Here is a 57,671-nt window from a genome sequence, read left to right as displayed (position 1 = left end):
AGCGCGGGCGACGGCGATGCCGACATCGGTGGCCGGGCCACAGTACTTGTCCCCCTGCCCGATGGGGCAGGCGATGGCCACCGCATCGCTGGTCGTTCCCGTCCCCTTGACCTTCATGTCCCTGAGGGCGGCGGACTTGGCCTCGGTGACGGTGATGAACCCGCCGGCCAGCCCGCAGTCCTGGATCGGCTGGTCCACGATGACAATGATGTTGATGGTACCGGCGACGTGCTTGGGCAATAGATCGATGATCTCCTGCGGAAGCCGCTCCCCGGCGTACACTGCATTGGTCACTCCGGCAGTCACCACGGCGATGGTTTTCTTGCCGTTGAACTCCTCGCGCTTGATCGTGAACACCTTGTCGACATGCGCTGCGGTCATGAATCCCACGCAGTCCTCTGGCAGCGAGTAACGGCGGCGGACCTCCTCCAGGTCGTCCTCCGGCCTGCAGTTGTCATACCCCATCTTCACCTCCAGGATGAACAGCGTATCGGTCTCCGCGAACCCTCCGCCCATGATGGTGGAGCTCAGCACCCTGTACCTGCCGGGAAGGCGGACGATGGCCACCGGTTTCCCGAGATATTCTCCCTTCTCGATCTTGACATCGAACTCGGACATGGTCTCACCACAGCCCCAGCAGCAGGTTCTCGAGGAACAGCTGCACCTGAATGCCTATGAACGTGAACAGGGGAAGGAGGACGATGACGAAAAACAGCACTGCAGTGAGCTTCATCACTTTGATGGTGTCCTTGATAACCATCGGATCAGTGGGCACCTCCCCCTCGCCCATTGAATAGTAGCCGATCTTCTCGAACCTGACTCCCAGTCCACCGGCCACCGCGGCCATCGGCCATCCCTTGTTAGGGCTGGTGGTCTGCCCGTGGTCCCTCTTGGCCGCGCGCCAGGCTCTCCTCCAGTCCTTCCCCAGGATGGCCAGGGCGAGCATGATGAAAGGAACGGACATTCGGGCGACGACATAGTGCATGCAGTCGTCCAGCCGGGCGGCGAACCATCCGACGTTGCGGTGCCTGTCGCTGAGGTAGCCGATCATGCCGTCCTCGGTGTTGGCGACCCTCAGGATGGTCGCTCCGGGGATGCCTGCCAGTCCGAAGTAGAACATCGGCGAGAGGACCGAGTCAACGAGGTTCTCGGAAACGGTCTCCACCGCGCACGAGGTCACGTGGGCCTTGTCCAGCTTATAGACGTCGCGGGAGACGACCATCGCCGCCTTGGCCCGCGCCGCGTCCAGGTCGTCCTTCTGGAGGTCCTCGATCATCGGCGCGGTATGGGTCTCCAGGGCCCGGATAGCGAACAAGGTCTTGAACAGCAACGCGCAGGCCAGAGCCCAGACGATCGACCCCAGGAGGTCACGTACCACTGCCAGCAGCAGAGTGAACGCCAGGACGAAGACGATGATCGGCACCAACCCCACGAGGACGCCCAGTGCCCTCTCCCGTCCCGGACGCCGGGGCTCCTCCCGGCGAACCCTGCCGTCCAGGAAGCCTATCAGCTTGCCCATCCACACAACGGGGTGGAAGCGGTTGGGAGGCTCGCCGACCAGCAGGTCGATAGCCAGGGCCATGACTGGTATGGTGATGGCGTATATCCACGTCTCCATGAACTCACCGACCGTCGATCTCTTCCACGACCAGTTTGAGGGCGCCCAGGAACTCGTCGTCCTTGTCCTGGGTCTTGACGCAGAAGCGGGAGTAGGCGTGGCAGGGCGGACCGAACGAGGAACAATCGCGTACCAGCACGTTGTGGCGCAGCATCGCCTCCCGGAACTGCGGGGAGGTGATCCCCAGTTCCAGCAACGGGTGGAAGAAGAAGTAGGAATCAGGAAGACCGACCTTGGACCCGAAGATGCGGGCGATCTCGGAGCGCATGCGCTCCTTCTCATCCACCAGCATGTTCACCGCCCGACGAACATGAGCCTGCTCTTGAGACATCAGCCTGGTAGCCACCCGCTGCTCCATGGTCCCTAGGTTCCACGACAAACGGGCAGCGTCCATGTACTGGATGACCTCCTTGCTCCCGAACCCATATCCCACCCGGATGCCAGGCATGGCGAAGGACTTGGTAAAAGAGCGGATGATGAAGAGGTTGTCATGGTTCTCGACCTCGCCGACGCAGGAGACATCCCGGTCCCGCTCCGACAGCTCCAGGAGGGTCTCGTCCAGGAAGACCATGACGTCCCGGCGGGCGGCTGCCTGCACAAGTTCCAGTACCTCTCTGCGGGGGAGCATCCTCGCCGTGGGGTTGTTGGGGTTGCATACATATACTGCCCGGGTCCCGGAGATCATCTCGTCGATCATACTGCCGATGTCCAGGCGGAAGGATTCACCCTCCGGTAGGGGAAGGTTCACCAGCTCCGCGCCCATCAGGCGGCAGGCGAAGCCGTACTCGGAGAAGGTGGGATGAGGCATCACCACCCGATCACCTGGGCGCATGAAGACCTCAGGGAACAGACGGATCAGCTCGGCCGAGCCGGCCCCCACTATGATGTTATCCGCCCGCACGTCGTATCTCGAGGAGATCGCCTCCTTAAGCTCCGCACAGCTATCATCCGGGTAATTCTCCAGCTCCCTCGCCGCCTCGGCGATGTACTCCCCCAGCCGCTCCGGCGGCCCCAGGGGATTGACGTTGGAGCTGAAGTCGCGGACCTCCATTTGGCCCCATACATCACCACCGTGGCGGGGACGGGCCATCGCCCGGACCTCCGGCCGGACCCTGTGCTCGATGCTCATTTCCCTTCCTCCTTCCTTCGTGTCCTGCGGGGAATGGCGTAGATATCGTTGCCATCGTCGAAGATCGCGACCTCCACACCGTAGACCTTCTCCACCATCTCCGAGGTGATGACCTCCCTCGGCGTGCCGAAGGCCACGATCTTGCCCTTGGATAGGATCATGACCTTGTCACAGTACTTCGCCAGGAGATTGAGATCGTGGGAAGCGATGACGATGGTCACGCTCCCGCTGAGCATGTCCCGGAGGTGCTCCATGACCTCCAGCTTATATTTGAGATCGAGATGCGCTGACGGCTCATCCACCAGGAGGACATGGGGGCACTGCACCACGGCCTTGGCCAACAGCACCCTCTGGGCCTCACCGGACGAGAGCTCGGAGAAATTGCGGTCCTTGAGATGATAGACGCCGAACCGCTTCATGGCCTCTATGACCATCTCCTCGTCCTCTTTGTTGTCCCACCACAGGCCTTTGGCGAAGGGGTAGCGACCCAGGAAAACAAGGTTTTGCACGGACATGTTGAAGTCCTCGTTGAATTCCGTAGGAACGTTGGCGCAGACCTTGGCGATCTCATCAACCTTCATCTTGTCCAGCTCGCGGCCCTCCATCCATATGGTGCCCACTTCCGGCCTCAGGATGCGGTTCATGAGGCGCATGAGGGTGCTCTTTCCCGAGCCGTTGGGGCCGATCAGGCCGATGAACTCGCCCCTCTTGCCCTCGAACTCCACGCCCTTGAGCACTTCCGACCCGTTGTAACCGAACCGGACGCCCTCGATCTTGATCGAAACCTGAGGATCATCCGCCATATTCCTTACCCCTCTTGATCATGAGATAGATGAAAAACGGCGCACCGATAAGGGAGATTACCGCTCCAACCGGCAGTTCGTCCGGTCTCATGGCCACCCGGGCGAAGATGTCCGCAGCCAGGAGGACCACGGCCCCTAGGACCATGGATGTCGGGAGGAGCAGCCGGTGATCGCCGCCGACGATCATGCGCGAAGTGTGCGGTACGATCAGACCGAGGAAGCCTATGACCCCACAGAACGCTACCGAGATCGCGGTCAGGATGGAGGTCAGCGCGATGATGATGCGTTTGAACAGCTTCACGTCCAGGCCCAGATGCTTGGCGTGCTCGTCACCCAGCAGTATCACGTTCAGCTCCCTGGCATAAAGCAGGAGGATGGCACAGATGATGAGGACCGGCACGATTATCATTAGCGCCTCTATCCAGTCGGTGAATGCGAACGAGCCGTACAGCCAGAACAGCGCTCCGTGGAGCTTGCTGTCCTCGGCGGAGGTGATGATCAGAGTGGTGAAGGACGACAGCGCAATACCAACGATCATACCGCTGAGCACAAAGTTGATGGATTTTCCTCCGGCCGACTCGGCCAGGGCCATGGTTATGAAGAAGGCGGCCAGCGCCCCGATCAGAGCGGCGGCCGGCGTGGCCAGCTCGGCAGCGCTGACGATGGATACTCCTGCCAGGATTGAAAGGATGGCCCCTAGTGCAGCCCCTGAGGATACGCCGGTGATATAGGGATCGACCAGCGGGTTCCGGATGAGGGCCTGCATGACCGCTCCGGAGACCGAGAGCCCTATGCCCACGCCTATGACCGCCACCGAACGGACGACCCTGGACCATACGACCGACTGCTCCCAGTCTCCGGGCTCCGGACCCATGTTAGTGATGATGGCCCACAGGTCCTTCAGCACCGTGGTGAACGATATGTCGACCGCGCCTATCGACCATGACAGAATAAGAAGAAAAAAAAGGAGTGCAAGGCCGATGGCCAGGACTATTAGTAACCTGCCTTTTGTTGCCTGGACCATCGAGCCTTCCATGAATATCCCTGATGTGCTTAATCCCGAGCCACTGCCGCCGCCATCTCAACGGTGGCAGACTGGGATGCAGTCCCGGAGGGGAGATAGTTCGAATAGTCGTCCCCTACGATATTGATCCCAGTTGCATTGTATGGGACCTTGGACGCGAAAGCGTCAGGGTGCAGTATCTCCGCCAACAGCTGGACCGCATCGACCGTCCTAACCGACTGACGGTTGAAGATGCTCTCGGCTTGCCCCGTCAGGTAGTATACCTTATTATTCTTTACCGCGGGACTCTCCTTCCATATGGGATCGGAGTTGAACCAGGCGCTCTTGTTCTCCGGCGTCTCCTGGGAGTACATGATGGTCATTACGATCACATCCGCCGTCGACGCCTTCTGCTTGAGCACCTCCTCAGATGCCATCTTGTAACCGTCCATATCGGCGAACATGTTGTTACCTCCGGCGAGGTTGATGATCTCGCCGATAGCGGTCGAACCGCCCGCGGGCCAGACGTTGGTGAAGCCCTCGTCGGCGTAGGTCACGAACAGGATATTGGGCTTGCTGTCCCCGGACATGGCCCCGGCGATGTTGGCGACCTGAGCCTTCATGTCGTCCACCAGCTTGGTGGCCTCCGACTGCTTGGCGGTGACGTTGCCAATCATCTCGATGTTCTGGTAGACAGTGGCCAGGTCAGACGATTCGTGGATCAGCATGACCGTATAGCCAGATTGGCGAAGCTGTGAGGCCAAATCGATCTGGGCCTGCACACCTTGGCTGAGGATGATCAGATCGGGATTGTAGGAGACGATTTTCTCGAAGTTGGGAGTATAGAAGCCCCCGATGGTGCTGCCATTGTCGCGCAGTGCGGCCACCTCGGCAGGATAATCGCAATAATCCGTGACCGCTACGAGGGAGCCGGCCATGTCCAGCGCGGCGACGATCTCGGAAATGTCCGGGGAACCGGACACTATCCTTTCCGGTACCTTTTCCATGGTCACAGTAGTGCTTGACGCATCGATCACCGACGAGGTCTTCGCCGTGGAGTTGTTGCCGCTAAAGGCGATAGCGGCGGCCACGGCAGCGATGGCCAGAACGGCCACCAATGCAATGGCTATGATCTTTCTCTTGCCGGAATCCAAATTCAATCCTCCTAATATTGGTCAATAAATTGGATGTATCATCCAACTACTACCGAATATTGGACTACGCATATATCCTTTCCTAGAGTTGGATGAATTAGTAAGGCACAGAAAAGAAAGGGAATGATGAAAGGGTTTACAGGTCGACGCGGTGGACCCAGCCGAAGGGATCGGCCCTTTCGCCGGACTGTATGCCGGTGATCTCGTCGAACAGCTTCTGGGCCAGAGGCCCGGTCTGGTTGCCGTTGACGGTCAAAGTCTCGCCCCGGTGATATATCTCTCCGACCGGGGAGATGACGGCGGCGGTGCCGGTGCCGAAGACCTCGGTCATGCTGCCATCCTTGATGGAGGACATGACCTCGTCGATGGCAATGCGGCGCTCCTCCACCTTGATCCCCCAGTGCCTGGCGAGCTGTAGAACGCTGTCCCTGGTAACGCCGGCCAGGATTGTCCCGTGTAGCGGAGGGGTCACCAGGACATTGTCCTTGACGAAGCAGATGTTCATGGTGCCCACCTCGTCGATGTACTTCTCCTCCAGCGCGTCCAGCCACAGCACCTGGGCGAAGCCGCGCTTCTTGGCCTCGTAAGCCGGGAGCAGCGAGGCGGCGTAGTTGGCGGCAGTCTTGGCCTCACCCAGTCCGCCCCGCACGGCCCGGACGAACTCGCCCGAGGTCATCAGGGAGACTGGGTTGAATCCTTCTTTGTAGTAGGCGCCCACCGGCCCGGTGATGATGAAGAAGCTGTACTTCTCGGAGACCCTGACCCCGATGTAGTCCTCGGTGGCGAAGGTGAACGGGCGGATGTACAGAGAGGTCCCCTTCTTGGTGGGGACCCATTTCTGATCAAGCCTCACCAGCGCGTCGACGGCATCGAGGAAGACCTGCTTGTCAACCCGCGGGATGCATAGCCGGTCAGAGGAATGGTGCATCCGCTCGGCATGCTTCTCCGGGCGGAAGACGTTGATGCCCCCCTTGACTGAGCGGAAGGCCTTCAGGCCCTCGAAAACACTCTGCCCGTAGTGCAGGGTGGAGAGCGAAGGCAATACCTCGATCTTGCCGAAGGGGAGGATCTCTGGTTCCTGCCATTCCCCATTCGCATAGTCCATCTGGAACATGTGATCGGAGAACGTCTCTCCGAAGCTCAGATGGTCGAAGTCGACCGTGCCTACTCTGCTCGTCTCAACCTTACGGGTCTTGAATTTCAATTCTATCGCCTGTGTGCCCAACCGTAACACGGACCGCATATTTGAGGATGTCCAAGCGTGGTCGCCGGGGTGGAACGGAGCGAAAAGACAGCGCGAAGAGGGGAAACGGGGGAGCCATAAGGAGGAAACAGCTGCATGGCGGCAGTGGTTGGGAATTCTCCCCCGCTTTTTTATTGACCGCCATCTAATTATATAATCGGACCGAGACCGTTACCAGCGGTGATAGCGAGCGCCTGTAGGCTGATGCCCTACCGCCAGTATTTTTAATGCCAGGACGATGGGGGGGCATGGGCGTCCTTCCCGACCACGAGATCGTTGGCCGTTGCCAGAGCGGTGAACTGAAGATCGACAACTTCTCCGAGGCCTCACTGACCCCCAACGGTTATGACCTGCGCATCGCCGAGGTCTCCTTCCCCGGCAGGGAGATCGTCAGGGAAGGTACGGTGATTATACCTCCTGGAGCCATGTTCTTCGTCTCCACCGTGGAGCGGGTGGAGCTGTCGCCCTCGGTGTGCGCCTCTCTGTGGCTGCGCACCTCGTGGATCAGGAAGGGGCTCCTGGCCGGCCTGGGCAAAGTGGATGCGGGATTCAAAGGCACCCTGACCTTCATGTCCGTGAACGTCTCTGCGGCCCCGGTGGAGGTGCAGGTCGGGGCTCGCTTCGTGCAGATCGTGTTCGAGGCCCTCACCTCGCCGGCCCAGCTTACCTACGGCAAGCGGAGCGGCAACTACCAGGGGCAGAACGGGGTGACCTTAGCACCAATCAACAAGTCCGATGTCGGCGGAAAAGACGCTCATTGAAGGCGAGTAGGTCTTCAGCTCCTCCTGGTGCAGGACGGTGATGAGAACGCCCATGCCCGCGGCCTCGGTAACCATGCGCTCGAGGATCGAATCGATGTCCTCCCTCTCGCATATGGTGTAGAAATGAATGACTCCCCCGAGCTTGAGACGGGTGAGGGCGTCGTGGAAGAAGTCCTTGGCAGAGTGCGGGAGGTTCATGATTATGCGGTCCGCGCACGGCACGTCGAACACCAGCTGGCGAGAGTCTCCTTCGATGGGAATGACATTGGTCACCTTGTTGCGCTTGATGTTCTCCTTCATGTACTCGACGGCGTCGTGGTTGAGGTCCATGGCGTAGACGATCTCCGGGCGGGAATATTTGGAGATCATGATGGAGAACGGTCCGACCCCGGCGAACATATCGACCACGGTCTCGCCCTCACGAACAAGGGAGGCGATTCGCCGGCGCTCGTTGGACAGCCGGGGGTTGAAGTACACCTTGGCAGGATCGATGAGGAGGCGTACGCCGTATTCGGTGTGCACCGTTTCCGTCCGGTCCTCCCCGGCCACGACCTCAAGGTCGCGGACCCTGAGCTCGCCCTTCACCCCGTGGTCCAGGGCTACAGTTCTCAGGCGAGGATAGGTCCGCATGAGCGCGGTGCCTATTTTTCCCGACAGCTCCAGGAGGTCGTCGTCCAGTCGGATGATGGCGACGTCCCCGATGACGTCGAAGGATACCGGAAGCCGGTCTCGCACCTCCGGAGGAACGTCCACAAAGGCCCGGTAGTCGGTCTCTGCGACCTCCCTCTCTACAAGGTCCCTTTCCACCCTCTCGAATCCGAGGTCGGGCGCCTCTCCGGGACGGAGCGGCAGGCAGATGAAGTCCCCCTCCCCCTGTATCCGACGGGAGATGTCCAGCAGGCCGAGCGATAAAAGCTTTTTACGAGTGAACTCAGCTTCCCCTCTCGGTACCTTCAGGCAGATGGTGCGCACGGTGTTGCCAATGGGCGAATTGATATTTGTCGGTTTAGGGATGTCCAGACCAGAGGACATGAGCATTAGGGCGCTGACCGCCCTCCGCAATTGCGATGAGATCTACGCCGAGTTCTACACATCAATGCTGAACGACTCCCAGCCCATGGACATAGAGGCCTTCATTGGAAAGAAGGTCACCATCCTGAAGCGTGCCGATGTGGAGGAGAAGGACATCATCGTATCCGCGGCCAGGAAGAAGAGGGTTGCCTTCATTACCGCCGGTGACCCCATGTCCGCGACCACTCATGTCGACCTGCGTATGCGGGCCATGGAGCAGGGCATCCATACAGACATCATAAATGGGGTCTCGATTTTCATCGCCTGCGCGGCGGCCCTTGGTCTGCAGCCCTACAAATTCGGCCGGGCGGTGACCATCCCCTTCCCCGAGCCTGGTTTCCTGCCCTCCTCGCCGTACGACAACATCCTGGAAAACTTCTCCCGGGGGCTTCACACTCTTATATTATTAGATATAAAGCAGGAGGAGGATCGCTATATGACTGCCCCTATGGCCATGCGCTGGCTGCTGGATGCCGAGGGGCGCCTGGGCAAGGGGCTGGTGCAGGAGCGCTCCCTGTTCTGCGCCGCGGCGCGGGTAGGCTCGGAGCGGCAAGCTCTGTTCGCCGGCTATCCGGACGAGGTGGTCAATGTCGATCTCGGCCCCCCGCTCCACTGCATGGTCATGCCCGGCCGCCTCCACTTCATGGAAGCCCAGGCCCTTGTCGCCTTCGCCAACGCTCCCAAGGACATCCTGGACGAAGGCTCAGGGAGCAAAGCCCAGAAGTAGCATCAACCTAAGCCCATCGCCCATCTTGTGGTCCGAGCGCCCCGCGTATCTGACTCGAGCGTTGGGCAGACGGTAGAGAAGGCGGTCGAGCACACCCTTCATAATGAACTGGTCAACCTCCCTCCCGATGACCACAACTATGGCTAGCGTCACCTTGTCCAGCGGCCGATCGAACCACGGAGAGGTGAGGGCATCGACGACCACCTGCTCCTCCCGGTTCATCCCCGTCCCCTCCCCTATCCCCAAGCGAAGCTCGTGGACATTGAGCAGGTCTTCCCTCAGGGCAGTGAGGTCGTCGCGGGTGATGACCTGGGCCAGCTCGGTGGCGGGGAACATCATGATGTTGTCCATGACCTTGAAGGCCTGACGAAGGGGCAGGTTCGGGGTGAGCTTCAAGAGACCGTCGTTGGGATAGGTTATGGTGGCGTGGGCCGCCTCGATGACTTCCGGCAGCGCCTTTCTCGCCGTTTCCTTGCGACCGCTGCCCTCCACCGAGAATGGAAGGGCCGCGGAGACCACTACCAGGTTGCTGCACCGCCGCCCGAAATGAGCCATGCCCGGAGTGAGGTGGGAGCCAGTCTCCCCTCCTAACCCAGTGAAGAGGAAGAGCATGTCACTCTCCCCCAATGCATCCTTGACCCCCCGCACGGCCTCGCTGTCGGCAGCGCTGAGCAGGCCAGGGGAGATCGAACGGACGAACCGAATGCCCTCGTCGCTGAGGACCACCTTGCGATGATGAGGGCGGGAGACAAAGGTGTCCCGGTTATTGCACAGGGCGACGGCGTCAAACTCGCAGCTGGCAATGGCATTACATCCAGCTCCGCCGATGCCCACGGCCTTGAGCCTCGGGCGGACCTTGCCCGGTCCCAGGCCCAGGGGGATCACCTCACGCGCCATTCGATGGATTATCCGGAGGCCGGACATAAATCTTCCCTGCTAAATTTCGATGATGTGATAATAACCCAGAATAGTGAACTCGGCTGTCGAATATTCTATCATTATCGAGAAAGATAGAACTGGTCGATTCGATTTATTGGAAATTAATATATATGTCCTCTTCTAAAACACTACAGTGCCTAGGAAAGCAGGGCAGGTCCCTTAAGACCTAGGTACAAAGGGGGGTAAAAGAGAAGATGTACACGGCCGATGGGAGGTTTCCGCTTTCAACCGAGATAGCGGTCATCATCCCGGCTTTCAACGAGGAGCTGACCATCGGGTCGGTGGTCCTGAGAGCCAAGATGTTCTCGGATAACGTGATCGTGGTCGACGACGGCTCGTCCGATCGAACCTCCGAGACCGCCGCAATGGCTGGCGCGAAGGTACTGAGATTGGAGAAGAACAGCGGCAAGGCCGCCGCGGTGATGAAAGGGTTCGCCGAGTTGGAGACCATCGAGTACTCGGTCGCGGTTATGATCGATGCCGACGGACAGCACTATCCTGAGGACATCCCCAACGTCATCGCGCCCATCATAACCGATGAGGCCGACCTGGTCATCGGCTCCCGGTTCATGGATGGCACCGCCAAGGTGCCCATGTACCGGAGGGTGGGGCAGAAGGTCCTCGACCGGTTCACCAACCTGGGGACAGGGCAGGAGATAAGCGATACCCAGTCCGGCTTCCGGGCCATGAGCAAGAAAGGAGTCCAGAACATGGACTTCCGGTCCTCAGGCTACAGCATCGAGTCGGCCATGATCATGCACTTCGTGGCCCGGGGGCTGAGGATCAGGGAGGTGCCCATCAACGTCAGCTATGACGTCCCGAACAAGCACAAGAAGAACCCCCTGTCCATGGGTGTCGGCCTCATCAACAGCCTGATCCTGGAGATCGGACAGAGGCGGCCGCTGCTCTTCTTCGGGCTCCCGGGAGCAATCATGGGCTTGGCCGGAGTAGGATTGGGCATGGCGCTCCTCACCGGTTCAGCCCCGTTCGGATGGTCGTGGCAGCTGACCTCGACGTTGGCGCAGTCCCTGGTCTACCTGGGAGCGCTCATGGCCGTCGCCGGTCTGTCGCTGAGCTCACTCTCGAAGATCATCCGCAATCAGAATGGTATCCGATCGGAGAGGTCCGATCTTGCGCAGATGGAGGTGGTAAGAGTAGAAACGGTGAAGCGATGACCGCAGCGGACCGAGAGCCGTTAAGTGAGCGCTCTCGGTTCTAAGTAAAAGATAATAAAAAATATATAGACTTTGATACAAAGCTCTCAGTTACGAGATTCGCGGAAACAAATAAGGGGCAAACACTTTCCAAAATTAGAAAAAACAGACAAGAACAAAGCTAGATCAAGGGGGGTAAATAAAATGAAGGTTTGCGTAATGGGGCTAGGGTACATTGGGTTCCCGACTGCCTTACTGCTGGCCGAGGCCGGCAACGAAGTGATAGGCGTGGATGTCAACCAAGCGGTCGTCGAGCGGTTGAACCGGGGGGCTATCTCGGATGAGGAGCCCCTTATGCTCAACCTGTACAAGAGGGCCGCTGAGAGGTTCCACGCTCAGACCGAGGTCCCCGAGGCGGACGCGTACATCATCTGCGTGCCCACCCCGCTGGCGAAGGACATGCACGTGGCCGGCCTGGAGTACGTCAAGAGCGCGGCGACCATGGTCGCCTCCAAGCTCCGGGAGGGGAACCTTGTGGTTCTGGAATCCACCGTCCCGCCGGGAACGACTGCCAAACTGGTCGTGCCGATCCTCAAGAGCAGCGGATTAAGTGCGGACCAGTTCTATGCTGCTTACTGTTCGGAAAGGGCCATACCGGGCAACGTGGTCTATGAGATGACGCACAACGACCGCATCATTGGAGGCAAGGACTGGCAGTCCGCGTCCAAGGCCAAGGACCTCTATGCCTCGTTCGTCAAGGGCACGCTGCACCTCACCGACCTCACCACCGCCGAGTTCATCAAGCTCATGGAGAACACCTACCGGGATGTCAACATCGCCCTGGCCAACGAGTTCGCCAAGGTCGCCGAGGACAACAACATCAACATCTGGGAAGCGAGAGAGTTTGCCAACAAGCACCCCCGGGTGAACATTGCCAAGCCCGGCCCCGGCGTGGGCGGCCACTGCATCGCGGTCGACCCCTGGTTCCTCGCTGATAACTCCATGAACTGCCAGCTGATCAAGACCGCCAGGGACATCAACGACAGCATGCCCAACTATGTCATCAGGACGATCAAAAGCATGCTCAAGGACGTGGAGAACCCCACCATCACCCTGCTCGGGGTGGCCTACAAGGGCAACGTTTCCGACTCCAGGGAGACCCCGGCCCACCGCATCATCAAGCTGGCGGAGAACGAGGGCATCACCGTCCGGTGCCACGACCCCCTGGTCAAGCGCTTCGACGTCGAGCTGGAATCGCTTAACGAGGCGAGCAACAACAGCGACTGCCTTGTCCTGGTGACGGACCACGATTGCTTCAAGACCATCAACCCGTACCACCTGAACATGCGCAACAAGAACCTGCTGGACACCCGGAACTGCCTGGACCCCGATGCGTGGGTGGGTGCCGGATACACCGTCAAGGTCCTTGGCAACGCGGAGATCCTCAAGCCGACGGCGGACGTGGAGCCGACCCAGATCAAGGTCAAGGACCTGGCGGCCCAAAGGATCTAAGAGGAGGACGGAGCATGGACATCTGGGTAGACATCATCAACCCGTCGCACGCCCTCTTCTTCAACGTCGTGCTGAAGGACCTCCGCGACGAGAGGTTCCAGGTCACGATCAGAGAGCGGGCGGAGACCGTCGAGCTGACGAAGATGCTCGGCATCGAAGGAAGGGTAATCGGCGCGGACCACCGCAACGGGGTGAAGAAGTCGCTGGGCATGGTGAGCCGGACCCTAGCGCTGTGGACCTCGGTAGAGGACTTCGACGCCGCCCTGTCGTTCGAGAACGGCATGAGCGTCATGGTCTCCAAGATGAAGGGCGGGAGGTCGGTGCTGCTGTGCGACAACGATCTCAAGTTCTTCCAGAAGAAGTCCATGCTCCAGTATATGGAAACCGGGGTGAAGGACCTGGCCGACAAGGTCATCATTCCTCAGGCCTGCTACGATGCGTTCGCTTCCCACATGAGCGGCCATGGGCTGTATGCCTATGACGGCTACAAGGAGGACGTGTACATCGCCGACTTCGCCCCGAACCCCCATTTCACCGACCAGCTGCCGTTCGACAACTACGTCGTCATCCGGCCTGAAGCTCTGGCGTCGTTCTATGTCCTGGAGAACAGGACCCTAGTCCCCGACCTGGTGCGCATGTTCCGGGCCAACGGCATCAACGTCGTGTACCTGCCCCGGGATAAGGGAGACGCCGAATACGCCGCCGGGCTGGACGCATATATCCCGAAGCACGCCCTCAACGGCCTGGACCTGTGCTATCACGCCGATGCGGTCCTCACCGGCTCGGGGACGATGGCCAGGGAGGCGGCGTGCATGGGCAAGCCCTCGGTGTCCTTCTTCCCCGGGGAATGCCTGTTGTCCGTCGACAGGGAGCTGATCGAGAGCGGCAAGATGTTCCATTCCCGTGACCCAAAGGCCATATTCCAGCACGTCATGTCGAGCATCGATGGGAACCGAAGGGCGGACTTCAGCCGGAGCAGGAAGGTCAAAACCGAGGTCATCAGGCTCATCCGGGAAGCCTGCGGGAGCTGACCCCGACGAGCTTGGAGCGCTGAAGGGCTCCCTCCAACGCCTCGAAACATACGTTCGCTCCCTGGATTACCGGGGAGCAGATCCCTATGACGCATTGAACTCCCCCCTGCTGGGCTCGCTACCTGGGAAGCTTCCCAAGGTAGCGATGACCCAGTTTTTTGTTTATTCCCCGGTGGATCTTCGCCGCGTTTTCAAGGTCAGGATGAGCAGGAACCCCAAAGCGGTCGGGCTCTTTCTTAGCGCCTACTGCGACATGCGTCGGGCGGGCATTGTCGATGAGAGGGCATTCACATCAGTCACCGACGACCTGGTGAACAGCCTCCTGGAGTCCCGGTCCCCCGGCTATCACGGCAATTGCTGGGGGTTCAACTTCGACTGGCAGGATATAACCCGCTTCTCCAAGGCCGGACTGCCCACGATCGTGATCTCGTCATTCGTGGGCAACGCGCTCCTGGACCTCCACGCCCTGACCGAACGAAAGGATCATCTGGACCTCGCATCCGGGGTGGCGGACTTCATCCTGCAGGATCTCAGCGTGCATGAGGACGGAGACGGCATATGCTACAGCTACACCCCGATCGACCACCACGTGGTCCACAACGCCAGCATGCTGGGCGCAGCGTTCATGGCCCGGCTCGGCTCGCTGACCGGCCGTCGGGATCTCGTGGAGCGGGCGGCCCGGGCGGTGGACTTTACCGTGGCCAAGCAGGAGGAGGATGGCTCGTGGGCCTACAGCATAGACCCGGCCACCGGGAGCAAGAGGATGCAGATCGACTTCCATCAGGGGTTTGTCCTCGATTCCCTGCTGGAATTCATCGACCGCTCCGGACGGAACGACGCCAAGTATAGGGACGCGCTGCACCGGGGAGCTGACTTCTATCGGGAGAGGCAGTTCGATCCGTCCGGGCGGGCCCTATGGCGCCTGCCCCAGAGCTGGCCGGCCGACATCCACCACCAGGCCCAGGGCATCATTACCTTCGCCAAGCTCGCTGACCGCGATCCCCTGGCGCTCGGCACCTCGCGAAGAATCGCCCAGTGGACGGTCGAGAACATGCAGGACCCCTCCGGATATTTCTACCATCAGAGGCATGAGCGGTTCGTCAACCGCATCCCCTACATGCGGTGGGGGCAGGCGTGGATGATGCTTGCCCTGGCCAAGCATATCGCCGCTTCGGTCCGGAGCGATGGGGGGTGAACGTCGTTTCCTGAAAGGGAGACTGGTTTCTATTCCATAATGTATATATATAAAAACATCCACTTTCAATAACGTGACCTCCGAGGATATCCTTCTTAACGCCACCGGCAATCTTTCGGCCCTATTCGACTGGGGAGTGGATGCCAAGGTCGAATTCGCGATAGTGACCGTCGTACTGGCGGGACTGCTGTTCGCCAAGGAGATCGTCACCACCTCCAAGGTCGGCAGCAAGACGTTGTCCCGAGCCCTTAGCATCGCCATCCTACCATTGCTGATCCTTTTCGTGATCAATCTGGCAGTGGTCTTTCTACCGTAGGTGGCTAGCATCGGCAAACGGTAAATGGTCGGTGGGTCATTGACCCTCCCGTCGTAACAGGGAGGGTTCACATGCATATCGGTCGGGTCGTCGGCAACAGCGTCATGGAGACGCGCTTCAGGATGAACTTCGGGGAACCGCTGCAGGTCGGCGAGATGCTGGTCGTAGAGAACGAGACCTCCCCGGACCGGTACCTTATTCGGGTCATGGACATCGAGCACGGGGCTGATTCCGACCAGAAGGATTGGATGGAGACCTTTGCCGGGCAGGTGCTGAGGGGCGACGCAATCAACATGGACTATGATGTGGAGCGGGTCCGGCCGCAGCTGTTCTGCGCCGGGGTGTCCATTCCCCTGGGGTGCATCGGGTCGACCTTCCGCAAGACCAAGACGATACCCAACCACTTCGCCAAGGTCCGCCGGACGGATATCCAGGACTATGAATTCCTCAAGAACTGGCTTGGAGATATTCAGGTCGGGAACCTCCGCTCCGGGGACCAGGTGCTCGATTTCCCGGTCGGCATCACCGGGCAGGCGATACCGCACCACATCGGCATCTTCGCCACCACTGGCATGGGCAAGAGCAACCTGATGAAGAACCTCGCCCTTTCGTGCATGAGCCTTCGCAAGTACGGATTCCTCATCCTCGACCCCCATGGCGAGTACTATGACGGGGGGGAGGCCAAGAAGCGAGGCCTCAAGCATGCCGGCCGACCTGACGCCCTGGTGGTGTTCTCCTCCCGGAAGCTGGACGGCCCGTTCAACAGCCTACGCCTGGCCGCCTCGGAGATCGAGATCTCCGACCTGCAGAACCTCTACGACTTCTCCGAACCCCAGAAGGAGTGCATGCAGTCTGCCCAGTACCGCTACGGGGACAACTGGCTGGTGGAGCTTAACGACCGGCCGGTGGGCACGATAAGCAAGGACCTGGGGGAGAACAAGTACCACGAGGGCACCATCAACGTCATCAAGCGCCGCCTGGAGAACCTATTTCGTCTGGACCTCATAACCAGGGATCCCAAGTTATCTGTCACGAATAACATCATCGACGCCCTGCACGACGGCAAGGTCGTCCTGGCGGACACCTCCAACATGTACGAGGAGGAGGAACTGCTCGTTTCCACCGTACTCTCGCGCGCCATCTTCGAGCGCAACAAGGAGCTGTACGCCGACAAGGACCGGTTCGACCGACTTCCCCCGGTGCTCATCGCCCTGGAGGAGGCGCAGAGGGTGCTCACCGAGGCCAAGGGCAGCATTTTCGCCCAGATCGCCCGCGAGGGCCGTAAGTTCAAGACCGGATTGTGTGCAGTATCGCAGCAGCCCAAGCTCATCGACACTGAGATCATCTCTCAGTTCAACACCCTCTTCGTGCTCGGCCTCGCCGATCGCAAGGACCGGGAGATCCTCAAGAACTCCGCCAAGCAGGACATCTCCCAGCTGGAGAACGAGATTCAGATGCTGATGCCGGGGGAGGCCCTCATCGCTTCGCCATTCACCCCCTTCGCGGTCCCGGTGAAGATCCACCTGTACGAGGAGTACCTGGAGAAAGAGCTGGCAAGGGCACCGTTGAAGAGCACCTCTAGGACGACTCCAGATCGAGGCTTCTACTGAGCTGCTTCACCGGCGAGGGGGTGCATCTCCCCATGGTAACTTATGCCTCCCCCTCCGCCTCCCTGCCGCGGCGGCAGCCCCTCGGGATCCGCCACCCTCAGCAGCCTTGCGGAGTTGAGGACAACCAGCACCGAGCCCACGTTGTGCACTAGGGCTCCGACCACAGGATCCAGCAGGCCGATGGCCGCCAGTATCATCGCCGCGAGGTTCAGGGTCATGGCCGCCAGGATGTTCATGTGAATGGTCCTCAGGACCTTTCGGGATAGTTCTAGGAGATACGGCAGGCGGCGGAGGTCATCGTTCATGAGGACCACATCCGCGACGCTCACCGATATGTCGCTGCCCATCCCGCCCATGGCCACCCCGACGTTGGCCCCTTTCAGCGCTGCCGCGTCATTGATCCCGTCGCCGACCATGCAGACGTTCTCCTCATCCCTCGCCGCGACGATGAGCGCCATCTTGTCCTGGGGGAGCAAGCCCGCCCTCATCTCTGGGATGCCGGCCGCGCCGGCCATGCAGGATGCTGCTCCGGCGTTGTCCCCGGTGAGCAGCATCGTCCTCAGGCCAAGCCCGTGGATCCGTTCGATCGTCCTCCTGGCATCATCGCGCAGGGTGTCTGACAAGGCGAGCATGCCGATGATCTTGCTGTCCGTCGAGACGAACACGGTCGCCCGCCCCCTTGCCCGGTGCTGCCGTGCCGAGGCTTCCAGGTCTTTCGGGACCTCCATGCCCGTCTCAGCCATCATCTCTGCATTGCCCACCTGTACGGTCCGACCTTCCGAGCGGGCAACGATACCCCTTCCGGGCACCACTCTGAGGTCTTCCATGCTCGGAAGGGGCAGGCGGCGGGATCGCGCGTGACAGATGATCGCTCGTCCCACCGGATGCTCTGAGCGGCTCTCCGCCCCGGCGACCAGGGCCAGAAGATCGTCGGCAGCCATAGGAGCGCATGCTTCCACCGAGATGACCTCCAGCATGCCGTTGGTGAGCGTTCCGGTCTTGTCTATGAACACCCGGTCCACCTTGGCCAAGCGCTCCATGGCATCACCGGAGCGCACCAGGATGCCGAACTTGGTGGCATTGCCGATCCCGGCCATCATCGCCGTGGGGGTGGCGAGAACCAGGGCACAGGGGCAGAATACCACCAGCACCGTCACCGCCCGGACAGCGGCTCCGGTGAGCGAATAGGTCAGGACGGCCGAGATCAGGGCGGCGATCACGATCCAGGTCGCCCAGCGGTCGGCTGCCCGGACCACCTCGGCCTTGCCCACATCGGCCGACCTCACCATCTCGATGACCTTGCTCAACGAGCTGTCCTCGTTCGCCTTGGTAGCCCTCATGTCGAAGGTCCCGAACTGGTTGACCGTACCGCTGAACACCTCGTCCGCCTCATCCTTGTCCACGGGCAAGGACTCTCCGGTAAGGACGGATTGGTCTACCGACGTCCTGCCCCGGATGATCGTTCCGTCCACAGGTATCCTCTCTCCAGGCAGCACGCGGACAATGACCCCGACGCCCACTTCCTCGGCCGGGATGATGCTCTCACTCCCGTCCTCGCCGACCACCCGGGCCGTGGCCGGCTTGAGCTCCATGAGCCTAGTGATGCCTTCCTCGGCCTTCCTGGCGGTGCGGTCCTCGAAGATCGTACCGATGGTCATTATGATCGAGATCTCCGCTGCGGCAAACGGCTCCCCGATGAGAACCGCACCGACCAGGGCTATGGAAACGAGCACGTCGGCCCGGATATCAAGCCGGGTCACCACCCCACGGGCCGCCCCGATGACTATCGGCAGGCCGCACGCCAGAATAGCCGACAGCATGAGCACATCGGACAGGAGCGGAGCGCTGCCGGCGAGTAACAGGCTTGCGACCAGTGCGATGATGGATGCCACCACTCGCACCGCATCTCCCTCGCTTCCGAGGATCCAGCTTACGCCCTTACCGATGTTCTCATCCTCCGATCGCCCATAGTTACCGCTTCCTTCGATGATGGATTGATAGCCCATAGCTTACGCTGAGCAATATGGTCCGTGGCAACGCTCCCATGGTGAAGTAATGAACGGAGAGGGGGCCTCAAGTCCTTCGTCAGTTCATTCGAGAGAACTGTTCGATGGTCGCTGCCAGCTCTTTCATGGTCCTTTCAGCCTCGCCCTTCTCTATGCCTTCCACGATGCAGTGCTGCAGGTGGCCTTCCAATATCAGCTGTCCGATCTTCTGGAGGGCGGCCTTGGCGGCACCAATCTGGATCAATATCTGGTCGCACGGGACGTCCTTGCCGACCATCTCGTGGATCCCGCGGACCTGACCCTCAACACGCTTTAGCCGAGCCTGAACAGCCGGGACGTCCATACACTCCTTCAAGATGTCACCTCGCTCCCATATACCCCATACCCCGATACCGTATATTAGGCTAACGTAGCCTTCATGGAAAAGGCACGAAGGGCCTGCCGTCGAAGGATGCCCCTGCCCACACCTTTTCACCACGACATGTGAACGCTGGCCCCGTCCAGCGACCGCGGTCCGGAAGCATTGGCCCTCATGGGGACGGTCGTCCCGCAATCGGCGGGACGCTCTCAGAATGGGGGTGGCAGAAGGAAATGTAAAGAAGGGGCTTTGTCATGGGGAATCGGAGCGGCATGCCTTATCCCTGGAGGAGTGAGTAGCTGAGGATCGTCCATGTCGCGGACACCCATCTCGGATTCTCCGCGTACCGCAGGGTGTGCGAGGACGACGGCCCTTATCGGGGCTTGAACCAGCGGGAGGTCGACACCTACCGTTCGTTCGAGACGTTCGTGGACCGCGTACTGGACCTCCGTCCGGACGCGGTGCTGCACAGCGGCGATCTCTTCGACACCGTCCGCCCGTCCAACCGTGCGCTGAGCTTCGCCCTCGAGCAGCTGGTCCGCCTGTCCGAGGCGGGCATCCCCACGGTCATCATCGCCGGGAACCATTCTACCCCAAGGCTGAGGGAGACGGGCAGCGCCTTCCGGCTGTTCGAGCACCTTGACCACATCTATCCCGTATACCGGGGAGCGTATGAGCGCATCGTCATCGGCGACCTCACGGTGCACGCAGTCCCCCACTCCGAAGGAGAGGGGTTCAAGGAGCAGTTGCCGCTCATCGAGCGGTGCCCGGATACGAGATACAATGTGGCCATGCTGCACGCCGGGATCGTGGGCTTCAGCGAGTTCCGGATGAACGAATTCAATGAGCAGCTGGTGGAGAGTTGCTTCTTGAAGGAAGACCTCGACTACATCGCCCTCGGCCACTATCACCAGCGGTACGATGTCACGCGTAACGCGTCCTACGCCGGCTCGACCGAGCACTTCTCCTTCGCCGAGGCCGGCCAACCCAAGGGCTTCGTCCACCTCGACCTGAGCTCCGGGAGGAGGGAGTTCATCGAGCTGCCGGTGCGGCCGATGGTGGACCTCGGCCCGGTGGATGCCCACGACCTGGACCCCGCGTCCCTGAGGGCGCAGCTGGAGTCGCTGCTGGCCCGGGACCTCGAGGGCAAGATCGTCCGCCTGGTGGTTAAGCGCGTGCCCCGCACGTCCTACGTCACGGTGGACTTCAAGCGGCTCCGGGAGCTGGCGTCTAGGGCGGTGCACTTCGAGCCGAAGTTCGAGGTGGTGCAGGATAACATCTCGGTCCAATCCGGCTCGGCCACCCTGAGCTCGCTGGAGGAGGAGTTCGTTCACTTCCTTGATCGCTATCCCATCGGTAACGTGAACAAGGACGCCCTCAAATTGCAAGGTCTGGACTATCTTAAAAGGGGGCTGGAAGGATCAGGCTGAGGTACCTCGAGCTGCATAACTACCGGCGGTTCCGGGAGGCCCGTATCGAGTTCCCTGACGGCATCATCGGCATAATGGGCCCCAACGGCGCGGGGAAGAGCACGCTGATAGAGGCGATCGCTTGGGCTTTGTACGGCAACAAGAGCGAGTCCCGCAACGGCAGGGAAGGGATTAAGCGCAGCGGGGCCGGTGCCCACGAGGAGTGCTCAGTAGAGCTGGAGTTCGAGCTGGGAGGGATCCAGTATCGCTTGCGGCGCAGCCTGAAGGGCAAGGACCTGAAAGCTGAGGCCGAGCTCACCGCCGGCGGGGGCATCATCGCCAAGAGCGAGCGGGCCGTCAGCCAGAAGGTCGAAGAGATCCTGGGCATGGACCATCAGGCCTTCTTCATCTCGGTCTTCGCCAGGCAGAAGGACCTCTCCGCGCTATCGGTGCTGACCCCTGGTGAGCGCAAGAAGCTCATCATGCGCATGCTGCAGCTGGACGTCCTGCAGGAGGTGCTGGACAGCATCCGACGGGACGGCAAGGATGGAAGGCTGCTGCTGCAGTCCCACAACGAGAGGCTGCTGACCCCCGACCGCCGGAGCAGAAAGGAGGTGCTGACCGAGGAGATCGGGCAGCTGGAGGTCAGCGTCGCCGATTTGAGAGCCGGACTGGAAGATGCCAACGCCCTGACCGCGACCAGGGTCAAAGAGCTGGAGGCGGCCAGGGGGCGGAGGGAGTGGACCGCGCTCAAGGAGGAGGACTACCGCCGGGTCGAGCGCCGGGTGCTGGAGAAACGCAAGGAGATCGAGGAGGTCCAGCGCACCGCGGCGATGACCGAGCGGGATCTGAGGGCCCTGCGGGACCGCCTGGCCTCACTGCCCGACCTGGAAGCTCGGGAGCGGGAGCTGGAGGAGGCGATGGCGACGAGGGAGGGCATGGAGGCGGAGCAAGCCCGCTTCGAACAGCGGAAGGGCGCCGCCCAGAACCTCAACCGGGTCCGGGAGGAGGTTCGGCGCACCGGCGAGACGTTGGCCAGTGCTAGCGAGGAGCTCGCTAAGCTCAGGGACGCCCAGGAGAGCCTGGACCGGGTGACCGCGAACCTCGAGGAGGTCGAGGGCGAGGTCATGGCCTGCCGGGAACGGACCGGCATCACCGGCACGGAGATCGCCCGACTCAGGAAGGAGGCTGCCGGCCTGGCGGCAAAAACCTCGGAGATTTCCAGTCTGGGGCCAGAGAGCTCCTGCCCGACCTGCGGGCGTCAGCTGGGAGACCATCACCATCACCTGCTGTCCAAGCTCGGCGAGGAGGGGAACGAGCTGTCAAGGCGAGCCGATGAGCTGGAGGAGGAGCATCGCTCGACAAAGGCAAAGCTGGACCTGGCGGTCCGGCGCAAGGGCGCCCTGGAGGCACGCAAGAGGGCGCTGGGAGAGAGGGTCATCGAACACGGGCGGCTGTCAGCGACAGTGGAGACGCTGCAGCAACGATCGGCCGCGTTGGAGCATGAGCTTCAGGAAGCGCAAGCGGTGCTGGACGGCATCGGCGAGGTGACCTTCGACCAGCGGACCTATCGCGAGGTCAAGGACCGCATCACCTCGCTCCGTCCCCTGGCCGAGAGATGCAAGGTCCTGCGCGGGGAGGGGGCCCGACTCCCTCAGCTGGAGGCAAGGTTCGAGGATATCACTCACTCCCTGGCCTCCAAGGGCGCGGAACTTGATAGGGCCAAAGCTGAGCTCGCTGCGGTCGGATACACCGAGGGCGATCTCAAGGCGGCGTCGGAAGCATACGACCGCGCTTTCCATGCCCGCGAGGCCGCCTACACTGAGGTCTCCCGCCGGGCCTCCGCGCTGGAGCTGGCCACTGCCAGGGTGGCAGACCGAAAGAGTGCGCTGGAGGAGGTGGCGGCGATGGAGAGGGAGATCGCCGAGCGGGCTGGGGCGGTGGAGCGCCTGGCTACGTTGGAGAAGGTCATGGCCGACTTCAAGCAGAACGTGATGGAGCGGGTCGTGCCCACGCTGTCCGAGGTATCGTCCCAGCTCTTCACGGACCTGACCGACTCGAGGTACGGAGGGATCGAGCTGAACGAGGACTATGAGATGCAGATCTACGACGGACGAGACAAGTATCCTCTCTCCCGGTTCTCCGGCGGGGAGAGCGATCTCGCCAACTTGAGCTTGAGATTAGCCATCTCCCGGGTGCTCGCCGACCGCTCGGGCAATGACATCAACTTCCTCATCCTGGACGAGATCTTCGGCTCCCAGGACCAGGTGCGAAAAAGGAACATCATGGCCACCCTCAACCGGCTGGAGGGACAGTTCCATCAGATGATTATCATCAGCCACATCGACGATACCAAGGACCTCATGAGCAACGTTATAACTATCAAAGAGCTGGAGGACGGCACCAGCACCGTCGAGATGTAAGAAAAGAAAATCGAGGGGCGGTCACAACCGCCCGATGATCTCCTGGCGTTTCTTCTGGTACTCCTCTTCGGTGACGAGGTTCTTGTCCCGCATCTCCTTGAGCTTGGCCAGGCGGTCAGCGATCTCCCCCGAGGGGGCCGGAGCGGGGGCGGCAACGGGGGCCGGGGCATACTGCTGGACGTACTGGACCTGCGGCTTGGTGGCCCGGAAAATTATGCTCTCGGCGGTCTTGCGAACATCGAAGGGCTTGGGTACGTTCTCCCACATGATCGCTCCCCCCGTCCTCATCTTGGCATCCTCGACGTCGCTCTTGATGCCACCCATCTCTCCGGAGGTGGCGAACATCACGTCGCCATAGCCGAGGATGCGCTCGATGAAGGGCTGGGACACCGAGACATTCTGTATGCGGTCGATCTGGGTGTCAACGAACATGAGGCTGAAGATCCCGGTCTGGGTCATGATGCGGCGGTCGGAGATGGCAAAGTAGGTGTGGGACCACACCATGTAATCGATGATCAGGGCTACCAGCCCGATGATCGCCGGGACGAAGTACAGCAGAGGGGTGACCCCGAAGTTCAGCGCCACGATGAGGATGACGATAACGGCCACCAGCCCCTCCCCCAAGCCCCACCGGCGGTGGAGGATGAACATGCTGAGGGCGAGGACCGCCATTATCAATATGGCGATGTACGACCCCAGGTCAGAGACGTCAATATCGATCCCGTCCTGGATGACCGCCAGCAGGGCAAAGATGCCACCGAAGACGGCCAGAAGGAGGGAACGCAGGAAGTATGCGATGATCGAAGGCCTTCCCTCCCACAGTATCTGCTCGCCCGATACCAAGCGCTTGGTCGAGAACCTGCTCCTGCTAACTCTGGTATGCTGGAAATCGTTCATGCTCATCCCATCCACACTATCTAAGGGCGAATAGATTCAAACGGATTTATAGATGTCAGTCCTTCCAGATGGCGTCCAGGTCCACCTGCCTCTTGACCATGTCTGCGATGCGCTGGATCTTGTCCTGGTCGCTGGGATCGATGCGAGCGATGAGACGGTCGACCATCTCCGCTGCTTCCATGGTGTTGTGCCGGGTGACCAGGATGGGCACTCCGACCTCGAAGGCCTTGGCGATGACCGGCTTTGGCGGATAAAGGCCGCCGGTAAGCACCAGGCAGGAGGTGTCGGTGGAGAGGGCGGCCATCTGGATATCGGCGCGGTCGCCGCCAGTAATGATCGCCTTGCGGGACATCCGGCGCATGTACATCAGCGCCGTCTCCGGGGTCATGGCTCCAATCATGACCTTCTCCACCAATTCGTCCATACCCCGGTCGCCGTTGATCACCTCGGCCCCCAGGGCCTCGGCCATCTCCTGGACCCGGAAGGTCTTCAGCTCCTTCATGGGCGGTATGGAGCCGAGGACCCTGATTCCCCGCTTCTCCAGCAGCCGCCCCATCTTGAGGTCCTCGGCCTGGTTCAGGATCACACCGCGGAAGTGCAGCGGATACTGGTCCATAAGCTTGCGGATCATGCATATCTTGTCCAGCGCCGGAAGTTGAGCCGAGGAGACCAGCACCACGGTGGCGTCCAGGGCATTGGATATGGCCATGCCCGACACCGAGCCCATGCACCCCGTGGTGATGTCCCTGGTGCCCTCCACCAGCATTGACTCGGCACCCTCTTTCACATGCTCATAGCGTCTGATGATCTCGTCCATCTCAACCGGCTGGTAGACATCATAGGTAAGGGGACAGAGGTCCTCCTCGTCGTAGGGCAACCGCAGCGCCCGCTTCATCAGGTAGGCGTCCTGGTCGATGATCCGACCATCGAGGTTCATCATCACTTCCTTGAACGGCTTATAGTAGCCGACCTTGACCGGGCTGTTCTTGGCCAGTCCCAGGGTTACCATGCTCTTCCCCGACCTTTCCACCACCGATCCCAGAAACAGGGTCTTCATCAAATTACCCTCCTAATCGTCGCCAGCGCGTCGACGGCCCCGCAGCCCTGGCCGGCATCGCCGACCATCACGGGGTTGATCTCGAGCTCCGTTATCTCGGGGAAGTCCATGGCGATCTGGGCCACCCCGAATATCACCTTCTTCAGCGCCTCGATGTCCGCAGGCTTGCGACCCCTGGCGCCGGTGAGGATGGGGTACGCCTTGATGGAGCGGATCATGTCGTCCACCCCCTCCTCGGTCACCGGCGCGATGCGCTGGCTGACATCTTTCATTATCTCTACGAAAATGCCTCCCAGTCCGAAGGTGAGGACCGGGCCGAAGGTCTCGTCCCGCACCATGCCCACGATGACCTCCCGGCCGGAGAACATCTTCTCGATAGTGACCCCATCGACCCGGGCCGACGGCATCCGGGCGCGGACCTGGGACATCATGAGGCCGTAGGTGCGATGAACATCCTCATCGCTACTGAGGTTCACGGCCACCCCTCCGACATCAGTCTTGTGGGCGATGTCCGGGGATGAGATTTTCATGACCACTGGGTACCCGATCATGTGAGCCAGCTTGACAGCCTCGTCGGCCGAGCGAGCCTCCCCCTCCGGGGGCACCGGCAGGCCGTAGGCCATGAGGATGGTCTTGCCCTCGCTCTCGCTGAGCGTTGTCCGTCCCTCCGATCGGACGCGGTCTAGCAGCTTCCTCACCGCAACCTGGTCCCCGGCCACCGGGGGCATCGCCTCGTCGGCCTTGCTCTCTTTTAGCTCCTTGTAGTGGACCATCGCACCCAGCGCTCTGACCGCGCGGTCCGGCGACTGGTAGGATGGCACCCCGGCTTCCATGAGGAGGCGAGAGCCTTCGGAGACATCCTCCCCGCCTACGAAGGAGGTGGCAACGGGGACCTTGGAGCTGCCGGCGAAGGAGGCGATCGTTCTGGCCACCGAGCTTATGTCCAGGATGTCAGTGGGGGCCAGGAGCGCGAGCACCATATGGACGTGGGGGTCGTCCATCACCGTACGGATGGCCCTGTCGTAGCGGCCAGCATCAGCGTCACCGATGACGTCCACGGGATTGTAGAAGTTCGCCTCCTCCGGGAGGAAGCCTTTCAGCTTCTCGATGGTCTCCGGGGCGAAGGTCGCCAAGGTGAGGCCGTTGTCAGATACCGCATCCGCGGCCATCACTCCTAGCCCGCCAGCGTTGGTGACGATAGCCAGGCCGTCGCCCTCGGGCACGGGCATGGTCCCGAAGACCTGCAGGAGGTCGAACAGCTCGTCGATGGTCTTTACCCTGACCACTCCCGACTGAGCGAGCGCCGCGTCGTAGATCTTGTCGCTGCCCGATAGCGCCCCAGTGTGCGAGGACGCAGCCTTGGAACCCGAGGCCGTCCGCCCAGCCTTGAGGGCGATAATGGGTTTGGCCCGCGAGGTTTCCCGGGCCACTCGGATGAACTCCTGACCCTTCTTCATGCCTTCGATGTACATCCCGATGACCTTGGTCTGGGCGTCGTCCTTGAGATATCCCAGCAGGTCCGTCTCGTCGATGTCCAGCTTGTTGCCCACACTGACGAACTTGGAGAACCCGATGCGCGTGGCCCTGGCCCAGTCGAGCACCACCGAGCATATGGCCCCGGACTGCGAGCTGATGGCGATGGGGCCCTCGCGAGGGTAGTCGTTGGTGAAGGTCGCGTTCATGGCGTTGGAGGTGCTGATCACCCCCATACAGTTGGGCCCCAGAACGCGCATGCCGTAGCGGCGGGCGATCTCTCCCACCCTCTGCTCCAGCTCGGCCCCCTCCCGTCCGGTCTCCCGGAAACCGGCCGATATGACCACTGCCACCTTGGTCCCCTTCTCCCCGGCCTGCTCCATGACCTGGGGGACAGCGGGGCTGGGGACCACCACTACGACCATCTCTACCTCCCCCGGTATGGAGACAAGGTCGGGATAGCACCTTAGACCCAGTACATCAGAGGCTTTAGGGTTAACCGGGTACAGCTCGCCGCGGTATCCGGAGCCGATGAGGTTCTTGACGATGATGTGACCGATCTTCCCCTCCTTCTGGGACGCTCCGACGACGGCGATGGATGATGCCTCGAACAGTGACCTCATGCTGCTGACCGGTCCTTGCATGGGGTTATCACGTTCGTCTTCTTATTCATTGTTCACCTGGACCCGCTCCGGACGAACGTGTACGGGTGGTCACTGCTTGGCCATCAGGAAGGTGCCCAGGTGGGTCTGGTCCTGCAACGGGATCTCCTTTCCCCGGTGATGAATGCCCAGGAGGTCCATCAACTGCAGAGCGTTGCGGATTCCCTTGGCCTTGGCCGTGTTGTTAAAGTACACCCTCACCTGGGACACTTTCTCCGAGAGCTGGACGATACGGTCCCGTATCCCTTCCAGTTCCGCGTCGCTATACAGGTAATCGAACCGGCTCAGTCGTATGTCGTCCTCGTGCTCCTGGTCCGACCATAGGTCGTGGTCCCGCCCGTGGACGCGCACATAGGCGTGGTCGGCAGTGGTGTCGGTGGTGATGGCCACTCCCGGCCCGTCCACTCCCACGTTGGCCACCCTCCGTATCTCTAGTAACTTGCGTACGTGAGGCTCGGGAGCCCCGGCATCGTCGAGCCAGGTCCGGTGACGGAATTCAACAGCGTAGCGATACTGATCGGTGTCCAGGGTGTCCAGGGTTTCTGCCAAAGCCTTCCTGGCCTCCCCGTCGTTCCGGAAGCCGGGCGGCAGCTGCAGGAGCGCCGCCCCCAACAGCCCGTTCTCAGCCAGGGGGCGGACGCAGGTGGCCTCGAAGGCCGAGGCCAGTATCCCTGCCTTGGCTCCCTGGCCCCTGGCCAGGGCCTCGTGGGTGACCTCGGAGGGCATCTTGACCGAGTACTCGAACCCCTTGAGACCCAGGCCCTTCTTGATCCACCCGTTGACGATGAAGTCATGGGGCGGACGGTAGAAGGTGCTGTTGATCTCCACCGTGGTGAAGAACGAGGCATAATAACGTAGCCATTCCTCCTTCTTCCTGGCGATGTTGACAGGGTAGAACCTACCTGTCCAATCATCGTAAGACCATCCGCTGCAGCCGATTAACACAGAAACCACATTATAGATTTCATCGCAGCGTACATATATCTTCCCAGTTTTCAGAATCGTTCCCATCACCAGGGACATCATGGTCTGGACGTCCCCATCGCTCCGGGCCCCTGATAATGGAAATCCTTAAGTCCTGCCACGCAATGGTTCGGATGCCCTTAGAAACCGGGGACGATCAATGAATCCCCTTGCATGCTAGGGGCGCACAGAGCGTCGTTACTATGGGTCTTTCCATGAACAACGATGTGACATCGGGTCATGAATGGGAAACAACCCCGACGCGCGACAACAAACCCCCGGCCTGGGTCAGTGTGGGGAGAACAGGCATACGCCGTCCATGAACCAATCTGTTAAGGCTCGGGGGACAATGACCTTCGCTATAGCCGCATCGCTCCATTTTTAACCGTACCGACGGCGGGAACGGCCAAGGTTTATGGCTCTGGACATGACAAGACATCACCGTGCTACCATGATGTCACCGAACAATGATAGGATGTACTGGGGGCGGCGTCTGCAAGACAACCCAGTGGGCGAGTACCGCCCTCATGAGGCCCTGATCGAGGCGGTGGCCAGCGGCATGATGCCTGGGGGGCGGGCCCTGGTGCTGAGCAACGATGACGGGATCGATGCCCTGTTCCTCGCCCAGTCCGGATACTCGGTCGCCCTGGTCGGCTTCTTCCCGGCGGAAATGGACATCGCCAGGCAGCGGATCGCGGAGACCGACGCCAAGGTCCAGATATACGTCACCGAGCCGACCAAGATGCCGTTCCATGAGGGGGAGTTCGACGTGGTGTTCGATCCCCGCACCTGGGTGTCCCTGCAGGGAGGGGAGAGGGATCTCTTCGTGAAGGAAATCTACCGGATGACCCGACCAGGTAGCTACATCGTCCTGGTGGTGCCCACCTACCGTGATTCACCCGTGGGGTGCATGACTCGACAGACCGCCACCAATATCTTCCAACCGCCATTCGAGGTGCAGGGCGTGACCGATGTGGGAGGAGTGGAGGGCACCGCTCTCCGCTTCATGTACTCCATCATGATGAAGCGGCCTTGATCAGCCCAGATAGATCTTCGTACCCAGAGAACGGTCGACCACAAAGGTGTCCTCGGGCCCGCCGTTGCCCCTGGCCCGGATGAACCGCTCCAGCTTGGCGTCCATCTCGTCGGCGAAATTGAGGGCCAGGGCTTCGGGAATGGCTGCCTCGGTAGGGGACCCCTTCTCGTTGGTGCCGTGGCTCGCCAGGACCATGTGCACCAGCTTGGTGCGCAGGGCCGGAGGAACTGTCTGGCACCGGTTGCAGGCATCCTCGACCATCTGGGCCCCGATGACAATATGGCCCAGTAACCGACCACTGACCGACTCGGTGATGGTAGTGGAGACGTTGTAGCACGAGACCTTTCCAATGTCATGCAGGACGGCCGAAGCCAGCAGCAGGTCCCGGTCCAGCTCAGGATACAGGCGGGAGATGAAATCACAGGCCCGGGCGACGTTGAGAGTGTGCTCCAGCAGTCCGCCGACCCACGCACAGTGGTAGGATACTGAGGCTGGGGCGGCCTTGAACCTCCGCACCAGATCCTGGTCCCCGAACAGCTGGCCAAGGACCGAACGGATATCCACATCGACTATCTGGCTTAGGAGCGCCTGCAGCTCGGCGTACATCTCCTCGGGGTCTTTCTCAGTACAGGCCACAAAGTCAGCCGGATCGTAACCCCCCTCCCGGGCTTCCTCTAGGAGGTCCTCGCCGTTCGAGATGTTGACCTGGACCACCATGGAGCCGTTGAACTGGTCGCTGATCCCCTTAACTCGGACCAGCTCACCCTCGTGAACGGAGTCGTACACCCTCCGCACCGTGGCCTCCTCGCTGTTGCCCCAATAATTGACCCTTATCTCCCCGGTAGCGTCGCTGACAGTGAGAGCGAAGAAGTGATTGGCCTTGCGCCCCTTGCGGGGAGGGTCCTTTCGCTTGATCACATAGACCTCATCGATCCCCATGCCCTTGGCGCTGATGTCACTTACCCACTGGCGCTCCCTTCCCAACCGAATACCTCGGGGGGAGATAGTTGGTCTAAATTAAATATAATGAGGTTGGACTCAGGCGAGGTCCACCTTGCGGGCGGCCATCCTATGGAGCCACTCCTCCGACTCCCGCCACTTGGGATGCTCGCGCTCCCGGGCTTTGAACTCTGGGGGGTGATGGCGGTGGCCGTCGGAGAGCCCGTCCTCAAGGTGCAGCAGCTCGTGGTACAGCACGTATTCGTGGACAAAGTCGGGAACCTTCTCGTTGTCCAGCAGGGAGGAAATCGCCACCACTCGCATCAGGACGGAACAGTACCCGACCCTCATCCGGTTCTCGCTCCTAGTCCAGTTAAGGGAAACGGATGTGGAAGGAGATACTATGCCGCTGTCCACCAGGCGATCGTAGGTCTCCTTGAGATCAAAGCGCTGACCGCGGGAATCCTTGACCAGGTTCCTGCTACGCTTGAGATAGGTGGCCTGGTTGCGGCGGACGAAATCATCGGACTCCAGGTAGGCCTTCAGGCGAGAGCTGTAAACGCACCCATGAGTGCGCCGGTCGATGCGGTCATAGAGGGCCTGGGCAAAGTCGCCCAGTATCTCCGGCCGGGCATGGCCAAGATAGTCGGATATCTCGAACGATACGCTCTTCCCGAGCCGCTGCCAGGTGCTCTTGAACTCCTTGCAGGACACGAAGGCGGCCTCGATCTTCTCGTACCCGTAGGCCGTCCCCATGGTCCTGAAAGTGGTGTCCAGAACGTCTTCGCATGCAATCGGCTTCGTGCTCCCCTCGCCGAGGTATAATATGTCGGTCATCGTCGTCTCCGGTGGTCGTGGACCGCATGCCGAGGTATAGTCCCTGGCTGTACACGGAGGCTTCCATCGCGGTACGCGCTAGGCGACCGCTCCTCCAAGCCCACGGGGGAAACGAACGAACGGGGGATTAAGAAGGGTCGGTCCTGATTCTCGATGTTGACGTTGACCGCCTCATAAAGAAGAAAGGTCTGGCGGCCCGCTCAGATCGGATATCTGGCCGTCCTCACTGCGGTGGCCTCTTGCGGAAGAAGGGCAGACGCCCCTAGGCCGTTGTTATCCAATATGATAATGGGGTCGGGACGTTCTTAATCGCCCTACGCGTCGTGCGGAGAGATGGGAAAAAAGACCTCGTGCACCGGGATCGTGACGAGGGGGAACCTGGACGGCATCGTATGCGCCGCTGTGTTCCTCGAACGCTTTCCTGAGGGAGAGGTCACCTTTATCAGTTCCCCGCCTTCCGCGGCGGAGGCCGCGGCCCGGCACGACGGCACTGGACGTCTTTTCGTTGCCGACGTTCCGCTGACCGAGGAACTTGCCGCAGCATTGGATTCTGATCCGGCGATCATTCTGGTGGACCATCACCCCGCCTGTCGGGACCATCCTCAGGCGGTGGTGGACCGTACCCGGAGCGCCGCTGGCGCCCTGCATGCGTACCTGGGGGCCTCGCCCCTGTTGGATGGGGCTGTGGCCCTCGCTGATATGTACGAGCGAGCGGAGAGCGCGCTCCTATCCAAGGCTGACAGGAAGCTGGGGAGGGAGCGGCTCGAGTACGAGGTCATGGTCCTGGACTTCGCCTGGCGCTATAACGTCGAGGATGATACTTTCCGCCTCCTTGCGGCGAGAGAGCTGGCCGCGGGACGGTGGCCGTCGGAGAGCGAGGCCATCGCCCAGAGGTTCCGGGCAGTCATGGACAGTGACCGCTGGAACCGTGCGGTGCAGGGGGTCAGGGAGAGGCTCGAGGTACGCGGCAGCCTCGCCCTCCTGGACCTGCGCCGGGGCCGGCCGTCCTTTCACGGGTTCGGGGCCCTGGCACTGACCGAGGCTGCGCGAGAACGAGGGTGTAAGTATGCCATGCTGGTCCACGATTCGAAAGGCGGATCCATTGCCTCCCTCCGGGCCTGCGGAGGAACCGGGATCGACCTCGGGCAGTTCATCGAAGAGTTTGCCAGAGAGCACGGTACGGAGGGCGGTGGCCATCGGGCCAGCGCCGGGGTCCGCATCCCGCGCCACGCCGCGGACGTCCTCATTGACCGGCTGGCTGCGGCCGTGAGTTGATCAATCCAGGTCCTCGTCGCCGGTCTTCAGCCCGCCAGGGGCGTCGGGGGTCCCCGGGGCCACCCGCTTGTACACCAGGACCGGACACTTGGCATTCTTGGCGATGACGTCCTGTATCGCTCCGAAGGCGAACTGGTCCCACCGCTTGGCCGCCGACGATCCGATGACCAGCAGGTTAGTCTCCAGCGATTCTGCGACCACACCGCCGATGAGCGATTCGGGCCTGATCTCCTTGATGATGACCGGTACCCGCCGGGACTCCACGATGGCCTTGAGCCGCTTGGAGTATTCCGCCGCGCGGACCAGGTAGCGCTCGTTGATGATCACATTAAGGATGGTGACCCGGGAGTCGTTCATCTGGGCTATGTCGGCCGCCACCTCGGTGGCCTTGCTGACGTGCCACAGCCCTCCGGACAGGATCATGACGCGGTCCAGCTTGAGCTTCCCATCGGCCTTGAGCACCATGATGTCGCAGGGCGTCTGCCGGACGATGTCATCGAGCTTGCGACCCAGGACGCGCTTCTGAGTGTTGGTGTATCCCTTCCATCCGACGATGATGGCGTTGACGTGGTTCTCGCGCGCCGAATCGATAATGCTCGCAACCACGTCGTGGGACACAAGAACGATGGCTCGAGTCCTGATGCCGCGAAGCTCGGAGTACTCCTGCAGCTTCTGCAGCAGCTTCTTCCGCTCGTCCACCCGCTTCTGCTCCACCGCGCTCAGGGGAACGGTGTTGGGGATTTCGACAACCGTGGTCAGGAGGATCTCACCATCGTTCTTGGCCGCCAGGGTCACCGCCATGTCGATGAGGCCCTCGTTCCGGGGGTCATCGACGGGGATGAGAACGCGGTACCGGGCCTTGGCCTCCTCGCTGAGCAGCGAGGGGGCGGGGGGCTGGTAGCGCTCGATCTCCGCCCGCCCCTTCACGAAGTAGTGGACGAACAGTCCAGCGAATATTACTGCTAAAGCTATGTACCAGGCCAGGGGGTCGAGGTCGAAAAGCATGATGGCCAGGAACATCTTGGTCCCCACGCCTATCAAAGGTATCCACGGGAAGAAGGGGGACATGAAGGTCCGCTTGACGTCCGGCCTTTTCTTCCGCAGCGTGATCATCGACATGTTGACGAGGACGAAGAGCAGGAGGATCATCACGTCAGCGACAGTGGCGACCTTGCGAATGTCGAAGAACACGGCCATGAAGATGATGATGATGCCGCTGATGACAATGGCCGTCACCGGGGTGTGCTTCTCCGGGTGCAGCCTGCCAAAGATCGCCGGCAGATTGCCGTCACGGCCCATGGCGAACGAGACCCTGGACGCGGAGAATACGATCGAGTTGACCGCGGCGACCGAGCCGATGATCATTCCCACCGACATCAGCGCCCCGCCGATGAACGGGATTGTGCGGTCGGCAGCATCGTTGAGCGCATGATCACCGCCGGCAGCGGTGGCCTGCCATCCGATGGTGGCGAAGGTTACCGCGGCCACCACGATGAAGAGGATCGCCGATATGGTGATGCATAGGAACATGGCCCGGGGAACGGTCCTCTCCGGATCCTTGGCCTCCTCGCCGGTCTGGGCTACGACCTCGTAACCCTCGAAGATCATGAAGGTGAAGCCCATGGAGGTGGCGATGGACATGTAGCCAAAGGGGATGAATTCAGGACCGAAACCCCCGGCCCCGGCGGCCGCGGGATTGCCGAAGATGTAGACTGTGCAGAACAGACAGAAGAGTACGATGATGCCGATGAGGAAGGTGCTTACCAGGATCTCGGAGCGTCCGGCGCCCTTGACACCGCGATAGTTCATGTAACAGAAGACGACGGCGATGAAGATCGTGAAGAATGTCGACACCATGTCGGTGGGCAAACCGAATAACGATATGCCATACTGGGTCAACAGCAAGCTGACACCGGTACCGAAACCGATGGCGTACACGCTGCAGGCGATACAGTGACCGACCCATGACATCCAGCCGCCCAGGAACCCCAACGGTTCGAACAGCCCTTCCTTGACCCATAGGTACCCGCCACCCGTTTCCGGGAACCCGCTGGCCAGCTCGGCGTAGGCCAGAGCGGTGAAGATGGTGACGATAAAGTTTAAGGCGAAGGTCAGGAGCAGCGCAGGCCCCACGATCTCGGTCGCCAGACCAATGAGAAGGAAAATGGAGGAACCTATGTTCGGGCCTATGCCGATCATCAGAACCTCTGCTAGTCCAAGGTCCCGGTTCAGGGTGACCTCAACCCCGCTCGAAGGGGGAGAGTGCTCTTCGGTCATATGAAGTGCCGCTGGAAACGGGTACTGTCAGATAAGCATTTCTAACCTCCGTTTGCTGGGGAGAGAATCGAGGTTTCACCTTTCGCTCGTATAAGCTGGCTGTGTCCACTGATCAATGTTTATTGTGCGGCATACCTCACATCGGGCCCTGCCGTAGCCCCTAATGACCCATTCGCCGAGAGAATGGGCTCCCGAGTGAGAAGAGCATGGATTGCTGCAACCCATGGCATAAGGAAGCGAACTTGCTGAGCGAGGACCGAACTTACCGATGCGGTAGTGAAAACACTTCGGGATTACCCAATCAAGTTGAGTCGTGCAAGGAAATGGCGCCGCACTAGCGCAACATGCCCCTGGGCGCCACCGAGGCCCGGTTAGTAGATCTCGGCTTCGAGCTCTTGTTCAGAATGAAGGCGGACGAGATCGCCGTGATGGTCAGGGAACACAGGGAGATAAGATGAGGGACATGAAGTGTTAGATCAGTTGGAATAATATCATCTCAATGAATTCAAATATCTAGAAAAGAGATATGCTCGTTGGTGGGGAACAGTGAAACTTCCGAAGGCTAATTGGCTGAATATAGCTAGCAAGATAGGCATAGTGCTAGGTTTTGTCAGCATCTTCCTTGCATGGATAACCATTGATTTTTTAAATCATTCGGAGATTCCTCTGACAAGGTTCATTGACCCTAGCAATATTTGGGATCTTTACCAGTTCTGGCCATATATGCTTGCACCGATAAGTGGCTTTTTCTTCCTTGGCGGTTGCATCCTCACAATATTCACCAGGTGGGGAGCGATCGCTCAGATCATAGGCTTGATTACCTTCGCTAGTCTCTACCTTATGACCTATGAGGGAGAACAAGGGAGTTTGGGCATCGGATTCTATCTTGGTGTCCTATCCGCAATGATCTGCCTTCTGACTGGCTTTGCCCTAAGAGGTAGTTTGGCCCCAAGATCGGTGAAGGCGGAGATGAGGTAATGGGGTGAGTTATCATTCTCCACCCCTCATCCGCCGATGAACGGATGAGCCAACGTTAGGCATCCCCCGATTGCCAATATTGTAAGCGATCGCTTTCGGTCCGCTGTTAGCCTTGGAATCAGCGTTTGCGCAGTAAGATGCCTATTTATTTCGTACCATTATTGCGGCGTTAATCTCCCTGACTGCATAATTTGATGCAAGATGTAGGGTGTTCAATGGTAGGGGAACACTTGCATTCAAGGCCGCGCGACTTTCGTCCGACGCCTGCTCGATGACATCTCGGAATTCTCATTCATACTCAATGAGTGCATTTAGAGGTTGTTTAACACCGTTCCTGTTCTCCTGGCGGCGCAATGGGATTTGGAAACCTTTCTATACGAGTGGATGCCGATTCGAATGCTTCCATGATCTCATCCATCAACCGCCCATCATGGTTAAGAAATGGGACCTTGCCGACCTGACCTTAAGGTTACATGAAAAAGGGATCAAACCCTTATTCCGAACGTTTCACCGAATTTTTCCACCAATCTGAACTGGGCCAGGTATTCGCTTCCTTTGGTCGTTATGGCATACACTACGCCGTCATCATCTACCTTTTTCACAATAAGCCCTAAATCCACCAGTGCCTCGAGATGACGAATTAAACGTTCGTGTGATAGGTTGGCTTCGTGAAGAAGATAGGTCGCCTTGGCTTTGTCGGTTTGCTGGATAGCCCTGAGGATGTCAGCATATATCCTGCATTTTGAGCGATAGGATGCTGGCTTCGGGACCATCACAAAACCCTCAGGCGCAGCAGGGCGAACAAGAACGAGAGGTATCCAACGACTGTTATCAATCCAAGGAGCGCACTTAATGTGTAGACGGCCTCAAAATCTGATGAGTGAAGAACCTCGAACAGAATTGTAGCAAGCGATCCGACGAAACTGCTTATCACCAAACAAGAAAACCCGACAAGCACTAGCAGGGTGTTCTTGCTCATGCCGATACAATATATCGAGTATAATGAGACGACGACATAGATCATTATAACAAAGGTTACGCTGGATATCAGGTAGTATGCCGCCAAATACGCCGGAAAACTTGGAAGTGAATTGAAGCGGTAGATCGCAGAATAGAGGATTATCGCAAGCTCAAAAGCAATTATTAGGCCGCCAACAATCCGCTGGGCCTTGGTACTTTTTATGTCTTGAGCATATTTTTCAGAATGATAAATGGACGCGAGAAGGGTAAAAGCCAGAAGTGTGATGGATGCGATCGCGATCTGAAGTTGCCAGGCGTAGCTATCGTCATAACTGAATACCTTCCCATTGAGGAAAATAGTCCCGATGGCCGATGCGATGACCATCAGAAAAAACGAAGCCGAAAGGAGTAGAAAACTCGGAATATGAAATTTATGATAGCTCCATAATGCGAGGGCGGCAACACATGTAGCAACCAATGGAACGATTGCACCTTGTATTGCTTCGTATATGTATTCCAACTCCCTCACCTGGATGCTGTTCATATATCGATGGGAGCATATAAATGGATAATGGACGATAGTTTCATTCCCGTTCCGTTAACCTCCCAGGGCCTCGCTTTTCACTCTCCAGTCTCAAATCCATTGAAATGTTCAGTAGGGCTCAAAAACAAGAGCGAATTTGTGGAAATGGTGCGAAAGGTAAGCAACCATGGCCGCCATCATATGCAGAATGGGGCTAACGATCAGCAAATCGTTGATGACGAGGGCATGGTCTGAACATTATCTTGGATGCAGATCGCCCAATTCCTGCCCATTCATACTCAACTCATTAATTTTATGTATGTATAATCAAAATTGACACATGCGGGGAATTGGCGTAGACCATGCATTACCTTGGTCAGTTGATGCCTGGTCTGTTTTCTCCCGGGAGGATGAACCATGAGTGACGATAGTTGCAGTAATAACAAACTAATTACAATCTTAGCAGCGCTGATGTTTGTGGCAACAGGCTTCTTAGGTTTGTGCTATGTTGCAGGTGAGGCAAATGCTCAGACCGAATCTGTCCCACCGGAGTGCGTCTACGGATACGTATACAAACCTGATGGGACCGCCCTGTCTGGGGCAACGATCACGGATCAGACAACGGGTGCACAAACAACTTCGGATTCGACTGGCTATTGGTATTTAAGCACCAACGTCCAATCCAATCACGTAACGGCCTATTGGGCAGGGATTGTCTATGTCCCTGGCCTGGGAAATGTTTATGCACACTACAGCGGGAGCGTAGACATTACCTGCAGCTCTAGGACTGGAATGGGGTCGGGCAATATCAACTGCCAGTTGTATCTTGGTGGATAGGCGGATCATAACGGAAACCGATGTGGCATAGGGGAGTATTGACCTCCCCTATAGCCGCATACATCCACCACTCTTCTTTTTGATTGCATAGAGTGAACATCCACCAGAATATGTTGCTTTAAACCTGAACGATCTGGAACCTGCAGTCCGCAAGCCGAATCTAGGCCATCCGAGTGATTAGGACCAAGTTAGGGACGACCGCTCCGCCAGGTACGAGAACAGAAGAACTCGACCTCCCGCTGATCCATGGCCCGGCTTGATTCCCGTTTCCCTGTGCTCTCCGCTCTTGTAACTTATCGATACCTCACCGCCCGGCCGTGGACGGGGCCCGGCGAAGGTCGGAGAAGGAGGACTCGAGAGTCAGAGTAAGTCTGCTCGCACCATCACACGAATCTCCACCCTTCCCGGGGATCAAGGAGGAGACGCATGAGGTAGTTGTTTCCCTGGCGGGAGACCATGCGATAACCCATGTGCCGGTAGAACTCCATGGCTGGGCGATTGGTAATCTGTACCCACAGCTCGATGCCCCTCATCTGGTATTGCTTGGCCCGATCCTCGATGCGGGTCATCATCTCCCTGCCCAGGCCCAGATTCTGGCACTCCTTGAGCACCTGGATGGAGTTAATGAACAGGTTGTCGTTACGCTCATCGACCGAGTAGTAGGCGACGATCCTGCCGCCAGACTCGAATACCTCGGTGAAGGCGGTGGGCTCGAGCAGCATGTGCAGGAGGTCCTCGTCACGGTACTCCACCCCCCATGAGGCGAAAATGATGGACGCCATATTCTCCCTGCTGATGGCGATGACCTGGGGAAGGTCCTTCCTGATCAAATGCCGCGAGGTGAACTCCATTTAGCTCCTTTGAGGACTACAGGTCAAGATAAACCCTTTGCGACCATGAACGAACGGTGCGAACGTCGGGCCGAAATAGTCCGGCAATTGTCTTATATATCTTAACAATTCTCAGTTGAAAAGGTGATTGGACATGGTAGAGGTCAGCACTGAAGCGATCAAGTTCATCAACGACCTGCTGGAGAAGAACGACAAGAAGGGTTTCGGCATCAGGATCTACCTTGCCGGGATGGGGTGTTCCGGCCCCCAGTTCGGGATGGCCTTCCAGGAGAAGAAGAACGACGAGGACATCGAACAGAAGATCGATGGCTTCTCCTTCTACTATGACGGCGAGACCCAGGAGATGCTCGAGGGCTCGACCGTCGATTACATCGAGACCCCCAGTGGGGCGGGGCTCATCGTCAACAACCCCAACCTGCGGTCCTCCTGCGGCGGCTCCTGCGCCGGATGCCACTAAGCAGGCCCAACCCCTTCTTTTTTCATATTTGCGTCCATGTTCATTCTGCCGTTCCGCACCGACCCTTGGTCAGACCAACCTTAATCTACCATGCGTTTGAACATCCCTCCCGAGGGATAAAATGGAACTGAAATGTCCTAAGGGAGACTTCACAGCCACCGGGAACACCGAGGAAGAGGTAAGGAAACAGATGGAGGAGCATGCCAAGACCGCCCACGGCATGGACGAAAGCTCGGCCAAGAGCATGATGGACCAGGCCATGAGCAAGATCGGCGGCATCTTCAAGAAATGAACTTTGTGCTTAACCCCCCTTTTTCTTTTTTTACCTAGATGGCAATGATTATCGCTCCCGCGGTCACTACGGCTCAGCATGTGCGGGCGGTTCACCATAGGGGAAATCAAGGATCTCATCCCCCGCTTCTCCATCGACGCGCCGATAGCGGACATGCCCCGTCCCCGGTACAACCTCGCCCCCACCCAGGACGCGCCGATCGTGATCCGCAACAGCCCCAACCGACTGGTCATGATGCGCTGGGGGCTCATTCCGCATTGGGCCAAGGACCCCCGTATCGGGTCGCGCATGATCAACGCCCGGGCCGAGGGCGTGGCCGAACGGCCGGCGTTCAGGGCGTCGCTCAAGGATCGTAGATGCCTGGTGCCCACCACCGGATTCTATGAATGGGCGGCTGACGGCAAGGTGCCCTACCTGGCCAAGTTAAAGGACGAGGGACTGTTCGCCATGGCCGGGTTGTATGACCGATGGAGGGATCCCTCGGGCGGGGAGGTGCTCAGCTTCACCATCATCACCACCGTCCCCAACGCGCTCATGGCACCGATCCACGGCCGCATGCCAGTGATCCTGTCCCACGAGGACGAGGAGGTGTGGTTGGGGCCCGCCCCCCTGGAGGGCAGCGATATGGATAGGATCTTCCGTCCCTTCCCCGCCGAGCGGATGGAAGCATATCCCGTATCCCGGGCCGTCAACGACCTCCATCATGATTCCGAGGATCTTATGCGCCCCGCTCCCCGGCCCGACCCCGGGAAATGGTTCTGAGGGCACTTTCGGCACTTACAACTGGGTCACCATAAGTTTCTTCAACGACCCCCCTGATGCAGGGGCGTGTTCGTCGACCATCCGCTCATTCTCAAGGATAGCATCGAGCTCCGGGAGTACCAGCGGACCTTGGCCGACGCCAGCCTGAGGGCGTCCACCCTGGTCGTCCTCCCGACCGGGATGGGCAAGACGGTGGTCGCTCTCCTGGTCACCGCCGAGGTCCTGGCCCGTAAGAAGGGGAAGGTCCTGCTCCTGGCTCCGACCAAGCCACTGGTGGAGCAGCACGCGCTCTTCCTCAGGGACAAGATCGTAGGCAAGAGGGTCACCGTGCTGACCGGTGAGGTCGATCCGGAGGAGCGGGAGGCGGAGTGGGTGCAGAGCGACATCATCGCCTCCACCCCCCAGGTCATCGCCAATGATCTGAGGACGGAGCGTATCTCCCTCCGCGACGTCCGCCTGATCATCTTTGACGAGGCTCATCGGGGGGTGGGCAATTATGCTTACGTGCCCATCGCCCAGGAATTCATGGGCCACAATGGCCTCGTCCTGGGCATGACCGCCTCACCGGGCTCGAGCATGGCCAAGATCAAGGAGGTATGCTCGAACCTGGGGATCGAGAACATCGAGGTGCGTTCCGAAGCCGATCCCGATGTCGCGAACTACGTGCACGACATCCACGTCGACTGGGTGGAGGTCGAGGTGCCGGTGGGGATGCGCAAGGTGGCCGACGTCCTGCGAAAACTGTACAATCGCTACATCCAGGAGCTGGTCAGCATGGGGGCCATGAACGCCGCCCGGCCGCCCTCTGTCAAGTATCTTCTCGAGGTGCAACACATGGTCCAGCAGCGGCTCAACAAGGGAGAGAAGAGCCACACGCTGTACAATGCGCTCTCGGTGCAGGCCCGGGCCATCAAGGTCGGGCACGCCCTCGAGCTCGCCGAGACCCAGGGAGTGACGGCGCTGACCTCGTACCTTGAGAAGCTGAAGGCCGAGGCCTCGTCGGACAACGGATCGAAGGCTTCCCGTGCCATTGTGGCCTCGGACGAGTTTGAAGATGTCATCCGCATGCTGTCATCACTGCACATGGAGCATCCCAAGATCTCTAGGGTCATGGGGATCGTCAGCAACCAGCTGCAGGTCAAACCAGATTCCCGGGTACTCGTTTTCACGCAGTACCGCGACACCTGCGACATGGTGACCAATTTGCTGGCGCGCGTCGACGGCGCCAGGGTCACGAAGCTCATCGGCCAGTCCGGTCGAATCAACGGGAAGGGACTGAAGCAGAAGGAGCAGATCGGAGTGTTGCAGGGCTTCCGCGATGGCGACTACAATGTCGTGGTAGCGACCTCGGTGGGCGAAGAGGGGCTCGACGTCGCCAACACCGACCTCGTGATCTTCTACGAACCGGTGCCGTCGGAGATAAGGTCGATCCAGCGTCGGGGCCGCACGGGACGTTCGCGCGCCGGAAGGGTCGTGGTCCTTGTCACCGCTGGTACGAGGGACGAAGCGTCCCTGAATGCGAGCGAGAAGAAGGAGCGGGAGATGCGCAAGCGCCTTCACACGCTCAAGCAGCAGTGGGACCGCGAGAGCGCCAAGACCGCCAAGCCCAATAAGGTCGAGAAGCAGGGACAGACCAGCCTCGTCGACTTCCCCCCAGAGTAGGCCGGCATGCAATTTATATGTGACAAGATGTTGTGATGGGCATGCTCTACCAGGATCTGGTGAAGGTCTACCAGGCGCTCGAATCGACCTCCTCCCGATTGGCGATGACGGACATCCTGGCCGATCTCTTCCGGAAAACCGACTGCGCTCACATCCGGCCGATCGTGTACATGACCCAGGGGAACATCGTCCCGGACTTCTACCCGGAGAAGCTGGGCATGGCCGACAAGCTCTACCTTCGAACCCTGCTCTCCGCCACCGGGGCCAACGAGACCATGGTGCGCAAGCTATGGGCGACGGAAGGGGACCCCGGAACGGTCACCGAGAAGGTGTTCGAGACCAAGAAACAGACCACCTTGTTCTCCGAACCCCTCACCCTGGACCGAGTGTACGACGCGCTGCTGCGCGTCGCCCGCCTTGAAGGCAGCGGATCCCAGGAGAGCAAGATGCGGTGCTTGGCCGATATACTCCATGACGCCAAACCCACCGAGGCTCGCTACATCGCCCGCATCGTCACCGGCCGCATGCGCCTGGGCGTGGCCTCGCAGACAGTGATCGACTCCCTGGCCAAGGCCTTTGCCACCAAGGCAGAGAAGGCCGAGGTGGAGAGGGCGTTCAACATCACCTCCGACCTTGGGCTGGTGGGCGAGACCCTGTGCCAGAAAGGCATCGCCGGGCTCAAGGACCTCCACGTCATGGTCGGCAACCCCATCCGTGCCATGCTCGCCGAGCGGTTGCCGTCCCCGGAGGAGATCCTGGAGAAGATGGGGGGCCGGGCCATGTTCGAGTACAAGTACGACGGCCTGAGGGTCCAGGCGCACATCACCGATGGCAAGATCACATTGTACTCCAGGAGGCTGGAGGACCTCACTGGGCAGTTCCCGGACGTAATCAAGGCGCTGAGGGAGGCGTTCACCGGCAGGACCGCGATACTAGAGGGCGAGTGCGTCCCGGTGGACATCAACACCGGGGAGATGCTGCCGTTCCAGGAGGTTTCCCACCGCCGGGGAAGGAAGCACGGCCTCACCGAGGCCATCGAAGAGTACCCCGTCCGCCTGCACCTCTTCGACTGCCTGTACCTCGAGGGGCAGGACCTGACCAGGGAGCCCCTTCCGGACCGGCGGACCGCTCTGACCCGGTGCATCAAGGTCACCGAGAACGTCCGGCTGTCCGAGGCGAGGGTGCTTGACAGTCCTTCCAAGGCCCAGGAGTTCTTCATCGAGGCCCTGAATGCCGGGTGCGAGGGCCTCATGGCCAAGTCCATAAACGACGATTCAGTGTATCGTGCCGGTTCGCGAGGTTACCTGTGGATCAAGTACAAGAAGGAGTACCGGTCGGAGATGAACGATACCGTCGACCTGGTGGCGGTCGGGGCGTTCCATGGTCGGGGGAAGCGTGGCGGCGTTTATGGCGCCCTTCTCATGGCAACCTACAACCCGGACGAGGACCGGTTCGAGACCGCGTGCAAGCTGGGCAGCGGGTTCGACGATGCTACCTTGGCTCTCCTGCCGGAGAAATTGGACCGCTTCAAGCAACCGTCGCGGCACGCGCTGGTCGAGTCGAAGATGGAAGCTGACGTGTGGTTCGAGCCCTCGCTCGTCCTCGAGGTGCTGGGGGCAGAACTGAGCATCTCCCCCATCCATACCTGCGCCCACGGCCGCATCCGCAACGGCGCCGGCCTCGCCATCCGGTTCCCCAGGTTCACCGGGACCTTCCGCGACGATAAGCGCCCCAGGGACTCCACAACAAGCCAGGAGCTGCTGGAGATGTACAACAAGCAGCTTAAAAAGGTCGAGGGCTGAGATCGCGAGGAGAGGCCGACCAAAAGAGATTAATCCCTCCAGCTAGAAAATGTTCTCCGTACGGAGAACGATCCGCACAGGAGAGCGAGATGATAGGGGATCTGGTATACGAGTGCAAGGGCAAGATAGTGAGTATGAGGATCAAGGAAAACGGTGATGCCGAGTACACGGCGATGGTCGGAGGGATGATGAGGGGGGAGCAGTTCTCCAGCACCTTCTCCTGGGACACCCAGTTCCGACCGGATGGGTCCGGCTATGGGCAGATAAGGGGGTTCTTCAACACCGCCAACGGGGAGGCTGGGAAATATACCGGTATCGGCAATGGGTACACCCGGCCCGATGGAGGCCAGGTCCATATGGGGGCGCTGTGTTACTCCAACCCGCCGGGCAAGTTCGCGGACCTCAACAAGATGGCCGTGGCTTATGAGGTGAACATCGATAAGGACGGTAATTTCCTGTCCAAGGGATGGTCGTGGAAATAGGGCTGTCCCGGCCCCGATGCGGGGCCATTTATTTTTCATCCGTTAAGATGGCCCAGTGGCGCTGCAGGCCAGATATCGCTGGCTATGCGCCAGCGGGGGCGCGGACGGAAAGAAAACCTTTATAATAAGTTGGAGTATTGAGCGCCACATGCAACTCCAGCTCCTTGACAAGGATAAGGACTCCATACATGTCCAGGTCCGCGATGCCGACATGACCCTGATCCAGCCGCTCATCAGCGAGCTGCTGGCCGACGAAGGCGTGGACGAGGTCAAGTACACCACCGGACATCCCACCCTGGACATCCCGGTGTTGTACGTCAAGGTCAAGAGCGGCAAGCCCCAGACCGCGCTCAAGAGGGCCGCCAAGACCATCTCCAACGAGTTCAAGGAAGCGCGGGAGAAACTAGAGAAGAGCAAGTGACATGCTGGATTGCACTTCCAGGGAGGCCGTCATCGGCCTCGAGATCTTTTATTCTGACACTCCCGGCATCGGGGGGCGGTTGAAGCGTACTCCCGAGGATTTCCTGGTGGAGGAGATCTCCTCTTACCCTGAGCGCAGTGAGGGGGGCAAGTTCACCATCGCCAAGGTCACCGCCCAGAACTGGGAGATGAACCGACTTGTGCGCGAGCTGTCCAAAGCGCTGGGGATTTCGCGGGACGGCATCGGCTTCGCCGGCACCAAGGACAAGCGGGCCATCACCTCCCAGCTGATGTCCTTCCAAGCCCCGGTGGACAGAGTGATGAACATTCGCGTGCACCAAGTCAAGGTCGAGGACGCCTACCCGGCCAAGAAACCGTTGACCATCGGCGACCTGGTGGGCAACCGGTTCCACATCTTCGCGGCGGAACCCGCCCTGCGGGGCGATGAGCTCAGGGACTCCCTGGACTTGACCGCACGGGCGTTGAAGGACCTTGGAGGATATCCCAACTTCTTCGGAGTACAGCGCTTCGGGGCCGTGCGGCCCGTCACTCACGAGGTGGGGAAGTGGATCGTCCGGGGGGATTTCGAGCGGGCGGTTATGACCTATGCCGGGAACCCGGTGCCCCAGGAAAACGAGGAGGCTCGGGAGGCGAGGAGGACCCTGGAGGAGGAGAGGGACTTCCAGCGGGCTCTGGATTACTTCCCCCGCACCCTGACCTTCGAGCGCACGGCAATCGGCTATCTGGCCCGCAACCCAGGCGATTACGTGGGGGCGCTGCAGGTGCTGCCGCCGAACCTCCAGATGATGTTCGTTCACGCCTACCAGTCATACCTGTTCAATCGCATGGTGAGCGAGCGGGTACGCCGGAAACTACCTCTGAACCGACCCCTGGTCGGCGACGTCGTCCTCCCTGCCGACCGGCTTGGCCTCCCGGATCACGACCGCGGAGTGCCGGTCACCGCCGGGAACCTCGACCTGGTGGAGAGGCAGGTGCGCAACGGTCGGGCGTTCGTGAGCGCCGTACTGTTCGGATCCGAGTCCGTGCTGTGCCAGGGAGAGATGGGAGAGATCGAGCGCAAGGTCATAGAGGAGGAGAGCCTGGAGAGCAAAGACTTCATGGTCCCCTTCCTCCACCAATGCTCGTCCAAGGGCAATCGGAGAGAGATCCTTGGTCGCATCGGCGACCTCGATTACGAGGTCGGCGACGAGGGAGTGAGGTTCTCGTTCTCCCTTAACAAGGGCTGCTACGCAACCTCCCTGCTGCGCGAGTTCATGAAGAAGGGCGAACTGATGGACTACTGAGCCTCCGAGGATGCCGACCGATCTCCATCGCCGGCCCGCGGCCAGCAAACTGATTTATCGCACTAACCTCATGACCGGGAGAAGATGGACCCCACCGACCTTCTTCTCATCAAGATGCTACTGAGAGATTCCCGCACCCCCTACCGGGAGCTGGCGGAGAACCTTAAGCTGTCCGTCAACGCCGTCCACAAGCGCATCCAGGCACTGATGGCCCTGGGAGTGATTGAAAGGTTCACGGTCAAAGTGAGCTTGGCGGCGCTGGACGCGATGACCGTGGTCATCTACGGCCTGGGCCGGGGCAAGATGGACGAGGTCAGCGAGGCCGTCGGCAGGGACGACAGGGTGTACTGGGTATCCCAGGGCAGCGGGGGGATGGTCTACGTGGGGGCGAACCTGCGGGACATCTCCGAGCTGGAGGACCTCGTGACCCTGGTAAGGACCAAGGCTCAGGTGGACGATCCCCAGGTGGGTATACTGTCGTCGCTGCCACCGGGAACCGGGCCCACGGACAAGAAACTGAGCAGGCTGGACCTGCGCATCGTGCGGTCTCTCGCCCTGGACGCCCGCAAGAATGTCTCGGAGATCTCCGAGGAGCTTAACGTCTCGGCCAAGACAGTCCGCCGCCATCTAGACCGAATGCTGTCGTCCGGCCTGCTGGAGTGTTCCGTGGAATGGTACCCGGACAAGACCAACGACATCATCTCGATGTTTCATATGCGCCTGGCACCGTCCGTGAACCGCTACTCCTTCCTCAACGACCTCATGACCAAGTATGGGCTCAGCGGCCTCTTCGTACTCATGTTCAGCAACATCCCGGACACGGTCCTGTTCTGCACCTGGTCCAGCAACATGAAAGAGGTCAACGAGGTCCGCCGCCAGCTCGACGGGGAGGAGGACATCGTCTCCTCGGTGCCATATATCCTGTACGGCGGCCAGGTCTACCCCACTTGGAGGGATAGACTGGGAGACGAGACCTCCGGCGGGTGCTGACCTCAGACGCTGGACGGCAATCCTTCAACCTAACGGTGGAAAGAAGGCCCTCTCCGACCTCCCCGGCCGGGCAGTTCATGAGCTTGGTGTTGAACACAATCCCAAGACCTGCCCCGCGATGCGATCGTACATGAACGAACCATCAGGCTCGGAAATCATCATCAGCGACCTGACCAAGAGGTACGGAGAGGTGACCGCCGTCGACCACCTCACCATGAGCATCGCTCGTGGTGAGGTCTTCGGGCTGTTGGGGCCGAACGGGGCGGGGAAGACGACGACCATGAACATCCTCTCCACCCTGGACCTTCCGACCCAGGGAGCCGTTTCGGTAGGTGGCTACGATGTAGCCACGGAGGGCCAGGAGATCCGAGAGCTTATCGGAGTGTGCATGCAGAGCAGCTCGGTCCTTCCGCACCTCACCGGCAGGGAGAACGTGGAGCTGTTCGCGGGGCTGCATGCGCTGGGCAGGAAGGAAGCCAGGGAACGGGCCGGCACCCTGCTGAACACGGTCGGCCTGACCGCCGACCAGGGACGCAGGGCGGGCAAGTACAGCGAGGGCATGAAGAAGCGCCTGAGCCTAGCCATGGCCCTCGCCTCGAACCCCCGGATCGTGTTCTTGGATGAGCCCACCGCGGCCATGGACCCCCAGGCTCGCCGGGCGGTCTGGGATATCGTCACACGGATGAAAGAGGAGGAGCGAACGGTCCTCTTGACCACACACTATATCGAGGAGGCGGAGCAGCTCTGCGATCGGGTCGGAATCATCGACCACGGCCGGATGATCGCCACGGGGGCGCCCCGCGACCTCATCGTCCAGCACGGACGGGACAGCCTGGAGGAGGTCTTCATGGACCTTACCGGAAGGGAGATCAGGGAGGGGGGCGCATGAACGTTCGGCGCACCACGGCGATGGCGAGTTCCAATGTGAAGAGGATCCTCCGAGACCCTTCCCATCTCTTCCTAGTGGTCATCTTCCCGGTGGCTCTCACCGTGCTCTTCGCCACCGCCTTCGGAGGTCTCGGAGGATCCGCCGCCTCATACGACGTTGCAGTGGTCAACCTGGATTCGTCCAGTGAAAACTGGTCTTCTGCCCTGGTCGCCAATCTCCAGGGCACTGGGCTCATCACCATCACGCCTTACTCCAGCGTCCAGAGCGCCCGGGCCGACCTCTCCGAGGGGAAACTGCAAGCCATACTGGTCATTCCCGACGGTTTCGGGAGGGCGTGTCGGTCGTACATTTCCCATCCGAACGACCCTTCCAATTGGACCGACGCCGCCCTGCAGCTGGTCCTGGACCCCGGATCCATGGTCTCCATGCAGGCCATCCCTCCGATGGTCCAGCAGGCGTTGTCCGACCAAGTGTACGGCTCCTCCGTGGCCGGCCCGGTGAGCGTGAGCTCAGAGCGGATCAATGATTCCGACCACCTCACCGCGTTCGACCAGATGGCCCCCGGGGTCATCACCTTCGCCGCCGTGTTCCTCACCATGATCGTCGGCCAGTCCTTCGCCCTGGACCGGGAGCATGGGGTCCTTAGGAGGGTGAACACCACTCCCCTGACCTCGGGCGAGTTCGTCGCCTCGCACGTCCTCTCCAACATGGTCATCGCGCTGGTCCAGTTACTGCTGGTGTTCGCCCTGTTGTTCGGCCTGGGGTTCCACTACGTCTCGAGCGTGGAGGGGGTTATCATCGCCTTCGCCCTGGTGCTGGTGTTCTCGATATGCTCGGTCGGCTTCGGTCTCATCACCGCATCACTGGCCCGCTCACCGGGCCAGGCCACGATGATCTCCTTCGCCTTCATCATGCCTCAGATGTTCCTCGGCACCTTCATGGGCACTTCGCTGTCCTCGGCGGCCCAGGCGGTCGGTTCGGTCCTCCCGGCATATTACGTGACGGACGGATTGACGACCATCATGCTGCGGGGAGGCTCGATCACCGGCGGAACGGTGGTCTTGGACATTGCGATGGTAACGGTCTTCGCCCTCGCCGCCCTGATGATCGGCACGGCACTGTTCCGCCGCCTGGGGAACCGGTGATCGTTTGATCATCGAAGTGCAGCGGCTGGCCGCGGAGGCAGGAGGGAGCGGGGAGGAGAGCTTCATGACGGTCCGATCCTGTCCCCAGTACCGCATCGGGGTGGGAGCCAGGCAGGAGGGCGGGTTCTTCGTGGAGGTCATCATCGACCTCTTCCCCCGCTGCGTGGTGGACCTCGACCACCTAGAGGGGTGCGTGGTCCTGCTCCGCGGCCTAAGGGAACGAGGCTATGCCCTGAGCTGCGAGCGGGACCGAACGGTGAGCGCGGAGCGCGGGCTGAGAATGGAGGAGGTGGAGGGAGAGGCGGCCGCCGTGGACGCATCGGCCAGGGCGGCCATGGGTTAGCGTTTAGAGGCGGGTGAGATCGCGGGAGTCCTCGGACGGCGTGTCGTCCTGGGACAGGATCTCCATGATCTTTCCCTTCTTGTCGTCCTTCTTGCCGGAAGCGGACGCACGGTCCTCGGGGAGCAGTTCCTCGGGAGCAGGCTCCTCCATGGGGCCGTCGGCAGGCGCAGCCTGGGGGGCCGTCATCGTCTGGGTCTGGTCGGCGGGCGTGTACACCTGGGGTTCGGGAGCGTCCTGCTGCAGGGCCTCGATCTGGTCCGCCAGAGTGGGGGGCTCCTGTTCCACCTGCTTCTGCAGGGCCGCCCGGTATGCCTGCCGGGGAGCGTCCTGGGCCACTTTGCCGCCGTAGGAGTTGTTGGTGTCCCGCATCAGCTTCTGCACCATCCGGTCCTTGTCCGGGATGGCCGCCTTCAGCTCCCTGCTCTTGACCTGCGAGTTCATGTCCGCTTCGGCCAGTCGCTTCATAGCCCACCGCTGCTGGATGGCCTTGCGCTGGGCCTCCGTCTCGATTAGGTCGTGGTCGTCCACCGCCACGGGGACCTTGCTCTGGTCCACGAAGTTGATCATCAGGTTGCAGCGCGGGCAGGCGTCAAGGTGGTCAACGCATTCCATGCAGAACAGTGTCCCGCAGTTCGGGCATACCGCCACCGCATTCTCACCGTGGAACAGGCACTTGCGACCGTGGAACTCGCTGGTCCCGGGATCGAAGCTGACGGTCGCGGCGCTGCTGCGGTCCACCGCTCGGGGGGGCCTCTCATCCTCTTCCTTCTTCCTTCTCCTGAACATGGGTCTTGCCTCCTGTCTCTCGGCAGCCTCCGGCTCCTCATACCTGGCCGGCCGCCCCTTGGTCACTGGCACCTCTTCCGGGAGAGGCATCGGGGCGGCAGGCCGGGGCTCGGGAGCTCTCTCCCTGGCGACCTGATACTGCCGCGGCGGGGCCTCCCTGCCGTTGAGGTCGTTCAAAATGCTCATGATGCGCCGGGCGGTGTACAGCCCGACCTCGAGGTGCTGCATCACCCCCAGCGTGGTGTGGGCGTCCGCGGGAAGGTCCATCGCCGCCCGGACCATCTTCTCGGTCTTGCGGTCGACGTGCTCGGGCGGGAAGTCCATCCGGTTGACGGTCTCGATGTACGCCATCACCTTCTTGGCCTTGACCACGTCCCGGTCGCGCATGTTCATATACACATCCGCCAGACGCAGCCCTTGCTTCGGGTAGTTGGGGTTGCCCAGGGTGGACATGAGGACCTCATGGGAGAGCGTCTCGTAGGCGTGGAACTTTTCCTCGTCCAGGCCCTCGACGTCGACCTGTTCTTTGGCCCTCAGGAAACGATCCACCTCGTCCAAGGCGCTGAACGGCAGACCACATTCCTTGAACGCCTCCTCCCGGGTGATGCGGGCGTTGCGGCGGTACTCATGCTCGAGAACCTTGGAGGCGTAGATCGTTATCTGCCGTTCCTTGAGAAGCGTGTCCAGGGTGGCGTTGCCTTCCAGGGCGGAGGGCAACTGGGGATCGATCTCCAGCGCACGGTCGAATGCCCGTTTGGCGTGATCGAGCTTATCCATCTTCATGAGGATGCGACCCTTTCCGCTCCAGGCGTAGCGGTCCCGGGGCTCGTTGCCGAGCACGGTATCATAGCAGAGCAACGCCTCCTCGTCCTCACCCAGCTTCTCCAACAAGGCGGCCTTGTTTAGCCAGGCGCGATTGTTGGTGCGGTCGGCGGCGATGGAGCGGTCCAGGGAGGCAACGGCGTCGGGGATCCGGTTGAGCTTGGCCTGTGCCACCCCGATGCGCATCCACAGCTGGGCGTCGCTGGGATCGAGCTCAGCAGCGCTGATGTACGAGCTGAGAGCGTCATCCATCCTGCCCAGCTCCTCCTCCGCCCGGCCCTTGGAGCGGAAGGTGCTGGGCATGTTGTCCCCATACTCGATGGAGCGACCATAGCACTGTACCGCCTGCTCCTTGTTGCCCATCTTGTAAAGCACATTGCCCTTGTATCTCCAAGTCTGGAAGTCCATGCCGTTGAGCGCCAACGCCTCGTCCAGGCAGACCAGTGCCTCCTCGTAGTTACCCAGGGCGGCCAGCGCGCGGCCCTGGTCCATCTTGAAGGTGTTGTTGGCGGGATTGATCTCACTGGCCCTCTGGAACACCTGCAGGGCTCCGGCAACGTCCCGGGCCAAGAGCATCGCCCGCCCCTTGTTGTCCAACATGATCGCGTCGCCGGGATCGAGCCTCCACCCTTGGTCGAACGCCTCCACTGCTGCGGCGTAGTTATCCAGTTCCATCAGCGCCAAGCCCTTCTTGTTCAGCAGGGTCTTGTCGTTCGGGTCCAGCTTGCTGGCGTAATCATACTCCACCAGCGCGTCCTCCAGACGGCCAATAGCCTGCAGGGCTTCCCCCCGGTCGGCATGAGCCGTCTTGGACCGTGGTTCGATCTGAAGGAGGACGTTGCAGGCCTCGATCACGCCGGGGTAATCTCCCTTGGTCATGAGAGCATCCTTCTTCCTCTCCAGCACCACCAGGTTCCGGGGGTCGGTGTCCAGCACCCGGTTGTAGGCCTTCAGGGCGTCGTCGACGCGGCCGACGGTCTGCAGGGCCATGGCACGGTCGACCGCGGCAGGGTGGTTCCGAGGATCCAGCTTGAGGATGTGATCACAGGTCGTGATTATCTCGTCCGTCCGTCCCAGTATCTTCAGCGACTCCTTCTTGGCCTCCAGGGCCTCGATGTCCTTGTGGCCCAGGGCGATGGATCGGTTGAAAGCGTTGACCGCCTCGACGTGATTGCCCAGGATGGCCAGGGAGCGACCGCGCTGGGTGTGGGCGATCTTGTTCTTCTCATCTATGGCGATGGCACGATCGAAGCTCTGGATGGCCTCGGAATGCTTTTCCATCATGGCCTGGGCTATGCCCTTGCTGATCCAGATGTTGTAGTCGTTGATATCCAGTTTGAGCGCCTCGTCATAGGACACTAGCGCCTCCTCGTACCGCTGGTCGGACACCAGGGCCATGCCCCGGGACCACCACAGCAGCTTGTTGCCTGGCTCCAGGGAGATCGCCTTGGCCAGCGCCTCGGCCGCCTCCGAGAACCGACCGGCGGCGTACAGAGTGTCGCCCTTGACCCGCCAGAACGTCGGATCGGAGGAGAACAGCTCGGTACCGGCGATCGCCTTTTCCAGGGCGCGGTCCATCTTCTTCTGGTTGAAGAGCGAGATGCACAGATTGCGCAGGGCGTCCTGATTGCCCGGCTCGAGCTCCAAGGCCTGTTCGTACAGGTGGGTGGCGTCATCCCTACGGCCGGAACGGTCCAGGGCTATAGCGGCGTCGATCATCGCCCCGGTATTACGGGGGTTGACGCGCAGTAGCCGCTCGCAGGCGTCCAGGACATCTTTGTCCTTTCCTATGCCCTTGTAAGCCTCCTTGAGGGCGATGAGTACCTTCTCCTTGTCGTCATGGGCCTTAAGGGTCTTCTCCAGCGTCTTGGCCGCCTCCTGGAAGCGCAGCGCCTTGGTGTAGGCGACCCCCATCTGGTACATGCTCTCCGGATCGTGTGGGTTGCGGGCCAGGATCTCCGCGCTGTTCTTGACGATCTCGTCCCCCATGCCAAGGGCGACTGAGATATCCCGCTTGCGGGCCAACAGCTCCGGCTCCCCGGGGAACGCCTTGAGCGCCTGGTTGACCGAATCCAGGGCCTCCTTGAACCGCTGGGACTTGACCAGGGCGCCGATCTTACCCTTGTGCAGAGCCAGCTCCGGCTTCTGGGCCAGGAGGTTCGACGCGGCCTCCACCGTCTCCGGCCACTTCTCCTGGGCCAGCACCGTGCGGTATCTACCCTCCAGTGCCGGCAGGTACTTGGGGTCTATCTTCAGGGCGTTATCGTAGACCTTCTCCGCCTCCTCCAGGCGCTTGAGCTGCTCCAGGAGGGGACCCACTTCGACCCACGTCTCCTTCCTGTCGACGTCGGCCCGGAGCGCCTCCCGGTAGAACTTGACCGAACCGTCCAGGTCGCCTGAGGAGCGCAGGACCTGGGCCTTCCCAAGGTTCGCGCTGAACGATGCAGGCTGGAGCTCCAGCACCCGGTCGTAAATGGTCGAGGCCTCCTCCTGGTCGTTCCTCTCCACGAGGATCTTGGCCTTGACCAGCATCACGTCGACGTTGTCGGGGTCCTGGGCCAGGACGTCCTCGAGGGCCTTGAGGGAATCATCGATGCGCTTCGCCCGCAGCAGCGCCTCGGCCTTGGCCACCGACCACTTCAGGCGATCGTCGAGGTTGATGAGAATGTCATAGGTGTCGATGTCGGATGGGTCCATCTCCACCACCTTGGTGTAGGCCGCCACAGCCTCCTGCTTCCTTCCGGCCTCCTCCAGCACCTTGGCCTTTTCGAACAGGAGCTTCCTGTCGTTGCCCTTGAGCTCCAGCGCCTTATCCATGACCGCGTTGGCCTCGGAGTGAGTGCCGTTGGCGGCGAGCGCCCGGGCCCGGGCCGCCAGGACCATGGGGTCGGAGGGATTGAGCGACACTGCCTTGTCTGCCGTCTCCAGGGCGCCCTTGGGGCACTGGGCCTTTATGAAGATCCCGGACATGATGATGAGAACTTCGGCATAGTCCTTGGAGCGGGGGCTCCCCTTGACCGCGTTCCGAGATGCCAGGTCCTTCGCCTTTTCGAGCTCGGCCTTCGCCTCCTCTACATGGCCTCGAGCGAGCTGCAGATCAGCATTCTCGATAAGCTTCCGAGCTCTATAGAGCCCTCTAAGCTCCTTGTCGCGGAGCGACTCTAGAAATCCCATCCCATCACCTAACTGGGCGGCCTATCGTGCTATATGCATAAAAAGGCTTTTCTAAAAGTACCATTTTGGCCGAGAACGTCGTCCAATCGTCGGACACTGCCGGTCCGGCGGTATCCCAACAGACCATCTGGGTAGTAGTAGTTATCGTTAGTCGCCGACGGTAGGCGAGTTTTTATATAGGCGAGAGCGGTGTTCCGATGAATGTCTGACTGATGTCGGACGCAATATCTTCGGATGGGATGCAACATTGAATAAAAGGCACGCTTCGGTCCGTGACGATGATTTCGATCCCGAGGTCGAGGCTTGGATGAGATCTCATACCGTTGGCGATCTCAAGGCCCTTGCCGAGAACAAGAGAAGCAAGGGCGAGAACGTCAGCGGATTGATGGCCGCACTCCAGGCCCTGGACGAGATCGAACAGGGGCAGCTGTTAAGGATGGGAAACAGCTGAACCGTTCATCACCATAGAGCGACGACTGCCACCTTTGGAGAGAGCACGGGATGGGGTGCTCCCTCTCCCCCCTTTCTTATTCACACTAACGTAATCATACGTACACCTCGGCCTCCCCGCTGACGGCGGCTTCCAAAATCCTCTGGGCCACTTTCTCCGGGGAATCCACATCTCTGAGACCGCCCCGGACCGCCTGCAGTGCGTCATCGGTGTGGATGGTGTGATGGGGGAAATCCGTCGCAGTAGCTTTAGGCAGAACCACGGACACCACGATGCCATCTCCGGCCAGCTCGTTCCTCGCCGTAAGCGACAGGGCGTTCAGCGCATACTTCGTCGACGCGTACCCTCCCACCAGGGGGAGAGCCTTCTTCGAAACGATCGAGCTGACGTTCACTATGGTCCCGCCGCCCTGGGTCCGCATGAGCGGTATCGCTTCCTGCATCGCCACCAACGGGCCGTAGAGGTTCACGTCCATCAGATGCCGGAGGTCCTCAATGGCGATTTCTTCCACCGGGCGATACATGCCCTGGCCCGCGTTGTTGATGAGAACGTCCAGCCTTCCGAAGTGACGGTGGGCGTAGCGGACCATGTGCCGCACCTCCTCCGGTCGGGCCATATCCGCGGATATTGTTAGCACATCGTCCAGAGATTCGGCAAGCTCTGCCAGCCTTCTTTCCGACCGCGAGGCCAACGCAAGCCTGGCGCCCTCCCTGCCGAAGAGCTCGGCGGTCGCCCTCCCGATGCCCTCGGACGCTCCAGTGATTAGCACGACCTTTCCCTTGATCCCGGCCACACGGTCACCCGGCCACGCGGAAGGCGATGCGCGTAGATATCCTTGTTCCCCCTCCGACGTTGTTAGCGGTCCAGCGATGTAGCCGCAGGGGGACGAGCCAGAGGGTGTGCGCTCAATAACCATTTTAAAGGGGAAGTGAGTTAGGGGGTGTCGCGCAGGTGTAATCTAGTTGGTTAGGATTTTAGCCTTCCAAGCTAAACGCCCGGGTTCGAATCCCGGCACCTGCACTCTTTTCCACATCTAACTTCTTCTCGAGTTTGTCGACGGAGCGGCGACATCAAGCGCTCATCGGGATGCTGAAGAAGAATGTGCTTCCCTTGCCTGGCTCGCTCTCGAACCAGATACGGCCGCCGTGACGCTCTACGATCTTCCTGCTGATCGCCAGGCCGATCCCGGTGCCGGGATACTCGTCGTGGGTGTGGAGCCGCTGGAACATGTTGAACAGCTTCTCGGCGTACTTGGGGTCGATGCCGATGCCATTGTCCCGTACGCCCATGACCCACTCCTCGCCACGGAGATAGGCGAAGACCTGTACTCGAGGTGGGGCGGCCCCGTGGAACTTGATGGCGTTGCTCACCAGGTTCTGTAGCACCTGGCCCATCTGCGTTCGGTCGGCCCAGACGGTTGGCAGTCTCTCGACCGCGACCTCCGCGCCGTTGCTGGCGATAGCTTCTCGAAGGTGCTCGACCACCTCCCCCATCACCTCGTTCAGGTCCACTCGCGCATATGGCTTGGTGGCCATGTCCACTCGCGAATAGGCGAGCAGGTCGTTAACCAGGTCCCTCATCCTCTGGGCGCCCCTTACTGCGTAGGCCATGTACTCCCTGGCCCGAGGACTGAGCTCCTGTCCGTACCGGTGTTCCAGGAGGTCGATGTAACTGGTCACCATGCGCAGCGGCTCCTGCATGTCGTGGCTCGCCACATAGGCGAACAACTGCAGCTCGGCGTTCGACCTCCTAAGCTCCTCCTCCGCCTTTACCCTGGCAGTGTTGTCAACTACCAGGGACAGCACTGACACCATCTTGCCGCTCTCGTTCCCGAACACAGTGTTGTACCAGGTGCAGTAGATCACCTGGCCGCCCTTGGTGAGGTTGCGGTTGGAAGAGACGACCTTGGTGCTGGCCCTGTCGGTGAGCCTCGACATGGCACTCTCGACGATGGTAAGGTCCTCGGGGTAGACTATTCCCAGTTCCATGATCCTCTTGCCGATGGTCTCCTCGGCGGTCCAGCCGAACATTCTCTCCGCCTCACCGGCCCACCGGGTGACCACGAAGTCGGCGTCCCACTCGATGACCGCCTGAGGGGCGTTCTCGACGTGGAAGCGTAAGCGCTCCTCGGCGCGCCTCATCGCCTCCTCCGACACCTTGACCTCAGTGATATCCACGATCGAGAGAAGGAAGCTGTCCCGATCCAGCGGCACGATGACGTTGAGATAGTAGCGGTTCGATAGCTTCACAAAGTGCTCGATGGTAATGGGCTCTCCGCTCGCCCTGACCTTGCGCACGAATGGGAGAAAGAAGGGCATGGCGCTGCCGTAGAAATCCGAGAAATTGCGGCCCTCCATCTCGTCCCTGCTCTTCCTTAGGGCCCTCTCCATTGCCGGGTTGACCTTGAGGATGGTCCAGTCGATGACTTCTCCGTGATCATCAAGGATGTACCTCTGCAGGGACACTCCCTCATGGAGGCTTTCGAACAATGATCGGTACCTTGTCTCGCTCTCGCGAAGGGTTTCCTCCATCCTCTTGCGCTCGGTGATGTCCGAGAAGGTGTTGGCACATTGCCCGCGTCCCGCCTTCCAGGCATGGACTTCATACCACATGCCGAGTGCTGCTCCATATTCCTCGAAGGTCTCTGGCTCCCCGGTCCGCACGATTCGGGCATATGTATCCAACCAGCGGTCCTCCACCATGCCGAAGATCTCCCTGACGGTATGGCCGATGAGTTGCTCCCGGCCCTTTCCCGTCAGCCTCTCGAAGGCTGGGTTCACCTCCCGGTACCGGTAGTCAACCGGCTTCCCTTCCTCGAAGATTACCTCCACCACCTGGAAGGCCTCGGTAAGGTTGTTAAACA

The 57,671-nt window shown here is 60.4% G+C and carries 50 protein-coding genes and 1 tRNA gene (2 of these 51 cut by a window edge); 27 read left to right on the top strand and 24 right to left on the bottom strand.

Annotation, left to right across the window (positions count from 1 at the left end):
* The 7 genes from SA339_07590 to SA339_07560 all read right to left on the bottom strand — a co-directional run.
* Window positions 1-618 carry the 5' portion of a phosphatidylglycerophosphatase A gene (locus tag SA339_07590; GenBank protein MDW5563073.1) on the bottom strand. Its footprint begins 528 nt before the window's first position, so the window shows 618 of its 1,146 coding nt (coding positions 1-618); the start codon lies at window positions 616-618; its stop codon lies off the left edge, out of view.
* A 4-nt stretch (window positions 619-622) separates the two neighbouring features.
* Window positions 623-1,618, bottom strand: coding sequence for a cobalamin biosynthesis protein (locus SA339_07585; GenBank protein ID MDW5563072.1), 996 nt, complete (start codon window positions 1,616-1,618; stop codon window positions 623-625).
* Window positions 1,619-1,622: 4 nt separating this feature from the next.
* Complete coding sequence (locus tag SA339_07580) at window positions 1,623-2,747, bottom strand: histidinol-phosphate transaminase (protein MDW5563071.1); 1,125 nt, start codon at window positions 2,745-2,747, stop codon at window positions 1,623-1,625.
* Window positions 2,744-3,550, bottom strand: a complete 807-nt coding sequence (locus SA339_07575) for an ABC transporter ATP-binding protein (protein MDW5563070.1) — start codon at window positions 3,548-3,550, stop codon at window positions 2,744-2,746. Before SA339_07575 ends, SA339_07580 begins: the two co-directional genes overlap by 4 nt.
* Window positions 3,540-4,586, bottom strand: a complete 1,047-nt coding sequence (locus tag SA339_07570) for an iron ABC transporter permease (GenBank protein ID MDW5563069.1) — start codon at window positions 4,584-4,586, stop codon at window positions 3,540-3,542. The genes SA339_07575 and SA339_07570 overlap by 11 nt, the downstream gene beginning before the upstream one ends.
* A 17-nt stretch (window positions 4,587-4,603) precedes the next feature.
* Window positions 4,604-5,707, bottom strand: a complete 1,104-nt coding sequence (locus SA339_07565; protein MDW5563068.1) for an ABC transporter substrate-binding protein — start codon at window positions 5,705-5,707, stop codon at window positions 4,604-4,606.
* A 136-nt stretch (window positions 5,708-5,843) separates the two neighbouring features.
* A complete protein-coding gene (locus tag SA339_07560) occupies window positions 5,844-6,911 on the bottom strand; it encodes a branched-chain amino acid aminotransferase (protein MDW5563067.1) in 1,068 nt (355 codons plus the stop codon).
* A gap of 287 nt (window positions 6,912-7,198) precedes the next feature.
* Between SA339_07560 and dcd the strand changes: the two genes are divergently transcribed.
* Window positions 7,199-7,711 (top strand): dCTP deaminase, encoded by a 513-nt coding sequence (gene dcd / locus SA339_07555; GenBank protein ID MDW5563066.1) that lies wholly within the window; start codon window positions 7,199-7,201, stop codon window positions 7,709-7,711.
* On the opposite strand, the gene SA339_07550 is transcribed toward dcd, so the two are convergent.
* Window positions 7,664-8,749 carry a class I SAM-dependent methyltransferase family protein gene (locus SA339_07550; GenBank protein ID MDW5563065.1) on the bottom strand — a complete coding sequence of 362 codons (1,086 nt, stop codon included), beginning with the start codon at window positions 8,747-8,749 and terminating at the stop codon, window positions 7,664-7,666. The genes dcd and SA339_07550 overlap by 48 nt on opposite strands.
* On the opposite strand from SA339_07550, the gene dph5 reads away from it, so the two are divergent.
* On the top strand, window positions 8,742-9,509 hold the full coding sequence (dph5, locus tag SA339_07545; protein ID MDW5563064.1) for a diphthine synthase: 768 nt from the start codon (window positions 8,742-8,744) through the stop codon (window positions 9,507-9,509). The two genes, SA339_07550 and dph5, sit on opposite strands and share 8 nt — an antisense overlap.
* Here the strand turns inward: dph5 and SA339_07540 are convergent.
* Entirely contained in the window at window positions 9,486-10,406 is a 921-nt protein-coding gene (locus SA339_07540; protein ID MDW5563063.1) for a hypothetical protein, read from the bottom strand. The two genes, dph5 and SA339_07540, sit on opposite strands and share 24 nt — an antisense overlap.
* A gap of 236 nt (window positions 10,407-10,642) precedes the next feature.
* Here SA339_07540 and SA339_07535 point away from each other — a divergent pair, with 236 nt between their 5' ends.
* The 6 genes from SA339_07535 to SA339_07510 all read left to right on the top strand — a co-directional run bounded on the left by SA339_07535 (window position 10,643) and on the right by SA339_07510 (window position 17,266).
* A complete protein-coding gene (locus SA339_07535; protein MDW5563062.1) occupies window positions 10,643-11,623 on the top strand; it encodes a glycosyltransferase family 2 protein in 981 nt (326 codons plus the stop codon).
* A gap of 183 nt (window positions 11,624-11,806) precedes the next feature.
* Window positions 11,807-13,114, top strand: coding sequence for a nucleotide sugar dehydrogenase (locus SA339_07530; GenBank protein ID MDW5563061.1), 1,308 nt, complete (start codon window positions 11,807-11,809; stop codon window positions 13,112-13,114).
* Between the two features lie 14 nt (window positions 13,115-13,128).
* Complete coding sequence (locus tag SA339_07525; protein ID MDW5563060.1) at window positions 13,129-14,145, top strand: DUF354 domain-containing protein; 1,017 nt, start codon at window positions 13,129-13,131, stop codon at window positions 14,143-14,145.
* Window positions 14,060-15,340: a hypothetical protein gene (locus SA339_07520; protein ID MDW5563059.1), complete on the top strand. Its 1,281-nt coding sequence runs from the start codon at window positions 14,060-14,062 to the stop codon at window positions 15,338-15,340. Before SA339_07525 ends, SA339_07520 begins: the two co-directional genes overlap by 86 nt.
* Window positions 15,341-15,413: 73 nt before the next feature.
* A complete protein-coding gene (locus SA339_07515) occupies window positions 15,414-15,656 on the top strand; it encodes a hypothetical protein (GenBank protein ID MDW5563058.1) in 243 nt (80 codons plus the stop codon).
* 71 nt (window positions 15,657-15,727) lie between these two features.
* A complete protein-coding gene (locus SA339_07510) occupies window positions 15,728-17,266 on the top strand; it encodes an ATP-binding protein (protein ID MDW5563057.1) in 1,539 nt (512 codons plus the stop codon).
* On the opposite strand, the gene SA339_07505 is transcribed toward SA339_07510, so the two are convergent.
* Together SA339_07505 and SA339_07500 are read right to left on the bottom strand one after the other, a co-directional pair.
* On the bottom strand, window positions 17,260-19,272 hold the full coding sequence (locus SA339_07505) for a cation-translocating P-type ATPase (protein MDW5563056.1): 2,013 nt from the start codon (window positions 19,270-19,272) through the stop codon (window positions 17,260-17,262). The two genes, SA339_07510 and SA339_07505, sit on opposite strands and share 7 nt — an antisense overlap.
* A 79-nt stretch (window positions 19,273-19,351) precedes the next feature.
* On the bottom strand, window positions 19,352-19,627 hold the full coding sequence (locus tag SA339_07500) for a metal-sensing transcriptional repressor (protein MDW5563055.1): 276 nt from the start codon (window positions 19,625-19,627) through the stop codon (window positions 19,352-19,354).
* A 302-nt stretch (window positions 19,628-19,929) separates the two neighbouring features.
* Here SA339_07500 and SA339_07495 point away from each other — a divergent pair, with 302 nt between their 5' ends.
* Both SA339_07495 and SA339_07490 read left to right on the top strand, forming a co-directional pair.
* Window positions 19,930-21,060, top strand: a complete 1,131-nt coding sequence (locus SA339_07495; GenBank protein MDW5563054.1) for an exonuclease SbcCD subunit D — start codon at window positions 19,930-19,932, stop codon at window positions 21,058-21,060.
* Window positions 21,051-23,462, top strand: a complete 2,412-nt coding sequence (locus SA339_07490; protein MDW5563053.1) for an SMC family ATPase — start codon at window positions 21,051-21,053, stop codon at window positions 23,460-23,462. Before SA339_07495 ends, SA339_07490 begins: the two co-directional genes overlap by 10 nt.
* Window positions 23,463-23,483: 21 nt before the next feature.
* Here the strand turns inward: SA339_07490 and SA339_07485 are convergent, their stop codons facing one another.
* The 4 genes from SA339_07485 to SA339_07470 all read right to left on the bottom strand — a co-directional run bounded on the left by SA339_07485 (window position 23,484) and on the right by SA339_07470 (window position 28,505).
* Complete coding sequence (locus tag SA339_07485; protein MDW5563052.1) at window positions 23,484-24,365, bottom strand: PH domain-containing protein; 882 nt, start codon at window positions 24,363-24,365, stop codon at window positions 23,484-23,486.
* A 49-nt stretch (window positions 24,366-24,414) separates the two neighbouring features.
* Window positions 24,415-25,416 (bottom strand): phosphotransacetylase family protein, encoded by a 1,002-nt coding sequence (locus tag SA339_07480; protein ID MDW5563051.1) that lies wholly within the window; start codon window positions 25,414-25,416, stop codon window positions 24,415-24,417.
* Window positions 25,416-27,533, bottom strand: a complete 2,118-nt coding sequence (locus SA339_07475) for an acetate--CoA ligase family protein (GenBank protein MDW5563050.1) — start codon at window positions 27,531-27,533, stop codon at window positions 25,416-25,418. The genes SA339_07480 and SA339_07475 overlap by 1 nt, the downstream gene beginning before the upstream one ends.
* A 69-nt stretch (window positions 27,534-27,602) precedes the next feature.
* Window positions 27,603-28,505 carry a DUF72 domain-containing protein gene (locus SA339_07470; GenBank protein ID MDW5563049.1) on the bottom strand — a complete coding sequence of 301 codons (903 nt, stop codon included), beginning with the start codon at window positions 28,503-28,505 and terminating at the stop codon, window positions 27,603-27,605.
* Window positions 28,506-28,968: 463 nt separating this feature from the next.
* Here SA339_07470 and SA339_07465 point away from each other — a divergent pair, with 463 nt between their 5' ends.
* A complete protein-coding gene (locus SA339_07465) occupies window positions 28,969-29,550 on the top strand; it encodes a class I SAM-dependent methyltransferase (GenBank protein ID MDW5563048.1) in 582 nt (193 codons plus the stop codon).
* Here SA339_07465 and SA339_07460 read toward each other — a convergent pair whose 3' ends face one another.
* Both SA339_07460 and SA339_07455 read right to left on the bottom strand, forming a co-directional pair.
* On the bottom strand, window positions 29,551-30,534 hold the full coding sequence (locus tag SA339_07460; GenBank protein ID MDW5563047.1) for an HD domain-containing protein: 984 nt from the start codon (window positions 30,532-30,534) through the stop codon (window positions 29,551-29,553).
* Between the two features lie 54 nt (window positions 30,535-30,588).
* Window positions 30,589-31,326 (bottom strand): hypothetical protein, encoded by a 738-nt coding sequence (locus tag SA339_07455; protein MDW5563046.1) that lies wholly within the window; start codon window positions 31,324-31,326, stop codon window positions 30,589-30,591.
* Window positions 31,327-31,659: 333 nt separating this feature from the next.
* Here SA339_07455 and SA339_07450 point away from each other — a divergent pair, with 333 nt between their 5' ends.
* On the top strand, window positions 31,660-32,601 hold the full coding sequence (locus tag SA339_07450) for a hypothetical protein (protein MDW5563045.1): 942 nt from the start codon (window positions 31,660-31,662) through the stop codon (window positions 32,599-32,601).
* On the opposite strand, the gene SA339_07445 is transcribed toward SA339_07450, so the two are convergent.
* A complete protein-coding gene (locus tag SA339_07445; protein MDW5563044.1) occupies window positions 32,602-34,878 on the bottom strand; it encodes an amino acid permease in 2,277 nt (758 codons plus the stop codon).
* Between the two features lie 546 nt (window positions 34,879-35,424).
* On the opposite strand from SA339_07445, the gene SA339_07440 reads away from it, so the two are divergent.
* Window positions 35,425-35,856 (top strand): hypothetical protein, encoded by a 432-nt coding sequence (locus tag SA339_07440; GenBank protein ID MDW5563043.1) that lies wholly within the window; start codon window positions 35,425-35,427, stop codon window positions 35,854-35,856.
* Window positions 35,857-36,341: 485 nt separating this feature from the next.
* On the opposite strand, the gene SA339_07435 is transcribed toward SA339_07440, so the two are convergent.
* The 3 genes from SA339_07435 to SA339_07425 all read right to left on the bottom strand — a co-directional run bounded on the left by SA339_07435 (window position 36,342) and on the right by SA339_07425 (window position 39,027).
* Window positions 36,342-36,629: a winged helix-turn-helix domain-containing protein gene (locus tag SA339_07435; protein ID MDW5563042.1), complete on the bottom strand. Its 288-nt coding sequence runs from the start codon at window positions 36,627-36,629 to the stop codon at window positions 36,342-36,344.
* Window positions 36,629-37,360, bottom strand: coding sequence for a hypothetical protein (locus tag SA339_07430; GenBank protein MDW5563041.1), 732 nt, complete (start codon window positions 37,358-37,360; stop codon window positions 36,629-36,631). The genes SA339_07435 and SA339_07430 overlap by 1 nt, the downstream gene beginning before the upstream one ends.
* 1,199 nt (window positions 37,361-38,559) lie before the next feature.
* Entirely contained in the window at window positions 38,560-39,027 is a 468-nt protein-coding gene (locus SA339_07425; protein MDW5563040.1) for a GNAT family N-acetyltransferase, read from the bottom strand.
* 133 nt (window positions 39,028-39,160) lie between these two features.
* On the opposite strand from SA339_07425, the gene SA339_07420 reads away from it, so the two are divergent.
* The 12 genes from SA339_07420 (at window position 39,161) to SA339_07365 (ending at window position 49,575) form a co-directional block, all read left to right on the top strand.
* The gene (locus SA339_07420) at window positions 39,161-39,484 is read left to right on the top strand and encodes an iron-sulfur cluster assembly accessory protein (protein ID MDW5563039.1); all 324 of its coding nucleotides are present in this window, start codon (window positions 39,161-39,163) and stop codon (window positions 39,482-39,484) included.
* A gap of 121 nt (window positions 39,485-39,605) precedes the next feature.
* On the top strand, window positions 39,606-39,776 hold the full coding sequence (locus tag SA339_07415; protein MDW5563038.1) for a DUF1059 domain-containing protein: 171 nt from the start codon (window positions 39,606-39,608) through the stop codon (window positions 39,774-39,776).
* A gap of 78 nt (window positions 39,777-39,854) precedes the next feature.
* Window positions 39,855-40,538, top strand: a complete 684-nt coding sequence (locus SA339_07410; protein ID MDW5563037.1) for an SOS response-associated peptidase — start codon at window positions 39,855-39,857, stop codon at window positions 40,536-40,538.
* Between the two features lie 66 nt (window positions 40,539-40,604).
* Window positions 40,605-42,200: a helicase-related protein gene (locus SA339_07405; protein MDW5563036.1), complete on the top strand. Its 1,596-nt coding sequence runs from the start codon at window positions 40,605-40,607 to the stop codon at window positions 42,198-42,200.
* 41 nt (window positions 42,201-42,241) lie between these two features.
* Entirely contained in the window at window positions 42,242-44,002 is a 1,761-nt protein-coding gene (locus SA339_07400) for an ATP-dependent DNA ligase (GenBank protein MDW5563035.1), read from the top strand.
* 89 nt (window positions 44,003-44,091) lie between these two features.
* Window positions 44,092-44,484 carry a hypothetical protein gene (locus SA339_07395; GenBank protein ID MDW5563034.1) on the top strand — a complete coding sequence of 131 codons (393 nt, stop codon included), beginning with the start codon at window positions 44,092-44,094 and terminating at the stop codon, window positions 44,482-44,484.
* A 148-nt stretch (window positions 44,485-44,632) separates the two neighbouring features.
* A complete protein-coding gene (locus SA339_07390; protein ID MDW5563033.1) occupies window positions 44,633-44,905 on the top strand; it encodes an RpoL/Rpb11 RNA polymerase subunit family protein in 273 nt (90 codons plus the stop codon).
* Window position 44,906: 1 nt separating this feature from the next.
* On the top strand, window positions 44,907-46,208 hold the full coding sequence (gene truD, locus SA339_07385) for a tRNA pseudouridine(13) synthase TruD (GenBank protein ID MDW5563032.1): 1,302 nt from the start codon (window positions 44,907-44,909) through the stop codon (window positions 46,206-46,208).
* A gap of 84 nt (window positions 46,209-46,292) precedes the next feature.
* A complete protein-coding gene (locus SA339_07380; protein ID MDW5563031.1) occupies window positions 46,293-47,198 on the top strand; it encodes a winged helix-turn-helix transcriptional regulator in 906 nt (301 codons plus the stop codon).
* A 130-nt stretch (window positions 47,199-47,328) separates the two neighbouring features.
* Window positions 47,329-48,087, top strand: a complete 759-nt coding sequence (locus SA339_07375; protein MDW5563030.1) for an ABC transporter ATP-binding protein — start codon at window positions 47,329-47,331, stop codon at window positions 48,085-48,087.
* Complete coding sequence (locus SA339_07370) at window positions 48,084-49,232, top strand: ABC transporter permease (GenBank protein ID MDW5563029.1); 1,149 nt, start codon at window positions 48,084-48,086, stop codon at window positions 49,230-49,232. The genes SA339_07375 and SA339_07370 overlap by 4 nt, the downstream gene beginning before the upstream one ends.
* Window positions 49,233-49,236: 4 nt before the next feature.
* The gene (locus SA339_07365) at window positions 49,237-49,575 is read left to right on the top strand and encodes a hypothetical protein (protein ID MDW5563028.1); all 339 of its coding nucleotides are present in this window, start codon (window positions 49,237-49,239) and stop codon (window positions 49,573-49,575) included.
* Between the two features lie 3 nt (window positions 49,576-49,578).
* Here SA339_07365 and SA339_07360 read toward each other — a convergent pair whose 3' ends face one another.
* Entirely contained in the window at window positions 49,579-54,357 is a 4,779-nt protein-coding gene (locus SA339_07360) for a tetratricopeptide repeat protein (GenBank protein MDW5563027.1), read from the bottom strand.
* A 247-nt stretch (window positions 54,358-54,604) separates the two neighbouring features.
* Here SA339_07360 and SA339_07355 point away from each other — a divergent pair, with 247 nt between their 5' ends.
* A complete protein-coding gene (locus SA339_07355; protein MDW5563026.1) occupies window positions 54,605-54,808 on the top strand; it encodes a hypothetical protein in 204 nt (67 codons plus the stop codon).
* 94 nt (window positions 54,809-54,902) lie between these two features.
* Here the strand turns inward: SA339_07355 and SA339_07350 are convergent, their stop codons facing one another.
* Window positions 54,903-55,601, bottom strand: a complete 699-nt coding sequence (locus tag SA339_07350) for an SDR family NAD(P)-dependent oxidoreductase (GenBank protein ID MDW5563025.1) — start codon at window positions 55,599-55,601, stop codon at window positions 54,903-54,905.
* 154 nt (window positions 55,602-55,755) lie between these two features.
* Between SA339_07350 and SA339_07345 the strand changes: the two genes are divergently transcribed.
* A tRNA-Gly gene (locus tag SA339_07345) sits at window positions 55,756-55,828 on the top strand.
* Window positions 55,829-55,878: 50 nt separating this feature from the next.
* On the opposite strand, the gene SA339_07340 is transcribed toward SA339_07345, so the two are convergent.
* Window positions 55,879-57,671, bottom strand: partial view of a PAS domain S-box protein gene (locus tag SA339_07340; protein ID MDW5563024.1) — the 3' portion only. It continues 424 nt past the right edge of the window; the window shows 1,793 of its 2,217 coding nt (coding positions 425-2,217); the start codon falls outside the window, past its right edge; its stop codon occupies window positions 55,879-55,881.

The sequence above is a fragment of the Methanomassiliicoccus sp. genome (genome assembly GCA_033485155.1).
In the GTDB taxonomy this organism is placed as follows: domain Archaea; phylum Thermoplasmatota; class Thermoplasmata; order Methanomassiliicoccales; family Methanomassiliicoccaceae; genus UBA6.
The sequence above is the reverse complement of the archived record's forward strand: the minus strand, read 5'-3'. Positions and strand labels throughout refer to the sequence as shown.

Coding starts and splice junctions, on each gene's coding strand:
- SA339_07585 (MDW5563072.1), bottom strand. CDS start 1,618: ATGGAGACGTGGATATACGCCATCACCATACCAGTCATGGCCCTGGCT.
- SA339_07580 (MDW5563071.1), bottom strand. CDS start 2,747: ATGAGCATCGAGCACAGGGTCCGGCCGGAGGTCCGGGCGATGGCCCGT.
- SA339_07575 (MDW5563070.1), bottom strand. CDS start 3,550: ATGGCGGATGATCCTCAGGTTTCGATCAAGATCGAGGGCGTCCGGTTC.
- SA339_07570 (MDW5563069.1), bottom strand. CDS start 4,586: ATGGAAGGCTCGATGGTCCAGGCAACAAAAGGCAGGTTACTAATAGTC.
- dcd (MDW5563066.1), top strand. CDS start 7,199: ATGGGCGTCCTTCCCGACCACGAGATCGTTGGCCGTTGCCAGAGCGGT.
- dph5 (MDW5563064.1), top strand. CDS start 8,742: ATGAGCATTAGGGCGCTGACCGCCCTCCGCAATTGCGATGAGATCTAC.
- SA339_07550 (MDW5563065.1), bottom strand. CDS start 8,749: ATGCTCATGTCCTCTGGTCTGGACATCCCTAAACCGACAAATATCAAT.
- SA339_07540 (MDW5563063.1), bottom strand. CDS start 10,406: ATGGCGCGTGAGGTGATCCCCCTGGGCCTGGGACCGGGCAAGGTCCGC.
- SA339_07535 (MDW5563062.1), top strand. CDS start 10,643: ATGTACACGGCCGATGGGAGGTTTCCGCTTTCAACCGAGATAGCGGTC.
- SA339_07530 (MDW5563061.1), top strand. CDS start 11,807: ATGAAGGTTTGCGTAATGGGGCTAGGGTACATTGGGTTCCCGACTGCC.
- SA339_07525 (MDW5563060.1), top strand. CDS start 13,129: ATGGACATCTGGGTAGACATCATCAACCCGTCGCACGCCCTCTTCTTC.
- SA339_07520 (MDW5563059.1), top strand. CDS start 14,060: ATGGGAACCGAAGGGCGGACTTCAGCCGGAGCAGGAAGGTCAAAACCG.
- SA339_07510 (MDW5563057.1), top strand. CDS start 15,728: ATGCATATCGGTCGGGTCGTCGGCAACAGCGTCATGGAGACGCGCTTC.
- SA339_07505 (MDW5563056.1), bottom strand. CDS start 19,272: ATGGGCTATCAATCCATCATCGAAGGAAGCGGTAACTATGGGCGATCG.
- SA339_07485 (MDW5563052.1), bottom strand. CDS start 24,365: ATGAGCATGAACGATTTCCAGCATACCAGAGTTAGCAGGAGCAGGTTC.
- SA339_07480 (MDW5563051.1), bottom strand. CDS start 25,416: ATGAAGACCCTGTTTCTGGGATCGGTGGTGGAAAGGTCGGGGAAGAGC.
- SA339_07475 (MDW5563050.1), bottom strand. CDS start 27,533: ATGCAAGGACCGGTCAGCAGCATGAGGTCACTGTTCGAGGCATCATCC.
- SA339_07465 (MDW5563048.1), top strand. CDS start 28,969: ATGTCACCGAACAATGATAGGATGTACTGGGGGCGGCGTCTGCAAGAC.
- SA339_07455 (MDW5563046.1), bottom strand. CDS start 31,326: ATGACCGACATATTATACCTCGGCGAGGGGAGCACGAAGCCGATTGCA.
- SA339_07450 (MDW5563045.1), top strand. CDS start 31,660: ATGGGAAAAAAGACCTCGTGCACCGGGATCGTGACGAGGGGGAACCTG.
- SA339_07445 (MDW5563044.1), bottom strand. CDS start 34,878: ATGACCGAAGAGCACTCTCCCCCTTCGAGCGGGGTTGAGGTCACCCTG.
- SA339_07435 (MDW5563042.1), bottom strand. CDS start 36,629: ATGGTCCCGAAGCCAGCATCCTATCGCTCAAAATGCAGGATATATGCT.
- SA339_07430 (MDW5563041.1), bottom strand. CDS start 37,360: ATGAACAGCATCCAGGTGAGGGAGTTGGAATACATATACGAAGCAATA.
- SA339_07425 (MDW5563040.1), bottom strand. CDS start 39,027: ATGGAGTTCACCTCGCGGCATTTGATCAGGAAGGACCTTCCCCAGGTC.
- SA339_07420 (MDW5563039.1), top strand. CDS start 39,161: ATGGTAGAGGTCAGCACTGAAGCGATCAAGTTCATCAACGACCTGCTG.
- SA339_07415 (MDW5563038.1), top strand. CDS start 39,606: ATGGAACTGAAATGTCCTAAGGGAGACTTCACAGCCACCGGGAACACC.
- SA339_07410 (MDW5563037.1), top strand. CDS start 39,855: ATGTGCGGGCGGTTCACCATAGGGGAAATCAAGGATCTCATCCCCCGC.
- SA339_07400 (MDW5563035.1), top strand. CDS start 42,242: ATGCTCTACCAGGATCTGGTGAAGGTCTACCAGGCGCTCGAATCGACC.
- SA339_07395 (MDW5563034.1), top strand. CDS start 44,092: ATGATAGGGGATCTGGTATACGAGTGCAAGGGCAAGATAGTGAGTATG.
- SA339_07390 (MDW5563033.1), top strand. CDS start 44,633: ATGCAACTCCAGCTCCTTGACAAGGATAAGGACTCCATACATGTCCAG.
- truD (MDW5563032.1), top strand. CDS start 44,907: ATGCTGGATTGCACTTCCAGGGAGGCCGTCATCGGCCTCGAGATCTTT.
- SA339_07380 (MDW5563031.1), top strand. CDS start 46,293: ATGGACCCCACCGACCTTCTTCTCATCAAGATGCTACTGAGAGATTCC.
- SA339_07375 (MDW5563030.1), top strand. CDS start 47,329: ATGAACGAACCATCAGGCTCGGAAATCATCATCAGCGACCTGACCAAG.
- SA339_07370 (MDW5563029.1), top strand. CDS start 48,084: ATGAACGTTCGGCGCACCACGGCGATGGCGAGTTCCAATGTGAAGAGG.
- SA339_07360 (MDW5563027.1), bottom strand. CDS start 54,357: ATGGGATTTCTAGAGTCGCTCCGCGACAAGGAGCTTAGAGGGCTCTAT.